Raw genomic sequence first — 54,042 nt, 5'->3', positions numbered from 1 at the left:
AAATGCTTCGGAAAACTTACGTTGTTTCTTGATTAATTTTAAATTAGCTTTCATATAAATTGACTTTAGTGGTCAACCTATATCAGGGACGTACAACGTACAACCACTAACCACTAACCACTAACCACTAACCATTAATGCGCTTCCAGCCAATTTTCACCCACACCAATTTCAACCTCTAACGGAACTGCCATTTGGAAGGCATTTTCCATCTCGTGTTTGATGATTTTTTTTACGTCTTCTAATTCGGTTTTTAAGACATCAAAGACCAATTCGTCATGTACTTGCAACAACATTTTCGACTGGATGCTTTTTTCTTCAAACACTTTTTGGATGTTGATCATTGCCAATTTGATAATGTCTGCCGCACTTCCTTGTATCGGAGCATTAACCGCGTTACGTTCTGCGCCACTTCGCACCACGTGATTTCTCGCGTTGATGTCTTTAAGATAACGGCGTCTGCCCAAAACGGTTTCTACATATTCGTGTTCACGAGCAAAATCAATTTTGTCGTCTATAAAACCTCTTAGTTTGGGATAAGTCTTATAATAGGTTTCGATGAGTTCTTTGGCTTCGGTACGATTCAAGTCGGTTTGGTTGCTTAAGCCAAATGCTGAAACGCCATAAATAATCCCGAAATTCACGGTTTTAGCATTGCTTCGTTGTTCGCGTGTGACTTCTTCAATCGGGACATTAAAAACTTTAGCGGCGGTAGAAGCGTGGATGTCTTCACCTTGCTGGAAAGCTTTAATCATCGTTTCTTCATTACTTAAAGCAGCAATTATACGAAGCTCAATTTGTGAATAATCTGCGGCTAATAAAATATGATTTTCATCTCTCGGTACAAAAGCTTTTCGTACCTCTCGACCTCTTTCGGTTCTTATCGGGATGTTTTGCAGGTTCGGATTGTTGGAACTCAATCTTCCTGTTGCGGCAACCGCTTGTGCATATTCGGTATGTACACGACCGGTTTTGTTTTCAATTTCTTTAGGTAAAGCATCTACATAGGTGCTTTTTAGCTTCACCAATCCACGGTAGGCGAGTACATCGGCGATAATTTGGTGGTCTTTTGCCAGATAAGACAATACATCTTCTGCGGTAGAATATTGACCCGTTTTGGTCTTTTTGGGTTTGTCTATCAATTTCAGCTTTCCAAAAAGAATATCGCCGAGTTGTTTAGGCGAAGCGATATTAAATTCTTCGCCTGCTTCGTTGTAAATTTGCTTTTCAAGTTCAATGATTTCTTTGTCTAAATCTTTTGAAAACTGCTCTAAAAAATCACGATCTATTTTGATGCCTTCGAGTTCCATTTTAGTTAAAACTTCTAATAGTGGTAACTCAATATTTTCATAAATTTTTAATGAATTGGTTGCTTTGAGTTCCTCACTAAAAATTTGCTTAAGCTGAAAAGTAACATCAGCATCTTCTACGGCGTATTCTGTTTGATCTTTTAAAGGAACTTCACTCATTTTCTTTTGATTTTTTCCTTTTTTGCCAATCAGCTCTTCGATAGATTGTGGAGCGTAATTGAGGTAAGTTTCAGAAAGCACATCCATATTATGACGCATATCTGGATTGATGATATAATGTGCCAACATGGTATCAAAAATTGGTGCTTTTACTTCAACACCGTAGTTTGCTAATACTTTAGCATCGTATTTTAAATTATGAGCTACTTTTTCAATGGTTTTACTTTCAAAAAATGGTTTTAACTTTTCTATTATTGGTAATGATTTTTCTCGCTCTGGCGGAAATGGAATGTAAAAACCTTTTCCTTTTTCCCAGCTAAAAGCAATGCCTACCAAATCGGCTTCAAACGTGTTGAGTGAAGTGGTTTCGGTATCAAAACAAACCGAATTTTGTTGCATGAGTTTTTGGAGGAAAAGTTCAAAACCCAAACCTTCTTCTACCACTTGATACAAATGCGGATTGTTGGCCAAAGTTTTATAGCCTGCAATTTCGTTGACGTCGATATTGATTTCGCCATCGTTGCCAAACAAAGAAAACTGTCCTGTTCCTGCGGTTTGGCTGGCGGTTTTTTTATTGGTTTCTTTTGCTTCTGGTGTTGCTTCCGCGGAAGCGACCCCTCTTTTGTAGAGTTTTAAAAACTGCTCGGTAGCGCGTCTAAATTCGAGTTCGGTAAAAATCTCGACTACTTTTTCGGCTTCAGCAGGTTCTGAAAGTTCGTAAGCTTCTTCATCGAAAGTCACATCGCAATCAATACAAATGGTTGCCAGTTGTTTGGAAAGCAAACCGAGTTCTGCATTGGCTTCTACTTTTTCTTTCATTTTGCCTTTGAGCTTGTCGGTGTTTGCCAAAAGATTTTCCATCGTGCCAAATTCGGCGATAAACTTCATGGCTGTCTTTTCGCCAACGCCAGGTAAACCCGGAATATTATCTGCTGAATCGCCCATCATTCCGAGAAAATCGATGACTTGATCGGGGGTTTTTACACCAAATTTTTTCTGTACTTCGGGAATGCCCCATATTTCGATACCGTTGCCTAATCTTGCGGGACGATACATAAATATATTTTCGGAAACCAGTTGGGCAAAATCCTTATCGGGGGTAACCATATAAACCGTATAATTTTGCTTTTCGGCTTGTTTGGCAAGCGTTCCGATCACATCATCGGCTTCCATACCTGAAAGTTCGACCGAAGGAATGTTCATCGCTTCGAGAATCGCTTTAATGTAAGGAATCGCATCTCGAATCGCTTGTGGCGTTTCGTCACGATTGGCTTTGTATTCAGGGAAGAGCTCCGTACGTTCTACACTTCCGTCTTTGTCGAAACAAACTGCCAGATGATCAGGATTTTCTCTTTTAATCACATCAAACAACGAGTTGACAAACCCTAAAATGGCAGAAGTGTCTTGTCCTTTGGAGTTGATACGTGGGTTTTTGATAAAAGCGTAATAACCTCTAAAAATTAAGGCATAGGCATCTAATAAAAAAAGACGTTTTTTTGTGGTCATCGGTATAATAGTTGTTTGATGTAATCCCTCAAAACTACATGTAATTTATCGAAATTAAAACGACTAATCAACCTTTTCGATAATTTATAGTCATATTTGCGTTGAATTTTTAGTCTATGCGTTGGATTATTTTTGGTGTCATTTTTGTATTGCTCAGCTTTTACAGCCTTCAAGCGATTAAAACGGTTTTTAAAAACAGCTGGATCAATTATATTTACATAGGTTTTTGTTTGTTGGTAGTCGTTTTTTTTACTTACCAATGGTTGCAACCCAGTGAAGGTCGCGTATTAAGTATAGGCAGAAGTTATGCGATGGGATTTTTGCTCAGTCTCATGATTTTTCAGTTGCTAATTGTTGTCTTCCTTTTAGGAGAGGATATCTATAGAATTGTTGCCGCAATAATCCAAAAATTTTCAGGAAAGTCAGAAACGGTACATTTACCTTCACGGCGAAAGTTTATCAGCACTGCGGCTCTTGGTTTGGCTTCGATTCCTTTTTTGGGAATGCTGTACGGAATGTATCGTGGAAAATACAATTTCAGAGTCTTATCTTACGAACTCGAGTTTGACGATTTGCCCGACGCTTTTGATGGTTACCAACTTACCCAAATCAGTGATATCCACTCGGGAAGTTTCGACAATTATGATAAAATTGCCTATGCAGTAGATTTAATCAATCAACAGCAGAGTGATGCGATTTTGTTTACTGGAGATTTGGTCAATAATTTGGCTTCAGAAATGCATGGTTACCAAAATTTATTCAGTACACTCAAGGCAAAAGATGGTGTTTTTTCGGTGTTAGGAAATCACGATTATGGCGATTATGTTGATTGGGAAAATCCCGAAGACAAAATTCAAAATCTGGAGGAACTCAAAAGTATTCAACAACAAATGGGTTGGAAATTGCTCCTCAATGAGCATCATTCCATCGAAAGAGAAAACCAGAAAATTGCGATTGTTGGGGTAGAAAATTGGGGAAAAGGTTTTATCAAAGAAGGTGATATAGACAAGGCAGCACATTTGCTTAAAGCGGAAGATTTTAAAATCGTAATGAGTCACGATCCTTCTTACTGGCAAGAAAAGATAAAGAGCGACACCAACCATTACCAATTGACGCTAAGTGGACACACGCACGGCATGCAATTTGGAATTGAAATTCCCGGTCTGATTAAATGGAGCCCAGTAAAATACCGGTATAAAAACTGGGCAGGAATTTACGAGGAATTTGGAAGATACATCAACGTCAACCGTGGTTTTGGATATTTGGGTTATCCAGGTAGAATTGGGATTTGGCCAGAAATCACGGTTATAAAACTTAAAAAGAAGCAGAATTTCGCTTAAAGCACACAAAATTTCTTAACAAACTCCTAATAATTTGGTGATTTGGAGCTGCTTATTTATTTTTAGTTTTTAATAAACACAACCGATGTCAAAATTTGGAGAATTAATAGATTTAGAACAACCCGTTCTACTAGATTTTTTTACCACTTGGAGTGACGAAGAAACCCAAATGAGTTCTGTTCTAAAAGATGTTGCTGCTGCCGTTGGTGATAAAGCCAAAGTGATAAAAATTGATGTTGAAAAAAACAAAGCTTTGGCAGAAGCACTAAAAATAAATGGTGTTCCTACCCTCATTCTATACAAAAACGGAGAAATGGTTTGGCGACATTCTGGGGAGCAAGATGCCAACACTCTTATTTCTATCGTACAAAAGTATATCTAAACGCGATCTACGTTAAGCTGAGCAAAGAATTCTTCTAAAATTTCTTTCTGATTTTCTTCTATCAACTGGGTATTGATGGTCAACTTTTTCTCTGGTGTAAACACGGTGTATTCTCCCGCAAAATATTTTATACGAGTTACTTTTTTTAAATCGACTTCTTTATTTAATACAGGAATAGTTTTTAACTTTAAAACATCATCTTCTATCGTGACGTATTTGTTACGATGCATCATATACGCTAGAAGGAGATATAAAAAACCTAAAAATATAAAACCATAGTCAATAAACTTGATGTCGTGAAGAAAGAGTCCGACAATTCCAAAAATAGGCCATACGATTCCCATAATTAGGTTAAACCGAATTGTTTTTTTCTTGTATGGGATTTGCATTTGCATCAATGAAAATTTTCATCAATGAAATAAAATTAAGGTTTAAAGATATTGCCTTTTTTTATTTCTAAAGTATTTTCAGGTTTACTATACCAATCTAAAAATCTTGAATATTCATAAGATTTTATATAAGCCCATTTTTCAAATTCTTCAGGAAAACCTTTTTGAAAAATATAGTGATTGTATTCGTCTATATAGTTATTATCTTGAATCTTTTTAAGGTATTGAAGGAGAATGTTTGGATGAGTTTTATAATCTTTTTTAAAATAATTAGTTATAAGATTTGTTCTCATTTTTGATAAGGTAAGAAGATTTACTTCTTTGTAATCAGAATTGATATCAAGAAAATTATTAACAAATATTAAACAAAAAGGAACTTTGAACTCGCTATTGAGGTCATTAACATCTACAATTATTTCACAAAAATTATAATCGGTTTTATTTTCTTCTATGGTAATGGCATCTTTGTAAGTAAAAAACAAAAGTTCACTCATTTCTTCCGTTCTCGCAGTATTTCTTTCTAAATTCATAAAAAGTTCTCCGTAGATTAAGCCAGAAAGTTTATCATTTGTTTTTAAATAAATTTTTGCTAAGCGAAAATAATTGGAAGAAAACATCGGGTCGATTTCAATACCTTTTTTGTAGCTATCAACTGCTTCATTAAATTTTTGCTGATACCAATAGACATTTCCCTTTTCTAAATATAAATTCCCTGCATCAGGAAATAATTTCATTCCCTTTTCGTATATCTGTATAGCTTTTTTTGGTTTACCTAAATAACTATAAGAATTTCCTAAAAGTTGATAAATTTGACTTGAGGAAGGCTCTAATTTTTTTGCTTTATCTAAAATTTTTATGGCTTGCTTATAGTCTTTCTTATATACATAAGCAAGGGCTATTTCGTACGGGTAAATGTAATTGTCTGGCTCTGTATTTGCACATTCTTGCAACAAAACGATACTCTCATCCAGCTTGCCCGCATCCATGAGTTTTATAGCTTCTTTTAATTTTTCATTATTATTTTGGGAAAAAATTATTAGAGGAAAAAATATAAGTAAAACTATTATGTGATTTTTCATGGTTAGTTTTCGTTTACTTCTTCATTGTCTTCTGGAAAAAGTTGTTCTTGTAATAAATCTTTATCAATACCTAGCGAATCAAAAATACTAGAATCGAGTTCTGTTTCACCGGGTCTTTCGTAAATGGCATCATCGCCGTAGAAATGTGTAAACTTTTTGGCATAGCGGTCAAACTCTTCTACTTTTTCCTCAAAAATCTTGTCGTCCTGATTGATTAAAAGTAAATCGATGAGGCTTCTGTATTTTTCTACTTCCGTAAAAATATCTGAAGCAATGCTTTCTTGCATACTCAACTTGAGTGTGCTGAAATAAGTGATGTTTTCTTGATATTTTTTAGCAATAGTGTTCCAGATTTCTCTTGCTCTTTCTTTCTCTCCAATTTGGTAATAGCCAGAAATAAAAGGTTCGTAAAGTGTATAGAAACCTGTTTTTTCCAAGGGCATTTTTTCCATAGCCAAATCGAGCATCTCTTTGGCTCTTACCGAATCTTTTTCCTCTAGCAAGTTTTCGACCAAACGTGCCAGATTGTTTTTGTAGGTAATGGTGTTTTTACGCGTTTCAGGGTCGTAATAAATATCGTCGCTTCCGCTGTTGCCCCATTCCCAATTTTTTACAATCTCGTACATCTTTTCGGTGTCTATTCTACCCATCGTGTATGGGTTTCTTGGGTTTATAGGGGTTTCTATAGGAACCAGCTTGTAACAAACCCCATCGAGTTGTAAATAATCTTTCATCCAGATGTAGTCGTTGTTTCCGAAACTACCGCCGGTAAAATAAATAGGTCGTTCCCAATTATTCTGCGCCACGATATCAAGCATTAATAGATTGTTTTTGTATAAAGCTCCGTTATCTATTTCGATATCGATATAAGGCACAATTTTCTTTTTATCTTCTGGTTTTACAATTCCACTTTCGATAGCATTACTTGCGCTCACGGGAATCCTAATATTTTTGGTAGGAAAAATATTTATCGATTGTCCAGATTGTAACTCTGCTTTGGTGCTCGGGTGATCACTTTTGATGTATTTTATAAAATCTTTAATCAATAAAGTGTCACCAACTCTTGGGTCTTTTAAATAGCGGATGTAGTCATTTTTCCCGTAAAGGTAATCTTCATGTTCTAAGGAAGTTTTGATGCGATCGCTTTCGTAAGCGGCTACTTTCATTTGGTCAATGTACCAGTCGGTTGCCAATAAACTGGTGTTGACTACCCTAACATCGGTACGATAACCTTCTATTTCCTGAGCATACCAAAGTGCAAAGGTGTCGTTATCGCCAATGGTAAACAAAATACCATTTTCGTCGACCGAATCGAGGTACATTTTTGCCATAGAAGTTGCGGTTCTTCTTCCGCTTCTGTCGTGATCATCCCAATTGTTGGCGACCAAAATTCCGGGAACAGCAATAAGGCAGACTATTGTTACTAAAGGAGCGACAATTTTAGCACTCATTTTTTCTCGTAAGAAGTCGAAAATGGCATAAACGCCAAAACCTATCCAAATGGCAAAAACATAAAACGAACCTACCAACGCATAATCTCTTTCACGAGGTTCAAAAGGTCTTTCGTTGAGGTATACTTTTAGCGCTAAGCCAGTAAATAAAAAGAAGACCAATAGCACCCAAAAATTGTTGAGGTCTTTTTTGGCGTGAAAAAATAAGCCTATCAGTCCTAGAATTAAAGGCAGGAAATAATAAGTGTTTCTGGCAGCATTGTTTTTCATGTCCGAAGGAAGATTGTCTTGCGAGCCCAGCCTCAATTCATCAATAAATTTGATGCCGCTTAACCAATTTCCGTCAAGAATATCACCTTTTCCTTGGTTGTCATTTTGTCTTCCGACGAAATTCCACATAAAATAACGCCAATACATATATCCAAACTGGTAGTTGATCATGTAACTAAAGTTGGATTTTGTAGAGGGTTTTTGGACTTCTAAATAAGGAGCAAACTGTTCTAAAAAGCTAATGTAATCGCTGTTATCTAATCTGCCTGTGTTGTATGCCGTTAAAAATTCATTTACAGTTTTTACCAATTGTTCTTCTTGTTGATATTCTGGAAGAATAGTAAACTCAATAGGTCCAGTATATTGCATGTAGTTTTCCATATGTTCTGAAGACCACATTCTCGGTAAAAAGGTTTTGTGTTCTGAACTCGAATTTTGCTTGGCATTTTTCCACTCGTTAACGATTTCGTATTCGCCAGTTTCTAGGTTTTCCTCGTATTTTGGCTTGTCATCGATATACGGATTGTCTTCGTCTAAACCACCAAACATATCGGTAAACTGAGGACCGTAAAACAGTTTGGTTTCGGGGTATTGTTCACGGTTGTAATAAGCCAATAACTCGCGTGCGTTGTCGGGTCGGTTTTCATTGATGGGGGTTCCTGCATTTGCTCTTATCGGAAGCATAATCCATGAAGAAAATCCTATAAAAATATAGAGTATACAAAGAATGAACGTGTTGGCAAGTTTTAAGTCTTTTTTTCTGGTGTAGGTTAGCCCAAAATAAAAAGCAGCAATTAGAACCAAAGCGGCAATAATAGTTCCTGAATTAAAGGGTAAACCAATGCTGTTGACAAAAAAGATTTCGGCGTGACCGAAAAAAGCCAACGAATACGGTAATAAAAGTTTAAAAATAAAAGCCAAAATGGCAACCACCACAATATTGGCAATGACAAAATTTTTGACAGTTATCTTTTCGGTGTTTTTAAAATAATATAGAAAACCAATCGCAGGAATTGTCAATAAACCCATAAAGTGAACCCCAAAAGAAAGACCGATAATAAAAGCAAGTAAAATTAACCAGCGGTTTCCGCGAGGCTTGTGCATATCTCTTTCCCAAAGTAAACCTACATAAAACAAAATAGCCATTAAGAAACTCGCCATGGCATAAACTTCTGCTTCTACAGCACTAAACCAAAAACTGTCGGTAAAGGTAAACGCCAACGAACCGACCAAAGCACTTCCTAAAACGGCTACTTTCTTTGCTCCAGAAATATTTTCTGCTGGACCGCTAATCTTTCGCACCAAAAGCGAAATCGACCAAAACATAAATAGTATGGTAAAAGCACTAGAAAATACCGAAAGTAAATTAACCATTAAAGCTACATTGGCAGGGTCTGAAGAAAACATCGAGAAGAAGGCTCCAGCCATCTGAAATAATGGTGCTCCAGGCGGATGACCAATTTGCAATTTGGCAGATGTGGCAATATATTCGCCAGCATCCCAAAAACTAGCCGTAGGTTCGACGGTTAAGATATAGGTAATGAGTGCAATAGCAAAAACCGACCACCCGAGAATTTTATTCCAGAAATAGAAGTTGAAGTCTTTCATAGGTATTTATTGACTAGTAATTTGGCGAATTTAATAATAATTATGGAATTGCTTTTAAAAACGAAAATAAGCGATACTTATTTTTAAAAATAAAAATTAAATATTTTTTTGGTAAATTTAAAGTTTATTATAAATTTGCATCCGCATTACAGCATTGGCCTATGGTGTAACTGGCAACACGTCTGGTTTTGGTCCAGAAGAGTCTAGGTTCGAGCCCTAGTAGGCCAACAAAATTACAACTCCAATACATTTTTGTGTTGGAGTTTTTTTATAAAGTAAATTATAACTACTACATTTTGGTAAGAGAAATTTAATCTGTTTATTCTTTTCCCTAAAGAAAAATATTCTACTTAGAATAATTAAAAAAGGTAATCGGTAAGTAAAGAAATGTACTTATTGTTTTGATAATAATCTTTTTAATTCTTTAAATCGATTTTGTGAATAAAAATAATTGTAATAATTATTTTTTGAAGGGTCATCTTTTAGGATAATATATCCAAGTTTAAAATCTATGATATTATTAAAACTATATTTTTCATCACTAATTTTAATTGCTTCAGTAGAATATTCAATTTTTTTAAAAGAAAACATTTTCCTTAATAAAGTTATATATAAAAACAATATCGCTAAAATTGAAAACAATATTGCATCATAAACATTTTCAATAATACCATATATCAAAAATCCTAAACAAACAATAGAGCCGATTTTTATTCCAATAGCAAACATCTGCCCTAATTCACTAGTTAAAGATTTAAAATTTTCCATTATTTTTTTTAACAGCAAGTTAGTAAAGATTAATATTTATTTACAATTAATAACATAAACTTACAACTCCAACACAATCGGCGGATTTTTAGATATCAGTTTGTTATCGAAAGATGTTGCGTTGATAAAAGTGGTTTCGCCGAGGGTAACTTTTCCGTAATTTTCGTGCGCATGACCAAAAATGTGGTACTTAGGTTTTATCTTTTTTATGACGTTTCGTAAATAATTGCAACCAATATGATTGTACCTAGTATGGTCTAAGACATCATAAGGTGGCATATGGGTGATAACTACATCGGTATTTTCAGGAATCTTTTTCCAGTTGTTTTCCATTTCGGGAACGGTGAGCCCAAAAGCCCAGCTTTTGCCTAAATTGGTGTTTGGCGAACCATAAAACCGTTTTCCTTTTATGATAATTTCTTTGTTGTGTAAAATATGAATGTTTTTAGGAAGGTTTAATTCTGAGAAATCATCATACATTTTTTCTAAATAATAATCATGATTGCCCGCTACTACAATTTTATAGGTATGTGGTTGGGCAATTAGCCAATCAAAAAAATGATTGGTTTCTTTTTTTCTTCCTAAATGACTGTAATCGCCTGCATGAATAAGGACATCGCCATGGGGAATAAAAAGCTCTTTTTCTTTAGAATGTGTATCGGCTATACAAACTAATTTCATTAAGTAATAATACTAAAACTATATTAATTTTTCTCTTTTACAGTGAAAAATTTAGTAGATTGTAATAGTATTATCGATAGAAAAACGGCAACAGAAACGAAAAATAAAAACTTGATAAACAGGCTCTCGGTCTGAGTAAAACTATAAAACCCGAAAGAAATTTCGGCAATGCTAATGACAAACATAAAAAAGGTTTTTAAAAACATTGGGATTAGTTTTTTATCAAAACTAATTTGAAAACTAATTTGAAAATGATAAGAAAATATTAATTAATTTAAATTTAACTAAAACCTAAATTTACCCTATGAAAAAAAGATTTCTCATTCCGATTGTTCTTATCGTTTTGGTGGTCGTTGCTTGTTTGTTTGCAAATAACTTTATAGAAAATAAAATTAAAAACAAACTGCCTTCTACGATTTTAGAAGGCGATTTCACTTACAAAAATATTGAGGTAAATACCTTCTCTGGAAATGTAAAACTTGAAGGTTTAAACTGGAAAAGAGCGAGAGACACTTCGCAAGTTCAGTTACAAAATGTTCAGGTGAAAGGTTTGAGTTATTACAATTATTTTTTTGAGGATAAAATTAGCGTAGATCAGTTGATTATTGAGAACCCAATTATTGAAATTCAGAAAAAAGTAGCAAAAGATTCGGTAAAAAAACCAGCAAAAAAACCAACACTTAAACAAGCTGTTTTTATTAACGAACTTCTCCTTAAAAACGGAAAAATTACCCAAAAAAGAGATTCAGTAACTCATCTAAGTGTTCGAGATTTTCATTTAACCCTAGAGAATATAAGTATCAATGAAGAAACTTTAGCGGCAGAAATTCCTTTTAAAACGGAAAATTACCAGTTGGAAGCCAAAGAAATTTTTATGGATGCTGGTGATTTACAAACCCTAGAAGTAAAAGATATTCAGCTAGATGCTAAAAATATCGCTGTTGTGGATTTATTTTTAAAACCTAAGTACTCCAAAACGGAATACATCCAGCATATTCCTTACGAAAAAGATATCATGACCTTAAAAATACCGAGTATAAAAATACAAGATTATGAGTTTGTAAACGATTCGGTAAAACAGTTTGAGGCAAAAATGATTGTCATAGATCAATTGTTTTTAGATATCTATCGCGATAAAACCGTCAATGACGATTTACGAGAAAAACCTTTGTACAGCAAAATGTTACGTGATTTAGAGGTAAAACTCAAGATAGATTCGGTAAATATCAAAAACTCTTTTGTAGATTACCAAGAACGCATACGGGTAGATGCAGAACCCGGTCGGGTTTTTTTCGATCCCATCGAGTTTGAAATTGCAAATGTGACCAATATCGATTTAGACCGCGAAGATTTTCCGGAAACCAAAGTAAAAATCACTACCAAGTATATGGGTGTCTCTCCGTTAGATTTCAATTGGAGTTTTAAAGTTAACGATACTTTAGATCGATTTAAGGTTTATGGAGCTGGATTTAATATTCCAGAAGAATCCATCAATTCTTTTTTTGTGCCCGCGTTTAATATGAAAGCCGAAGGTCACGTTAAAAAAGCTTTTTATAATTATACGGCAAATCCACATCAAGCCAGTGGCGATTTTAAGATAGAATACGACAAGTTTAAACTCGTTGTCTTAAAAAAAGAAGAAAAGAAAAAAAGCAAGGTGTTGAGTTTTATTGCTAATTTGGTAGTGAAAAACAAAACCGACGAAGGCGGAACAGAGGAAAAAGTAGAGGCTGTACAGCGCGATAAAACCAAATCTTTTTGGAATTTTTTCTGGAAGTTTATCGAAGGCGGTTTAAAGAAAGTGTTGTTGTAGAATATTTGGCATTAAACCAAGAAAAAACATATGAAAAAAAAATTAGCGACTTTAATTATTGTTTTTGTTTCACAAACAGTCATGAGTCAGAATTATCAAACTGAATTTCAAGAATATTTCCAAGCAAATGATACCATAAATCAATTGAAAATTTTGGAAAAATGGCAATCTAAGAATCCAAAAGATGCCGAACTTTATACAAGTTTTTTTAATTATTATATAAAAAAATCACGTCAAGAAGTACTGACATTTACAAATGAAGAGCCAAACGGAGATGGTTTTGTACTTAAAGATAGTTTGAATCAAACCGCTGGTTTTTTGGGAAATCAAATTTACTATAATCAAAGAGAATTAAAAAAAGGATTTGACAAAATTGATAAAGGGATCGAACTTTATCCAAATCGACTTGACATGAGATTTGGTAAAATTTATGCCCTTGGAGAAATAACTGATTGGACAAATTTCACTAAAGAAATAATTAAAACAATAGAGTTTTCAGCTAAAAACAATAATCTGTGGACTTGGACAAACCATGAAAAATATGATGGTGGTGAAAAAGAATTTCTGTTAAGTATTCAAAGTTATCAAATACAGCTATACAATACTGGAAATGATGATTTACTAAAAAATATGCGAGCAATTGCAAATAAAGTTTTGGAGTATTACCCTAACCATATAGAGAGTTTATCAAATATTTCAATAACTTATTTATTGACTGGCGAATATGACAAAGGGATAGAATCACTTTTAAAAGCAGTAAAAATTAATCCAAAAGATTTTATAGTTCTTAGCAATATTGCATACGCTTACAAATTGAAAGGTAATAAGGAAAAAGCAATTGAGTATTATGAAAAAACTTATGAATATGGTGATGAACAAGCAAAGCAATATGCTAAACAACAATTAGCACAATTAAAAAAATAAAATACGCAGTTGTGTTATAACATTTAATGTAAATATATATTGATTAACCTAATAGATAAGATTTTTAAAATATATAAATATTCAAGTTTAATATTTACAATAGGATTTATTGTTTTTATGATAATTGATGATTTTGTTTTTATAAAAAAGTATTGGAAATCTCATTATATCGATTATTTATTTGGTCTAGGTATTTTGTAATTTATTTTATTGCTTTTTCTATAATATTTTGGATAATGTCACTTTGTATTATTTTCCTTTATCGTAAGTTTATTCAGAAGAGTAGTTTATAAAAAAAACCAATTATTTCAAGAACTCATTCTTAAATTGTTATTGATAATGAATGCTTAAGAATAACCCATTAATGACTTCTATTAAGACTCCTTAACTTTGACTCATCAATTCGAGACGACTCAGTAATCATAATTCATTACTGTGAAATTTCTCACCTCATATCTTAAAAGTCACCACAGGTCGTTTGGCATGATTGGCTAAATCTTCGCTCAAACTTCCGTTAAGGAAATGCGCCAAACCTTTTCTGCCGTGTGTACTTATACCAATTAAACCTGCATTTTTACGACTTGCAAATTTTAAAATGCCTTCTTCCACCGATTTGGCATTGTAGAGCTCAAAATCATATTTGTCGTACGTCACTCCACTAAAAAACTTTTCGGTTTTCTCATCGATATAGTCAGTGGTTTTAAACTTGTTGGAAGTATTGATGTAAACTACGTGCATCATCGCATCCATTTTACGGGCAAAATTTAGAGCTTTTAAAAAAGAATGACGTTTGTCTTCTAGCAAATCGGTGGCGTAGATCATGCTATTAATGCCGTTGATTTCGAAATCGTGCTTCACCACCAAAACAGGAACTTCGGCGTGGCGAACTACTTTTTCGGTGTTCGAACCAATAAAAATTTCTTTCATTCCGCTAACGCCATGCGAACCCATCACAATCAGATCAACTTTGTTTTCTTTAATAAAATCCATGATTCCTTCAAAAGTTTTGTTGAACTGAACCGTCTCGTGCACTTTTATGCCTTCAAGAAAATCGAGTGCCATCATTTTTTCAAACTTCTGATGCGCCAATTTCATAAAAAAGATAGATTCGGGAAGGTTGTTTCCGTTACCTCCAGCAACAGGGTTGATAGTGTCAGCTGGCAAGTCGAGTAAATGGGTAAGGTAGATTTCGCTATCGTATTTACGGGCCAATTGTGCCGCTACTTTTAGGGCATCTTCAGCTTGTTTGGAAAAATCGGTAGGTACAAGTATTTTTTTCATATTAATAGTAATTATAAGTTGGTTTTCTATTTTAAACTTAAAGTTACGAATAATTTCTTTGAAGGTCTAATTTATTATATTAGAAATATTTACTATATTTGCACCACGTTAATTAGGAAAAATTGAGTGAGGGGACAAAAAGTCCCCTCTTTTTATAAAATTTTTTTATGCAGCATGAGGTGGTAAAACAGCTTTTAGATAAAGCTTTAGAGGAAAATAAAGAATTGTTTTTAATCGATTTTAAGATTAAACCTAATAATGAGATTTTGGTCGTTATCGATGGGGATCAAGGTGTTTCGGTAAACGATTGTATAGAAGTGAGCCGCAAGATAGAGCACAATTTAGACCGAGAAGAAGAAGATTTTTCTCTAGAGGTTACTTCTGCAGGAGTTACAGCGCCACTTCAATTACCGAGACAATTTAAAAAGAATCTCAACAGAAAGTTAAGCGTAAAAACTGCCGATCAAAGTATAGAAGGAAACCTTACTGAGGTAACAGAAGAAGCAATTACACTTACGTGGAAAGCAAGAGAACCCAAAGAAACCGGTAAAGGAAAAGTCACCGTAGAAAAACAACAAGTGATTCCTTACCAAGAGATAAATGAAGCAAAAGTGATGATAACATTTTAACTAAAAAATGATATGGAAAATATCGATTTAATCAACTCTTTTTCAGAGTTTAAAGATGATAAACTGATTGATCGCGTTACCTTAATGGCGATTTTGGAAGACGTTTTTAGGAACGCACTCAAAAAGAAATTTGGTGAAGATGATAACTTTGATATCATTATCAATCCAGATAAAGGAGATTTAGAAATCTGGAGAAACAGAATAGTGGTAGCTGATGGTGAAGTAGAGGATGACAACCAAGAGATTTCGCTTACCGATGCGAGAAAGATAGAGCCAGATTTTGAGGTTGGTGAAGATGTATCTGAAGAAGTAAAATTAATCGATTTAGGGCGTCGTGCTATTTTGGCTTTAAGACAAAACTTGATTTCAAAAATACACGAGCACGATAATACCAATATCTATAAGCAGTTCAAAGACCTTGAAGGCGAAATTTATTCGGCTGAGGTTCACCACATCAGGCACAGAGCAGTTATTTTGTTGGATGACGAAGGTAACGAACTTATCATGCCAAAAGACAAGCAAATACCGTCAGACTTTTTTAGAAAAGGAGACAACGTAAGAGGTGTGATTGAAAGTGTAGAGTTAAAAGGAAATAAACCCGTAATTATCTTTTCGCGTACAGCGCCAGAATTTTTGGAAAAATTGTTTGAGCAAGAAATTCCAGAAGTTTTTGACGGATTGATTACGGTAAAAAAAGTAGTAAGAATTCCGGGTGAAAAAGCAAAAGTAGCTGTAGATTCTTATGATGATAGAATTGATCCTGTTGGAGCTTGTGTGGGGATGAAAGGTTCTCGTATTCACGGAATCGTGAGAGAATTGGGTAACGAAAACATCGATGTGATAAATTACACCAACAACACACAATTATTGATAAGCAGAGCTTTGAGTCCTGCAAAAGTGACCAATATCGAGATCAACGAAGAAAACAAAACGGCTTTGGTAACCCTTCAACCCGAAGAAGTTTCTAAAGCAATTGGTCGAGGCGGTCACAACATTAGATTGGCAGGTAAACTTACAGGCTACGAGATAGATGTATATAGAGATGGTCACGACGACGAAGATGTAGAATTAAGTGAGTTCTCAGACGAAATAGAACCATGGATCATCGAAGAGTTTTCTAAAATTGGTTTAGACACTGCCAAGAGCATTATTGAAAAAGATGTAGAGCATTTGGTAAAGATTACCGATTTAGAAGAAGAAACCATTCAGCAGGTGATGAAAGTGCTGAAAGCAGAATTTGAAGATTAGTAATGAGGTGGTTTGAATTTTTTGCGTTTAATCGAAAAAGTTCAAATGACTTCAATATATATTACAATAAAAAGTTAATTTAGAGGGCAATTTATGGCTGAAGCAAAAAACATGCGTTTAAACAAAGTACTACGTGAATTTAATATTTCGCTAGATCGTGCTGTGGAATATTTAGACTCAAAGGGAATCGAGATTGATGCTCGCCCGACGACTAAAATCACAGAAGATGTTTACGAAGTGCTGGCAGAAAAATTTCAAACAGACAAGAGTAAAAGGGTTGCTTCAAAAGAAGTGAGTGAAGAGAAGAGGAAAGAAAAAGAAGAACTTCGCTTAGCTCGTGAAAAGGAGCAAGAAGAAAAACTCCGTAAACTAGAAGAAGAACGCAAAAAAGAAGAGGAAGAAGAGGTTGTAAAAGCCAAAACTAAATTGAGTGGTCCTAAACAAGTTGGTAAAATAGATCTAGATAAGCCAAAAAAGGAAACACCAAAAGAAGCTCCAAAAAAGGAAGAGCCTAAAAAAGAAGTTGCTGAACCCAAGAAACAAGAAAAGCCAAAGGCTCCAGAAAAGAAAGAAGCGCCTAAAGCGGAAGAGCCTGAAGAAGAGCGTTTAGAAACGAAATATCAGAAATTAGACGGTCCTAGAATTACAGGCGAAAAAATAGACCTTAGTCAGTTTAAAAAGAAGCCTAAGAAAAAAGAAGAGCCTAAAGATAAAAAAGACGATAATTCGAATAGAAAGAAGAAGAGAAAACGTATTTCTAAAGATTTTTCTAATGATAATAATAGAAAGCGTTCTGATTTCAAAAAAGGAGGTAAATCACGTAGAGGAGCCATAACCAAAGAAGAACCTTCTGAAGAAGAAATCCAAAAGCAAGTTAGAGAGACCTTAGAAAAACTTCAAGGTAAATCGAGCAAAGGAAAAGGTGCAAAATATCGTCGCGATAAAAGAGATCAACACCGTCAAAAATCTGAAGAAGAACTTGCGCAACAAGAACAAGAAAGCAAAACACTAAAAGTGACCGAATTTGTTACTGTAAGTGAAGTTGCTACGATGATGGATGTGCCAGTTACCAAAGTGATTTCGGCTTGTATGAGCTTGGGAATGATGGTAACGATGAACCAGCGCTTAGATGCCGAAACTTTGAGTATTGTTGCTGAAGAGTTTGGTTATGAAGTAAACTTTGTCACTTCAGATTTGGAAGAATCTATCGAAGAAGAACAAGATGCTCCAGAAGATTTACAAGATAGAGCGCCGATTGTAACCGTAATGGGTCACGTAGATCACGGTAAAACCTCGTTGTTAGATTACATTCGTGAAGAAAACGTAATTGCGGGTGAAAGTGGGGGGATTACCCAGCACATCGGAGCTTATGGTGTAGAATTAGAAAACGGCAAAACCATTGCTTTCTTAGATACGCCAGGTCACGAAGCCTTTACGGCCATGCGTGCACGTGGTGCACAAGTTACCGATATTGCGATTATTGTGATTGCAGCAGATGATGATGTGATGCCACAAACCAAAGAGGCGATTTCTCATGCGCAAGCAGCAGGAGTTCCTATTGTTTTTGCAATCAACAAAGTAGATTTGCCAAATGCCAATCCAGATAAAATCAAAGAGAAATTAGCAAGTATGAACTTGTTGGTGGAAGATTGGGGCGGAAAAGTACAATCACAAGATATTTCTGCAAAAACAGGAGATGGTATTCCGGAGCTTTTAGAAAAAGTATTATTAGAAGCAGAGATATTAGAGCTTAAAGCCAATCCTAACAAAAGTGCATCCGGAACAGTTGTCGAAGCCTTTTTAGATAAAGGTAGAGGTTATGTTTCTACCATTTTAGTGCAATCGGGTACGTTAAAAATTGGTGATTACGTTCTTGCCGGAACCACTTCTGGTAAGGTAAAAGCGATGCATGACGAACGCGGCAAAGTGATAAAAGAAGCAGGCCCTTCAACACCAGTTTCTATACTTGGTTTAGACGGAGCTCCGCAAGCGGGTGATAAGTTCAATGTGATGTTAGACGAGCGCGAAGCCAAAGACATTGCAGCAAAAAGAACGCAATTACAACGTGAGCAAAGTGTAAGAACGCAACGTCATATAACCTTAGACGAAATTGGGCGAAGAATTGCGCTTGGCGAATTTAAAGAACTTAACATTATTTTAAAAGGTGATGTAGATGGTTCGGTTGAAGCTTTAACAGATAGTTTCCAGAAACTATCTACCGAAGAAATTCAGGTGAATATTATTCATAAAGGAGTTGGTGCGATCACCGAAAGTGATGTGTTGTTAGCTTCGGCTTCCGATGCAATTATTATCGGATTTAATGTGCGACCTGCTGGAAATGCAAGAGCGGTTGCCGATAAAGAAGAAATCGATATCAGAACTTACTCAATTATTTACGATGCTATCAACGACCTAAAAGACGCGATGGAAGGAATGCTTTCTCCGGAAATGAAGGAAGAAATTACCGGAAATGTTGAGATAAGAGAAATATTTAAAGTTTCTAAAGTTGGTACCATTGCAGGTTGTATGGTCACCGATGGTAAAATCTACAGAAATAGCAATGTGAGATTAATCCGTGAAGGCGTTGTGGTTTACACAGGTGAATTGGCTTCTTTAAAGCGTTTTAAAGACGACGTAAAAGAGGTGGCCAAAGGCTATGAGTGTGGTTTACAAGTCAAGAACTATAACGATATCAAGGTAGGAGATATTTTAGAAGCCTTCCAAGAAGTAGCAGTAAAGAAAAAACTGAAATAAGTTATCGTTTACACGAAACAAAAAAGCAGCCCAACGGCTGCTTTTTTTGTTTTTACAGTGTCCATTCCGTGCTTGATACGAAATCTCATCAAATTGATTTTAAAATCAGAATGAGAACCTGAAACAATCCCTGTAACTATCGGAACAGGTTGAGGAAATGAGTTTCTTATAGTTTTTTTAAACTGATTATAAACCTATGGTTTAAAAACAAAAGCACTTTTAAACTCATCCCGCAATTGTATAAATAGGCGCTCTGCTTCTAATTTGGTTACAAACTCACCTGCCCAAACTTTATAATTAGGAGTTTCGTATTTGATAGTAACCGGATAGCCTGGGTATAAGCTCTTAAATTTCCGTTCTATTTTATTGGCTTCCTCAAGCGTAGAGCCAGAAATCAGTTGAACTTTGTAGCGTTCGCCTAATTCGCTGTTTTTTACCATTTTAGATTTGGTAGAAATAAGTTCGCTAAGAACAGCAGAAGATCTGAGGTCTTCTTGTCCGTAAGACATTTGGTCAAAAGTAATTGTCAAAACAAAAAACAAACAGGCTTTTACAGCAATTTTATTCATGGTGTCGAGATTATATTACAAAAGTAAAATTAATAACTCATATCCTATAAATATATTATTTAGAAATGATATAAATTAGCTATTAACATACCTATAACATTCCTAAAATCATGTTTAAGTATTACTTTTGTGCTTGAATTTTTTTTGGAAAACTTACGCCTTATTGCTAACTATCTAAAAATAAAATTCATATAAAATAAGATGTTAATTCGACTGTAATATGAAAAAGGAGAATCTCCGTAATTCCATTTCAAAAACACTACTAGCATTAGTAGTTTTCTTTACATTTTCCCAAGTTTTATTATCACAAGAAACTCCTGTTGAAGTAGGGGCTGCAGAGACAGCAGATGCGGTTGCTGATGCAGAAAATGCTGCAACTGCAGAAGGACAATCTGGAGATGCTGCTAAAGGAAAAGAGTTGTTTAACTCATTATGTGCTTCTTGTCATAAGCCCTATTCGAGATCTACAGGTCCTGCATTGCATGGGGTGACCGAAAGACGTGATAGAGATTGGATTTATGAATGGGTAAAAAACAGTGCAGCAATGATTGCTTCTGGAGATGCCGAAGCAGTTGCAATTTACGAAGAGTACAACCAAACGGCAATGAACGCTTTCCCGCAGCTTTCTGATGCCGATATCGATGATATTTTAGCTTATGTAGAGCAGCCAAAACCTGAACCCGCAGTTGCGCAAACTCCACCAGTTGGAGGAGAAACTTCAAGTGGTGGTGTTCCAACGGAAGTGATTTTAGCTATTCTTGCTTTTGTTTTAGCCTTGTTGGTGATTGCGCTTTTCTTGGTGAATAAAACGCTTAACCGTTTTGCGAGCGAAAGCGGCATTCAGGTGGTGGAAGGGCCAACGAGAAAACCAATCTGGAAAGCATTTGTAGAAAACCAATTCTTGGTTTTAGTGACTTCTATCTTTTTGTTGCTAGCGGGTGGTTATTTCGCTTACGGATACTTAATGCAGGTAGGTGTAGACCAAGGTTACGAACCAGTACAGCCAATTCATTTCTCACATAGAATTCACGCAGGTGACAACGCTATCGAGTGTAAATATTGTCACTCTTCTGCAAGAGTAAGTAAAACTTCGGGTATTCCGTCGTTAAACGTGTGTATGAACTGTCACAAGTCTATTAGCGAAGTAGCAGATGCTTCTAACGCAAATACTTCGGTAAACGAAGATTATACAAAAGAATTTTACGATGGTGAAATTGCAAAATTATACGATGCAGTAGGTTGGGATAAAACAACACAATCTTATACGGGTGAAACAAAGCCTGTAAAATGGGTGAGAATTCACAACTTACCAGACTTTGCTTATTTTAACCACTCGCAACACGTTTCTGTGGCAGGAATTGCTTGTCAAGAATGTCACGGCCCTGTAGAAGAAATGGAAATTATGCGTCAGCATTCGCCATTAACGATGGGTTGGTGTATTAACTGTCACAGAGAAACCAATGTGAAGGTAGAGGGTAATGAGTATTACGAGAAGATTCACGCAGAGTTATCTAAAAAATATGGTGTAGAAACACTTACGGCTGCTCAAATGGGAGCTTTAGAGTGTGGAAAATGTCATTACTAATTTAAGGATTTAATAGCTATTAATATATGTCATCAAACAAGAAATACTGGAAAAGTGTTGAAGAGCTAAAAGGAGATAGTTCTATTGTTGAGACGCTTCAACAAAATGAGTTTGTAGAGGAAATTCCTATAGATGATTTTTTAGGAGATAAAGAAACACTTGAAAGTTCAAAAACTTCACGAAGAGATTTCTTAAAATTTGTAGGGTTTAGTACAGCGGCAGCTTCTCTAGCGGCTTGCGAGGGTCCTGTGACAAAATCTATTCCTTACGTAGTGCAACCCGATGAGATTGTTCCTGGGGTGGCCAACTATTATGCGACTACCATTGCAGATGGTTTCGATTTTTCTAGCGTGTTGATTAAAACGAGAGAAGGAAGGCCGATCAAGGTAGAAAACAATACCTTAGGTAAGGTAAACGCTGGTGCAAATGCGAGAGTTCATGCGTCGGTTTTATCTTTGTATGATAACCAAAGACTCAAAAGGCCAACCATAAAAGGTGAGCCGGTAGCTTGGGAAAAGTTTGATGCAGAAGTAGCTAAAAGATTACAAGCTCAAGGCGGAAAGAAAATTGTTTTCTTAACACAAACATTTGCAAGTCCGTCAACTTCAAAATTAATTAAAGAATTTTCTTCTAAATATAGTAACGTAAGCCATGTAGTTTACGATACCGTAAGTGAAGATGCGGCTTTAGAAGCTTTCCAATCGAAATTCGGAAAAAGAGCTTTAGCAAATTATGATTTCTCAAAAGCAGAAGTGATTGTTTCTGTAGGAGCAGATTTCTTAGGAGATTGGCAAGGAGGCGGATTCGATTCTGGATATGCAAAAGGCAGAATTCCTTCGAAGGGAAAAATGTCACAGCACTTCCAGTTTGAAGCTAATATGACTATTTCTGGAGCAAATGCAGATAAAAGAGTAGCCTTAAAACCTTCTGAGCTCAAACAAGTTGTCTTGGCTCTTGCGGGAAAAGGTGGTTCGGGATTAAAAGGAAAAGCAGCGGAAGCGGTACAAAAAGCAAAAGCAGCTCTACAAAGAGCCGGTGGTAAAGGTGTAGTAATTACAGGTTTACCCGATATAGAAGCACAACAAGCGGTGCTTTCTATCAATTCCGGTAGCGAAGTGATGGATACCGATAATGCTATTTTGACAAGACAGGGTAGTGCGGCACAAGTCAATCAGCTTGTTGCTGAAATGAATGCGGGAAGCGTAGGAGCTTTAATGATTGCAGGAGTCAATCCGGCCTATAGTTTGCCAAATGCAGAAGATTTTGTCAAAGGACTAAAGAAAGTAGGTTTAGTAGTAGATTTCGCTATGAAAATGGACGAAACGGCTAAATTATCTGAGTTTGTAGCGGCAACTCCTCATTATTTAGAAAGTTGGGGCGATGTACAGTTAACGACTAAAAACTTTAGTTTAATGCAGCCTACCATCAAACCATTGTTTGATACAAGACAATTCCAAGAGTCCTTGTTGAAGTGGATAGGAAATGATAAAAAATACCATGAGTATATCAAAGAAAATATAGCGGGTTCTTTGGGGAACAAAAAATGGGAAGAAGCATTGCATGATGGTGTTTTCGAAGGAGCAGTTACAGCAGTAACAACCACAGAAAATACTGTGAATTCTACAGCTTCGTCTAGGATGATCATCCCTGCAGCAAATGCAAAAGGCTATGAACTTACTTTATATACCAAAACTGCTTTAGGTGATGGTGAGCAAGCTAACAACCCTTGGTTGCAAGAATTGCCAGACCCAATTACCAGAACAACTTGGGACAACTACTTAACAATTTCCAAAGCTGATGCGGAAGCATTGGATTTGATAAACAAACACGTTGCTAATGGTGGATTAAACGGTAGTTACGCTAACGTAAAAGTTGGAAAAGTAGAACTCAAAAATGTGCCCGTTATCATTCAACCAGGGCAGGCAAAAGGTTCTGTTGGTTTGGCGTTAGGTTACGGAAGAAAAGAAGCTATCCAAAAAGAAATGCAAGTTGGGGTAAATGCTTATCCGTTATATCAAAACTTTAGTACTGTACAGAACGTAACCATAGAAAAAGCCGCTGGCGAACACGAATTTGCTTGTGTACAATTGCATAATACCTTAATGGGTAGAGGTGATATCGTAAAAGAAACAACTTTAGAAATTTTCAGTACCAAGCCAAAATCAGAGTGGAATGAAATGCCGCACGTGTCAAAAGATCACGAGCCATTTGCCGTAACTTCTCCAGAAGTAGATATTTGGGATGAGTTTGATAGAAGTATTGGGCATCATTTTAACTTATCGATTGATTTAAACGCTTGTACAGGTTGTGGAGCTTGTGTGATTGCATGTCATAGCGAAAATAACGTGCCAGTTGTTGGTAAGACAGAGGTGAGAAGAAGTCGCGATATGCATTGGTTGCGTATCGATAGATATTATTCTTCAGAAGAATCTTTTGAAGGAGATAACGAGAAAAAAGATAATTTTGATGGTTTAGGAGATTCGCTTTCTGGATTTGGAGAAATGGAAGAAGCTTCAGATAGTCCGCAAGTGGTTTTCCAGCCTGTTATGTGTCAGCATTGTAATCACGCTCCTTGTGAAACAGTTTGTCCGGTAGCGGCAACTTCACACGGTCGTCAAGGTCAAAACCATATGGCGTATAACCGTTGTGTAGGTACAAGGTATTGTGCCAACAACTGTCCATATAAAGTAAGAAGATTTAACTGGTTCTTGTATAGCGAAAACGAAGAGTTTGACTATAACATGAATAACGATTTAGGTCGTATGGTATTAAACCCAGACGTAACCGTTCGTTCTCGCGGGGTGATGGAAAAATGTTCGATGTGTATTCAGATGACACAAAAGACCATTTTAGATGCAAAGCGTGATGGCAGAGCTATAAAAGATGGTGATTTCCAAACGGCTTGTTCTAGAGCTTGTAGTTCAGGAGCGATGGTCTTTGGGGATATCAACGATAAAGAAAGTAAAGTGTTTGCCAACAAAGAAGACGATCGTATGTATCATTTGTTAGAGCACGTAGGGACAAAACCAAACGTTTTCTACCTAACGAAAGTAAGAAACACTACAGAAGTATAATAAAGATTTAAACAATTATAGAGAATTATGGCGCATTACGAAGCACCTATAAGAAGACCTTTAGTTACAGGAGATAAAAATTATCACGATGTAACTGTTGATGTTGCAGCTCCTGTAGAAGGTAAAGCCAATAAATCATGGTGGATTGTTTTTGGAATTTCACTTGTTGCTTTTCTTTGGGGAATAGGATGTATCATTTATACCATATCTACAGGTATCGGAACTTGGGGTCTTAATAAAACCGTTGGTTGGGCTTGGGATATTACTAACTTCGTTTGGTGGGTTGGTATTGGTCACGCGGGTACACTTATTTCTGCGGTATTATTGTTATTCAGACAGAAATGGAGAATGGCGATTAACCGTTCTGCAGAAGCAATGACGATTTTCTCAGTAGTACAAGCAGGTTTGTTCCCGGTAATTCACATGGGTCGTCCTTGGTTAGGATATTGGGTTTTGCCTGTTCCTAATCCACTAGGTTCATTATGGGTAAACTTCAACTCGCCCCTACTTTGGGACGTATTTGCGATTTCAACTTATCTGTCTGTTTCGTTGGTATTCTGGTGGACAGGTTTACTTCCTGACTTTGCGATGATTCGTGATAGAGCTGTAAAACCTTTTCAGAAAAAAATATACTCACTTATTTCTTTCGGATGGAGCGGTAGAGCAAAAGACTGGCAACGTTTTGAAGAAGTATCCTTGGTATTGGCAGGTTTGGCAACACCACTTGTACTTTCGGTACACACGATTGTATCGTTTGACTTTGCTACTTCGGTAATTCCGGGTTGGCACACCACGATTTTCCCTCCTTATTTTGTTGCAGGGGCAATTTTCTCTGGTTTTGCGATGGTAAACACGCTTCTCATTATTATGAGAAAAGTGTCGAATTTAGAAGATTATATCACTATCCAGCATATCGAACTGATGAACATCGTTATTATGATTACGGGTTCTATTGTTGGGGTGGCTTATATCACTGAGTTGGTAATTGCTTGGTATTCTGGTGTAGAATATGAACAATATGCTTTCTTAAACAGAGCAACTGGACCTTATTGGTGGGCTTATTGGGCGATGATGACCTGTAACGTATTTTCACCTCAGTTTATGTGGTTCCCAAGGTTAAGAAGAAGTATTATGTTCTCTTTCTTTATTTCGATTGTAGTAAATATAGGAATGTGGTTTGAACGTTTTGTAATTATTGTAACCTCGTTACACAGAGATTACTTGCCATCATCTTGGACAATGTTCTCACCAACTTTCGTAGATATAGGAATTTTTATTGGTACCATAGGATTTTTCTTTGTGTTATTCTTATTGTATGCAAGAACCTTCCCGGTAATTGCACAAGCAGAAGTAAAAACCATTTTGAAATCTTCTGGAGAAAAGTATAAGAAGATGAGAGCAGAGCACGGAGATAACGTTAAGTTATACGAGGAGCCAAAAAATAGAAAGTCGGCCAGTAATGGCGACAATACAGATAATAATATAGAACACTAAAATTTAATTATAAATAGATGTCTTCAAAAGTAATACATGCTATATACACCGATGACGATTTGCTGATGCAAGCGGTCAAACAAACCCGTCAAGCAAATTATCATATCGAAGAGATTTATACACCTTTTCCGGTGCATGGTCTAGATAAAGCTATGGGTCTAGAGCCAACTAGAATTGCTATCACTTCGTTTTTGTACGGATTAGTTGGGCTTTCGGTAGCTGTCGCAATGATGAATTTTATCATGATCGAAGATTGGCCACAAAACATCGGTGGTAAGCCAAGTTTTAGTTTCATAGAAAATATGCCAGCATTTGTGCCAATTATGTTTGAGCTAACCGTATTTTTTGCGGCTCACTTAATGGTAATTACATTTTATTTGAGAAGTAAATTATGGCCTTTTAAAGAAGCAGAAAATCCAGATGTGAGAACCACAGACGATCACTTTTTAATGGAAATTTCTGTAGGAAACCATGATGTAGAAAAAATGTCTAAGTTTTTTAATGACACAGGAGCATTAGAAGTAAATTTAATAAACAAATAAACCTATGAAAAGTTTATTTAAAATCATATTAGCAGTTGTAGTTTCGGTAACGGTGACTTCTTGTTTCAACAAAAAGGACAGAAATTACCAATACTTTCCAAATATGTATGAGTCTGTAGCCTATGAGCCTTACGGAAGTTACGACAACGAGTATTTTGAAAATACACAAGCAGCGATGTTGCCGGTGGAAGGTACAATCGCAAGAGGACATTCTTTATATAGTTATGAGAACTCTACAGAAGGTTTAGCTTCTGCGAAAGCAGGTTTAACGAACCCACTTCCTTATACCGAAGATAACGTTAACAAAGGAAAAGAATTATATACGATTTACTGTGCGATTTGCCATGGTGATAAAGGTGATGGAAAAGGAAATTTAGCACAACGAGAAAAGATTTTGGGTGTTCCTGCATATAACGATCCAGGAAGGGCTATCACAGAAGGCTCTGTTTACCATGTGACTTATTACGGATTAAACACGATGGGTTCTTATGCTTCGCAAACCAATGAAAAAGAAAGATGGCAGATTAACCATTATGTGATGGACTTAAAACGTCAATTAGAAGGAGCGCCAAAACGAGAGTTTGTAAGCGAAGAAGATGTACAAGCTGTTGCAGATTCGTTACGTATGCAAAAAGATATGATGGTTGAAGAAGTAGAAAACGAAACTTCACCAGCTAACGAGACAACAGAAAACCATTCTTCAGAAGAAGAGCATTAATATAAAATAACCGCATTAGATATTTAAATATGTACACGATATCAAGTAAAATAAAACTATTTGCAGTCATATTTATGGTTGTTGGAGCAATCGGGATGGTTTACGCCTTTCTTTCGGCTCCTTCAGATATAGAAGATGTTAAAAAAATAATAGCTGAGCAAGAACATCACGGTGATGGTCATGGAGCAGCGGCAACTACACATCACGTAGAAGAAAATCACGCTGGTGATCACGCTAAAGCGGATGCTCATGCAGACGCGGCTCACGATGAGCACGACAAGCATGCAAAGCATATGTTACACCAGTTGCAAAACAAACCTTGGGCAGCAGTTTATGTAGCAGCATTTTTCTTCTTTATGATTTCACTAGGAGTTTTAGCGTTTTACGCCATCCAACATGCGGCACAAGCAGGCTGGTCTCCAGTACTTTTTAGAGTAATGGAAGCGATCACGGCATATTTATTACCTGGTAGTATTATTGTATTTATACTATTAGCTTTATCAGGTTTTCATGTTAACCATTTATTTGTATGGATGGATGCTGATGTGGTAGCCAATGATAAAATTTTACAAGGGAAACAATCGTATCTTAATGTTCCTTTCTTCTTGATAAGAGCTGCTATTTATATTGCAGGTTGGAACTTGTTTAGGTATTTCTTAAGAAGAAACTCTTTACGCCACGATGAAGTTGATCATAACAGGTACTACAAGCAAAGCTTTAAATTATCTGCAGGATTCTTAGTATTCTTTATTGTAACAGAATCGATGATGTCTTGGGATTGGATTATGAGTTTAGACCCACACTGGTTCAGTACTTTATTTGGCTGGTATGTTTTTGCAAGTCTATTTGTTTCGGGTATTACCGTTATTGCTTTAATCACTATCTATTTGAAATCTAGAGGTTATTTAGAGTATGTAAATGACAGCCACATTCACGATTTAGCGAAGTTTATGTTTGGTATTAGTATTTTCTGGACCTATTTGTGGTTTTCACAATTTATGTTGATTTGGTACTCAAATATTCCTGAAGAGGTGACTTATTTTATCACCAGAATAGACGACTATAAATTACCGTTCTTCGGAATGTTAGCACTCAATTTTGTGTTCCCAGTATTGGTATTGATGAACAGCGATTATAAGCGTGTAAACTGGTTTGTGGTTATGGCTGGAATCATTATTTTATTTGGTCACTATATCGATATTTTCAATATGGTGATGCCAGCAACGGTTGGGAAATCGTGGTTTATTGGTGTGCCAGAAATCAGTGCGCTTTTATTCTTCGGAGGTTTATTTGTTTGGGTAGTATTTAGTGCCTTAACGAAAGCTCCGTTATTAGCAAAAAGAAATCCGTTTATGAAGGAAAGTCAACATTTCCATTATTAATAAATGATAATTAGAAAAAGAAGACAATTATAAAATGACTGCATTTTTAACCATAATCGTTATCGCTCTTTTAGGAATTACCTTTTGGCAGATGTCAAAAATTCTTAAACTTTCAAAAACGCAAACTGTAGAAGACAACGGTGTAGCAACAGACAAAGACAATAAAGTACAAGCATATATTATGATTGGTTTTACCATCTTCTTATATGTACTAATGTTCTATAGCTTCTGGAACTATTCTCACTTTTACCTTCCCGAAGCGGCTTCTGCTCACGGTCCAGGATATGACCAATTGATGTTTATCTCGATTGCGATTATTATGTTCGTTCAGGTAATTACACAATTTCTATTACACTTCTTTGCCATCAAATACAAAGGAGAAAAATCAAACAGAGCACTTTTCTTTGCCGATAATGATAAATTGGAGTTTATCTGGACAATTATCCCAGTATTTGTATTGGCTGGTTTAATTATTTACGGCTTGTTTACTTGGTCTGATATTATGTACGTAGAAGAAGATGAAGATACACTTGTCGTGGAAATTTATGCATACCAGTTTGGATGGAAAGCGAGATACTCAGGAGAAGATAAAGTTTTAGGTAAGGCTAACGTTCGTTTTATTGAAGGCGTAAATACCGTAGGTATCGATCCTAGCGATCAATATGCTATGGATGATAAAGTTACTACCGAGTTACACCTGCCAGTAGACAGACCTGTATTGTTCAAATTTAGATCACAAGACATTTTACACTCGGCTTATTTCCCATTCTTTAGAGCACAGATGAACGTTGTTCCGGGTATGATTACACAATTTGGTTTTACCCCAACCATTACTTCAGAAGAGATGAGAAACTCAGAGTATATGGTAGAAAAAGTACACGAGTTAAATCAAATCCGTAAAGAAAGAAGCAAAGAATTAGTAGCCAATGGCGATGTCGCTTTAGAGCCTTACGAATTCGAATATTACCTCTTGTGTAATAAAATTTGTGGAGTATCCCACTTCAATATGCAGATGAAAATTGTAGTAGAGAGTGAAGAAGAATACAATACATGGTTAGCAGAACAAGCTACCTTTGCAGAAACAATTAAAGATAAAGAAGAATAAACTAAAAAGCTGTAATATTTATAGAGTATGTCAGATTTAGCACACCATATAGACGCACACGACGATCACCACGACGATCACGGACATCACCATAAAGAAACATTTATCACCAAATATATCTTTAGCCAAGATCATAAAATGATTGCTAAACAATACCTTATTACAGGTTTGTTGATGGGTGTAATTGGTATTTTGATGTCTGTACTTTTCAGAATGCAATTGGCTTGGCCAGAGCAATCTTTCGAGATTTTCAAAATATTTTTAGGTGAAAGATTCGCTCCAGATGGAGTGATGAGTCCAGATGCTTACTTGGCTTTAGTGACCATCCACGGTACCATTATGGTGTTTTTTGTACTTACTGCAGGTTTAAGTGGTACTTTCAGTAACTTACTTATTCCGTTGCAGATTGGTGCACGAGATATGGCTTCAGGTTTCTTAAACATGGTGTCTTATTGGTTGTTCTTCATATCGAGTGTGATTATGGTGATTTCACTTTTCGTGGAATCAGGGCCAGCATCAGCAGGTTGGACGATCTATCCACCATTGAGTGCCTTACCAGAAGCTATTCCCGGTTCAGGTTTAGGAATGACTTTATGGTTAGTATCGATGGCTTTCTTTATCGCACAGTCATTATTAGGTTCGCTTAATTATATCGTTACGGTGATCAATTTAAGAACCAAAGGAATGTCGATGACGAGATTGCCATTAACGATTTGGGCTTTCTTTGTAACCGCTATTATTGGTGTGGTTTCTTTCCCAGTATTATTATCAGCAGCTTTGATGTTGATTATGGATAGAAGTTTTGGTACATCTTTCTTCTTAAGCGATATCTACTTAAAAGGAGAAGTACTAGCACATCAAGGAGGTTCGCCAGTATTGTTTGAACACTTATTCTGGTTCTTAGGTCACCCAGAGGTTTACATCGTTATTTTACCGGCGATGGGATTAGTTTCTGAAGTGATGGCTACCAACTCAAGAAAACCAATTTTTGGTTACCGAGCGATGGTGCTTTCTATCTTAGCGATTGCTTTCTTATCAACAATTGTTTGGGGTCACCACATGTTCGTTTCGGGTATGAATCCATTCTTAGGTTCGGTATTTACATTTACCACTTTATTAATTGCGATCCCTTCGGCAGTAAAAGCCTTTAACTGGATTACCACTTTATGGAAAGGAAACATCCAGATGAATCCAGGAATGTTATTTTCGATTGGTTTCGTTTCAACATTTATTACAGGAGGTTTAACGGGAATTATTTTAGGAGACAGTACCTTAGATATCAACGTTCACGATACCTACTTCGTTATTGCGCACTTCCACTTGGTCATGGGTATTTCGGCACTTTACGGATTATTTGCAGGTGTTTATCACTGGTATCCAAAAATGTTCGGAAGAATGTTGAACAAGAATTTAGGTTACGTACACTTTTGGGTAACGGCAATTGGAGCATACGGAGTTTTCTTCCCGATGCACTTTATCGGAATGGCAGGTTTACCAAGACGTTACTATACTAACACCGCTTTCCCATATTTCGATGATTTAGCCGATGTAAACGTATTGATTACCGTATTTGCGATCATCACTGCATTGGTACAATTGGTATTTTTATACAATTTTATCTCGTCTATTTTCTTTGGAAAAAAAGCGACACAAAACCCTTGGAACTCGACTACTTTAGAGTGGACAACTCCAGTAGAGCATATCCATGGAAACTGGCCAGGACCCATTCCTTCGGTTTACCGTTGGCCATACGATTACAGTAAATTAAACAAAGACGAAACCGATTATGTATTAGCGGGTCAAGATTATATTCCACAGACGATGCCACTTCAGGATAATGAAGAAGAGTTGCATCACTAATCGAATTTAAAAGATATTTATAAGCCTTTTCCTTACCGAAAAGGCTTTTTTATTTCATTTTCTTTACGGATTTTTAAAATTCTATTTTAGTTATCTTTGTTTTTATGAATGAACACTTAGATGCTACAGGAGAGAATTTTTCCTCAGAAGAGTTAGATATAGAAAGAGCTTTGCGGCCGCTTAGGTTTGATGATTTTGCAGGACAACAAGCGGTTATCGATAACTTAGAGGTTTTTGTAAAAGCCTCAAATTTGCGTGGCGATGCATTAGACCACACACTTTTTCACGGACCTCCCGGTTTAGGAAAAACTACTTTGGCTCATATTCTCGCTAACGAACTAAATGTAGGTATTAAAATTACTTCTGGACCTGTGTTAGATAAGCCAGGCGATCTTGCAGGTTTATTAACCAATTTAGAGGAAAGAGACGTGTTGTTTATCGATGAAATTCATCGGTTAAGTCCAATTGTTGAGGAGTATTTATATTCTGCCATGGAAGATTTCCGTATTGACATCATGATCGAAACAGGGCCAAATGCGAGAACAGTGCAAATCAATCTTAATCCGTTTACCTTGGTGGGAGCAACGACCAGAAGTGGTCTACTTACGGCTCCGATGCGAGCCCGTTTCGGAATTTCGAGCCGATTACAATATTACACCAAAGAGTTACTGTCAAATATTATCGAGCGAAGTGCCGGAATAATCAATATTCCAATCACTACAGAAGCAGCAATTGAAATTGCAGGAAGAAGTCGCGGAACACCTCGTATAGCCAATGCACTTTTACGTAGAATTCGTGATTTTGCCCAAATTAAAGGCAACGGAAAAATCGATATCGAGATTGCTCGCTATGGTTTAAAAGCACTGAATGTCGATGCGCATGGTTTGGATGAGATGGATAACAAAATCTTAACCACGATTATCGATAAATTTAAAGGCGGTCCCGTTGGGATTACCACACTAGCAACTGCAGTGAGCGAAAGTGCTGAAACTATCGAAGAGGTTTATGAACCCTTTTTGATTCAAGAAGGTTTTATCGTACGCACGCCAAGAGGTCGGGAAGTCACCGAATTGGCTTATAAACATCTTGGACGAACAAAAACTGGACAACAAGGAGGGTTGTTTTAAGATGTTATTTACTTCTACCCAAGAAAAATATACCCACTTCATTAAGCAAGAAGCCAAAAACTTAGGTTTTATGTCTTGCGGCATCAGTAAAGCTAAATTTTTGGAAGAAGAAGCACCGCGACTAGAAAAATGGCTGAATGAAAATCGTCATGGTCAAATGACGTATATGGAAAATCATTTTGACAAACGCCTCGATCCCACCAAATTGGTAGAAGGTTCTAAAAGTGTGATTTCGCTTTTACTGAATTATTTCCCTGAAAAGAAACAAAACCCAACATCTTATAAAATATCAAAATACGCTTACGGGAAAGATTATCATTTTGTCATAAAGGAAAAACTAAAATCGCTTCTCACAAAAATGCAAGAAGAAATAGGCGAAATCCATGGGAGAGCGTTTGTCGATTCTGCTCCTGTGTTGGATAAAGCTTGGGCAGCGAAAAGTGGTTTAGGTTGGATGGGTAAACACTCTAATTTGTTGACTAAACAAGTAGGCTCATTTTATTTTATTGCCGAACTCATCGTAGATATAGAGCTCGATTATGACACACCGGTTACCGATCATTGCGGAAGTTGTACTGCTTGTATAGATGCTTGTCCCACCGATGCAATTTATGAACCTTATAAAGTCGATGGTAGCAAATGTATTTCCTATTTCACCATTGAGCTGAAAGACGAAATTCCCACTTCACAGCAAGGTCATTTTCAAGATTGGATGTTTGGTTGTGATATTTGCCAAGATGTTTGCCCTTGGAATCGGTTTTCACAGTCCCATCGCGAACCATTGTTTAATCCGCATCCAGAATTATTGAACTTTTCAAAAGAAGAATGGGAAGAAATCACCAAAGAAACCTTCAACGAAATTTTTAGAAAATCTGCTGTTAAAAGAACTAAATTCGAAGGGCTTAAAAGAAACATCGCTTTTTTAAAAAACGATATTTAGTCCATTAGAAAAGTCAAAAAGAGTTCACTACCTTTGTTAGTTCACAAAACCAATTTTATGCGTCAGGAAAGAAAACGAATTGAAGCTTTAATCTATCACGCCAAACCAAAACCTGGGAAAATTTCTGTGGTTCCCACCAAAAAATATGCGACACAAAGAGACTTAGCATTAGCTTATTCGCCAGGTGTTGCCGAACCTTGTTTAGAGATCGAAAAAGATCCAGAAAACGCTTATAAATATACGACCAAAGGTAACCTGGTAGCGGTAATTTCTAACGGAACTGCCGTTTTAGGGTTGGGTGACATTGGAGCAGAAGCTTCAAAACCTGTGATGGAAGGAAAAGGCTTACTTTTTAAAATCTTTGCCGACATAGATGTTTTTGATATTGAAGTTGGAACTAAAAATGTAGATGATTTTATACAAACCGTTAAAAATATTGCACCCACTTTTGGAGGAATAAATCTTGAAGACATCAAAGCTCCTGAGGCTTTTGAGATCGAAAGAAGATTGAAAGAAGAATTGGATATTCCAGTGATGCATGACGATCAACACGGTACGGCAATTATTTCCGCGGCAGCTTTATTGAACGCTGTAGAAATCGCTAAAAAGAAAATTGACAAAGTAAAAGTAGTCGTAAGTGGAGCAGGAGCAGCAGCTATTTCGTGTATGCGACTGTACAAGGCATTTGGGGTAAAACCCGAAAATATTGTGATGCTCGATAGCAAAGGTGTCATCAGAAAAGATGCCGAAAACCTGAGCGAAGAAAAATTAGAATTTGCTACAGCTAGAAACCTCAATACGCTAGAAGATGCCTTAAAAAAAGCAGATGTTTTCGTAGGATTATCTATCGGTAATATCATGACGCCTCAAATGCTGAAAAGCATGGCAAAAAACCCTATTGTCTTTGCGATGGCAAATCCAACGCCAGAAATCAATTACGATTTAGCAGTCGATACGCGTGACGATGTGATTATGGCAACAGGAAGAAGTGACCATCCTAATCAGGTAAATAATGTTCTTGGTTTTCCATTTATTTTTAGAGGTGCTCTCGATGTTCGAGCTACCAAAATTAACGAAGCCATGAAAATGGCAGCCGTAAAAGCTTTGGCAAAATTGGCAAAAGAACCGGTTCCTGAGCAAGTAAATATAGCTTACGGCGAAACCAAACTCAATTTTGGTCGTGATTATATCATTCCAAAACCATTTGATCCTAGGTTGATAGCTATGATTCCTCCAGCTGTTGCCAAAGCAGCGATGGAAAGTGGCGTGGCGAAAGAACCTATTGAAGATTGGCATCGCTACGAAGAAGAATTGTACGAAAGAATGGGTAGCGATAATAAGATTACCCGATTACTGCTCAATCGTGCAAAAACCAACCCTAAAAAAGTTGTTTTTGCAGAAGCAGACCATTTAGATGTTTTAAAAGCAGCGCAAATTGTTTACGACGAAGGTATCGGTGTTCCCGTATTATTGGGTAGAAAAGAGGTAATCTGTGAATTGATGAAAGAATTGGATTTTGAGCATAATGATGATCTTCTAATTATCGATCCTAAAAGTGATGAATCTATTGAGCAAAATAAAATTTACGCCAAAGTTTTTTGGGAATCGCGTAAGCGTAACGGAATCACTTTGTATGAAGCAGAAAAACTTATGCGAGAGCGAAACTATTATGCCGCAATGATGGTAAATAGTGGTGATGCAGATGCATTACTTTCGGGTTATTCGAGAGCTTATCCTACCGTTATCAAACCTATGTTAGAATTGATTGGGCCCGCCAAAAACGTAAAAAGAGTAGCGGCTACCAACCTTATGATCACTTCACGCGGACCAATTTTTATCAGTGATACATCGATTAATATCAACCCATCTTCAGAAGACTTGGCAAATATTGCCCAAATGACGGCAAAAACAGTAAAAATGTTTGGGATTGATCCTGTTATGGCGATGATTTCCTATTCTAACTTTGGCTCTTCTGCAAGCGAACACGCTGGTAAAGTGAGAAAAGCAGTGAAATATTTACATGAAAACTCACCTGAACTGATGGTTGATGGTGAAGTGCAGGTAGACTTTGCCTTGAATAGAAGAATGTTAGAAAGTAAGTTTCCATTTTCAAAACTTTCAGGAAGAAAAGTTAATACCTTAATTTTCCCTAATTTAGATTCAGCAAACTCTAACTATAAGCTTATTAAAGAGCTTAATGATACCGATTCTATCGGTCCGATTTTGATGGGACTTAACAAAGCTGCTCATATTTTGCAATTGGGTGCAAGTGTAGAAGAAATGGTAAATATGACCGCAGTTGCAGTGATTGATGCGCAAGAGAGAGCAAAAAGAAAACAAAATAAAATAGGAGAATTTGTATAATTGTGTGATTTAGTGTAAAACTAAAAGAATTCCGTTTTTGTATCTTAATAATTTTGCTACTTTTGGACTTTAACATTTTCTTAAGCAATGATAGAATATTTAAAAGGCAGGATCTCTGAAAAAAACCCTACAAACCTTACGGTTGAATGTAACGGTATTGCCTACTTTTTAAATATTTCCTTACATACTTTTTCGCTGTTGCCAAATACTGAAAACATCAAAATTTACACGTATTTGCAAGTAAGAGAAGATTCGCATACGCTTTATGGTTTTATGGAAAAATCGGAAAGAGAAGTTTTTTTAAGACTCATCTCTATTTCTGGTATTGGCTCTAACATTGCCAGAACCATGCTTTCCTCACTTACACCGCAAGAGATTATTTCTGCGATAAGTACAGAAAATGTGGCTACCATACAAAGTGTAAAAGGTATAGGAGCCAAAACAGCGCAACGCGTGATTATAGAATTGAAAGATAAATTAGTAGATATCGCTGGAATTGACCAAATTTCTTCTACAAAAGACAATACTCATAAAGAAGAAGCGTTATCTGCATTAGAAACCTTGGGCTATTCTAGAAAGCAAGCAGAAAAAGTGGTTTTACAAATTATCAAGGATGATGCTGATGCAAGTGTAGAAAAAATCATTAAAATTGCTTTGCAAAAACTTTAAAACTTTGAAAGGAAATTATACTAAAACCTTAGTAAGATTTATATTTTTACTACTTGCCACTCTTCAAGTAAGCGAAGTTTTTGGTCAAGAGGAAACTCCTCAAGATACTACTCAAACGGGTTATTCTACGGGTAGAATAAAAATGCCAGACCCCAATAGCATTGTTTACCAATATACATACGATCCTGTTTTAGATCGTTACGTTTACACAGGAAAAATAGGAGATGTAAATGTAACTTACCCGATGATTCTCACTCCAGAAGAATACCAGGAGCTTATTCTTGAAGAGCAAATGAAAGAATACTTTAAGCAAAAATCTGATGCTCTTGCTGGAAAAAGTGACGAAGCCAAAGATGACCAAAAAAACTTACTTCCGATATTTTACGTCAACAATAATTTCTTTCAATCGGTTTTTGGAAGTAACGAAATAGAAGTCATACCACAAGGTTCGGTAGAAGTAGACTTAGGAGTTTTATATACCAAAACGGATAATCCGTCACTTTCACCAAGAAACCGAAGTAATTTCACTTTTGATTTTAACCAACGTATTCGCTTGAGCTTATTGGGTATGGTTGGAACCAAATTGCAAGTAACTGCCAATTACGATACCGAATCTACGTTTGATTTTCAGAACCAAATCAAGTTAGAATATACACCAGACGAAGACGATATCGTTCAGAAAATTGAAGTTGGTAACGTGAGTATGCCGCTTAATAGTTCGCTCATGCAAGGAGCACAAAGTCTTTTTGGGGTAAAAGCACAATTGCAGTTTGGTAAAACGACCATTACAGGAGTTTTTTCAGAACAAAATTCAGAACGCCAAACAACCAATATTCAAGGTGGAGCGGCAGTCCAAGAATTTGAGAAGTTTATTTTGGATTACGACGAAAACCGTCACTTTTTCTTAGCCCATTATTTTAGAGATAATTACGACAGGGCTTTAGAAAATTACCCATTTATCAATAGCAACATTCAGATTACCAGAATTCAGGTTTGGGTGACCAACAGAACCAATTCTGCACAGGCATTGACTGATGCGAGAAATATTGTCGCCATTCAAGATTTAGGAGAAGCCGACCCAGAAAATGTGGGGGTTTTATTAGATGCCAATGGTAACCCAAGTAACAACCCCGCTTTCGCTGGATTTCTAAATTCGTCTTCAACAGCTTACCCAAATAACTCTAACAACGATTTCAACCCATTAGGAATAAATGGTCCACAACAATCTGTTTTAACCAATGCTATTCGTGATGTTGCGACTGTAGATCAAGGCTTTGGTTCTGTTTCCACGGAAGTGAGCGAAGGTATCGATTACGCCAAATTAGAAAACGCAAGGCAATTACAACCTTCAGAATATACCTTAAATACACAGTTGGGTTACATCTCGTTAAACCAGCGTATCAATAACGACGAAATTTTAGGGGTTGCTTTTCAATATACTGTAAACGGTCAGGTTTACCAAGTGGGTGAATTTGCCAACGACGGTGTGCAAGCGACACAAACGCAACCTACGCAAAACCCAAACCCCGATCCTCAAAACCAAGTTCTCATTACACAAAACTTAGTGGTGAAAATGCTGAAAAGCCCAATTACCAACGTAAATGAACCCGTTTGGGATGTGATGATGAAAAACATCTATAGTCTTGATGCTTATCAAATTGAACGTGAAGATTTTAGATTCAACATTTTATATACCGATCCGCAGCCATTAAATTATATTGAGCCAGCGCCAAACTCTTCTACGCCTTTACCAGCAGATGTAGAAGACCAAGCCTTGATCAGGGTTTTTGGCTTGGATAAATTAAACTTAAACAACGACCCTGTTCAAGGAGGAGATGGTTTCTTCGATTATGTGCCAGGTTTAACCATCGACCCTCAAAATGGGCGCGTGATTTTTACTAAAGTAGAGCCTTTCGGTGAATATTTATTTAACGAATTAGATATCACACCAAACGGTGGAATAGAAGATTACGACAACCCTACCACGTGGAACGATAACCAAGATTTTTACGTTTTTAGATCACTTTATACCACTACAAAAATCCAAGCGGAACAAGAAAATGCCGAAAAGAACAAATTTCAATTAAAAGGAAGTTATAAGTCTAGTGGGCAAGATGGTATACCTATCGGAGCTTTTAATGTACCACAAGGTTCGGTGACAGTAACAGCAGGTGGAAGAGTTTTGCAAGAAGGCGTTGACTATACGGTCGATTATAATATGGGAATGGTAAGAATTCTCGACGAGGCATTATTGGCTTCCGATACACCAATTCAGGTTTCTACCGAAAATAATGCACTGTTTGGGCAACAAACCAAACGTTTTACTGGAGTAGATATACAACATCAGTTCAGTGAAAACTTTATTGTGGGAGGTACTTATTTAAATCTTAATGAAAGGCCACTTACACAAAAGGCCAATTACGGTTATGAGCCAATCAACAACTCGATGTATGGCTTAAACTTTAACTTTTCTACTGAAGTTCCTTTTTTTACAAGATTGGTTAATAAGTTACCGAACATCGATACTGACGTCGAGTCTAATTTCTCATTAAGAGGTGAATTTGCATACCTACAACCAGGAACTCCAAGTGGTGATAATTTTAATGGTGAGGCCACCACTTACGTGGATGATTTTGAAGCATCACAAACCAACATATCGATGCTTTCGGCTCAAAGTTGGTTTTTATCGAGTGTGCCCATTGGTTTTGGTGGCGAAAGGGCCAATAATGATTTAGGAGTTGGTGATAGAAGAGCAAAATTAGGTTGGTACACTATCGACCCTATTTTTTATACCAACCAAAGACCATCAGGCATCAATGACGATAACTTGTCTACCTATGCAACCAGAAGGGTTTTTATTGAAGAAATTTTTCCAAACACCGATATTGTTCAAGGACAACCACAAGTTATTTTTACGTTAGATCTGGCTTACGACCCTAACGAAAGAGGACCTTACAATTATAGCCCTGCTGCAGCAGGAACGAACTCTTTGCCAGATCCTGAACAGAATTTTGGTGGGATTATGCGTGAAATTACCAATACCAATTTTGAGCAATACAACGTAGAATTTATTGAGTTTTGGGTGATGGATCCGTTTATATACGCTGAAAATTCAGATATAACTGAAGGTAAAATTACATTTAATTTGGGTAATATTTCTGAAGACGTTTTAAAAGACGGAAGAAAACAATACGAGAATGGTCTTCCTGCAGATGGTTCAACGCAAAACACCTTAGAAACCAATTTTGGTAAAGTGCCATCGACACAATCTTTGGTTTACGCTTTTGACACCGAAGGGCAAGAAAGAACCAATCAAGATATTGGTTACGATGGTTTAAGCGATGCAGAAGAAGCGGCAAAATTTCCTGCATTTGCAGGTTTAGCAGATCCCTCTAATGATAATTATGAATATTATTTAAACACAGAAGGAGATATCATCTCGCGTTATGCCAATTATAACGGAACAGATGGAAACTCTCCTTCTGAAGTTTCTCAGACCAATAGAGGAAGTAGTACTTTACCAACAGTAGAAGATGTGAATCGTGACAATACCATGAATACGATTGACAGTTACTTTGAGTACGAAGTACCCCTTTTCTCTAATATGAGTGTAGATAATAACACCAGTACAAGACCAGGAATTGATAACGATTATATTACTGATGTAAAAACACAAAATGTAACCTTACAAAATGGGCAACAAATGCCTGTACGTTGGGTTCAATTTAAAGTGCCACTAAGAACAGGGCCAGATTATGCTGTAAATGGTATCGCCGATTTACGTTCGGTGCGTTTTATGCGTATGTTTTTGTCTGATTTTAGTGATGATGTAGTGATCCGCTTAGGAACTTTAGATTTAGTGAGAGGCGATTATCGTAGATATAACCAAGCTTTAGTGCCAGATGGCTCAGACCCAAATACAACTTCGGGTACTGTTTTTGAAATGACAGCAGTAAGCGAAGAACAAACCTCTGATTATGTGACGCCACCAGGGGTTGTTCGTGAGGAAATGATTAATAACAATCAGAATATCCGTGAAGATGAACAATCTTTAGCATTGACGGTAAAAAATCTTGCTCCTCAAGATTCCCGTGCGGTTTACAAGAACTTTCAGGTAGATATGAGACAGTATAAAAACTTAGAGATGTTTTTACACGCAGAAAGTTTGCCTGTTCCAGAACCAACACTTTTAGACGGTGAGATGACCGCTTTTATTAGAATGGGTCTCGATTTCTCTGAAAACTTCTACCAAATAGAAATTCCGTTAACGGTAAGTGACAATACTTCTTCAGACCCGAGGTCAGTTTGGCCGGTAGAGAACGATTTAAAACTTCCGTTGGATTTATTACAGCAGGTAAAATCTATTGTTATCGGTAATTCAAACTATAATTCTGGTGATCTTAATTTTTTTACCGAAGATTTAACCCCAGCAACAGGAAACAATCCTGGCGAAATGCGAATTGGTATCAAGGGTAACCCGAGTTTTGGGAATGTGAGGATTTTGATGCTCGGTCTTAAAAATACAGGAACAACAAGTGCTTCTGGTCAAGTTTGGTTTAATGAATTAAGAATGTCTGATTTAAAAGACGAAGGCGGTTGGGCAGCAGTTTTAAATATGGATACCAATTTAGCAGACTTTGCAACGATTTCGGCAACGGGTAAAAGAAGTACAGTTGGTTTTGGTTCGATAGAACAAGGTCCAAACCAAAGAAGTAGAGAAGATGTCAAGCAGTATGACGTAGTGACCAGTGTAAATGCTGGGCAACTGCTCCCAAAAAAATGGGGGATAAAAATACCGGTGAGTTACAGCCGAGCAGAAGAATTGATTACACCACAATACGATCCAGAATATCTAGATTTAGAACTAGAAACCTTGCTCGATAATACCGAAGATGAAACGCGTAGAGACGAGTTGCGAGAGCGAGCAGAAGACTATACCAAAATACAAAGTGTAAGTGTGATTGGTTTACGAAAAGAAAGAACCAATACAGAGCGAAAGCCAATGCCTTACGATGTAGAAAATTTTACTTTTTCGGGAACCTATAACCAAACCGACCATCGGGATTTTGTGATTCAGGATGCGTTAGACCAAAACGTAAATGTAGGAGCTACTTATGATTATGCTTTCCCTAACACAAAAATAGAACCTTTTAAAAATATTGCAGCCTTAGATAGTAGTGCCTATTACAAACCGATCAAAGATTTTAATTTCAATTTATTACCAACCAACCTATCAGCGAGTTCTAATATTATTCGTCAGTACAACGAACAGCAATACCGTGAAATCAATTTACCACCAGGTTCGATTGGTTTGCCGGTTTTATATCAGCGAAATTATACTTTCGATTGGCAATATACCATCAATCATAAAATTACGGAATCGCTTCAGTTTAACTTCAACAGTACCAACAATAGAATTGTAAGGAATTATATCGACGACGAAAATGTCCAGGATAATTCTGTTGGTGTTTGGGATGGCTTTTTTGAAGTTGGCCAACCCAACATTCACTACCAGAACTTGCAGGTGAATTATGATATTCCGTTTAACAAAATACCTATTTTAGAATTTTTACGCGCCAATTATTCCTATACAGGAACTTTCCAATGGCAAAAAGGTTCGGAAATCAATAGAAGTTTGGAAGATATTCCGGATTTAGGAAATAGTATACAAAACTCAAATACACATCAGATTAACGGTACCTTAGAGATGAATACGCTCTATAAGTATTTAGGTTTAGAGAAAAAACGACCAGCACGAAATACTAATCAAAGTAGGCGAAGAGCCGATAATGAGCAATCAGGTAATCGATTGGGCTTTTCTAGAGATGCAAATAGTTTGGGAGCAACAGAAGGTCAAGTTGAGGAAGATAATGGAGATGGACTTTCTGGAGGAGATAAAGCTTTAAATACCGCTATTGGTTTTATTACTGCCGTAAAAAGACTTTCGGTAAATTATAACGAAACCAATGGTACTTACTTGCCAGGTTATACCAACGACGTAGGTTTTATAGGAACATTAAAACCAACAGCAGGCTTCACTTTTGGTAGCCAAGAAGATATCAGGCAAATATCTGCTCGTAATGGTTGGTTGACATCCTATCAACAGTTTAACGAGCAATATGTAGAAAACGAAACCAGAACTTTAGGCTTCCAAGCTAGTGTAGATTTATTATCAGATTTAACCATAGATTTGAATGCCAACAGAGATTATTCTGAAAATTATACAGAAAACTATCGAGTGAATCAAGACGATTTACAGTACCGATCGCTTACGCCAAATACTTTTGGTAATTTCAATATTACTACGATTATGATTAGTTCTGCGTTTGCGAGTAATTCGGTAGAGAGTTCAGCAACCTTTGAAACTTTTAGGGAAAACAGGCTTACAATTGCCAATCGTTTGGCAAGGCAAGCAGGCATCGATTTGTCTAACCCTAATAATATTGATCAAGAAACAGGCTACCCAATTGGTTTTGGAAAAAATAGCCAAGCAGTTTTATTACCCGCATTTTTATCGGCTTACACGGGGCAAGATGCAGAAGATGTTCAGTTAGGTTCTTTTAGGGACACGCCACTTCCAAACTGGAATTTAAAGTATACGGGCCTCATGCGTTTGGGTTGGTTTAAAGATAAATTTAGGAGATTTAGTTTGCAACACGGTTATACGGCAATATACACGGTGAACCAATTCCAAAGTAATCTAGATTACGACAGAAATAATCCTTACGGAAGTTTTAATGTAGACCAATCAGGAAACTATAAAAATGCTACTTTAATTTCGAACATCAACTTGATAGAACAATTTTCACCTTTAGTAAAAGTTGATTTTGAGTTGAAAAATTCCATAAAAATATTAACCGAAATTAGAAAAGATAGACAATTATCGCTTAGTTTTGACAATAATTTGCTGACTGAAATTCAGGGTAACGAATATATTGTTGGTTTGGGTTATCGTTTAAGCGATTTAAGAATAGGAACTCGTATTGGAGGACAACAAAGAGTCATAAGAAGTGACCTTAACTTTAAAGTAGATTTGGGTTACAGACATAACGAAACCATTATTCGTTATTTAGACTTAAATAACAGTCAGGTTACAGCAGGGCAAGATATCTGGACGATTAATTTCAAGGCAGATTATGCACTTTCTAAAAACCTAACAGCAATTTTTTATTACGATCATAGTTTTTCTGAGTATGCAATATCAACGGCTTTTCCTCAGACAACCATTAGATCGGGTATTACTTTAAGATACACATTCGGAAATTAATATATAAACTAAAATTAAAATGAATACGCCAGAAAATTTAAAATACACCAAAGACCACGAGTGGGTAAAAATTGAGGGTGATATCGCAACCATTGGGATTACAGATTTCGCTCAGAGCGAATTGGGAGATATCGTTTATGTAGAAGTAGAAACCGTTGACGAAACATTGGAGAGAGAAGAAGTTTTCGGAACAGTAGAAGCGGTAAAAACCGTCTCAGATTTGTTTTTGCCTTTATCGGGAGAAATCATTGAGTTCAACGAGACTTTAGAAGGAGAGCCAGAATTGGTCAATACTGATCCTTTTGGAGATGGTTGGATGATTAAAATGAAAATTTCTGATCAAGACCAAATAAATGATCTTTTAGATGCGGCAGCTTATAAAGAACTTATTGGCGCCTAAAACCATATTAGTTTTAGCGATAACCTATTCACTAGCGATAGTTGTACTGTCTTTAGTTAACCCAAACCAAATAGTTCTAAAGCTAGAATTTAATTATGCAGACAAGTTACTGCATTTGATTGCTTATTTTGGTTTGAATTTGTTGTGGCTAATTACTTTTTTAATCAATTCGAATAACAGGAAAAATATATTTAAATATTTTTTATTCATAAGTGCGGCATCAATTTTTTTTGGTATAGTTCTTGAGTTTTTACAATACGGACTAACCAATTATCGCACACTCGATGTTTATGATGCATTAGCAAATACCATTGGTGCACTACTTGCATTTGTGGTTATGTTTATGTTAAGAATAAAGATTCGAGAACTAATTTTAAGTAATTAGTTTAGTTTTTTATAAAAAATATTTACATTAGCAATCCTAAACTTTTATTATGGAAGTAAAGAAAAATCCTAAAAAAGATCTCAGAAGGTCAAGTGTTTTGTTCTTTCAGATTGGTATGATTTTGATGCTTTTCATCACCTGGAGAGCCATTGAATGGAAAACCGATGTTGAAGGAGAAGATATTGGCGTGGTAGATTATGATCAGCTTGACGAAGAAGAGCAAGTACAAGTTCAATTGAATACGCCTCCACCGCCTCCACCTCCACCACCACCACCAGCTCCGGAAGTAATCGAAGTGGTGGAAGATGATGTAGAAATAGAGGAAACAATTATAGAATCTACAGAGGTGACTAACGAAGTTCCTGAAGTGGTAGAAGTAGAAGAAATTGTAGAGGTAGAAGAAGAGATTCAAGATGTACCTTTTACTGCTATCGAAGATGTGCCTATTTTTCCTGGTTGTGAAAAGTTTAAAACGAACAATGAGCGTAAAAAATGTATGAGTGACAAGATTAGTAGTTTTGTGAACTCTAAGTTTAATACAGATCTAGGCTCAGAGTTAGGATTAACAGGAACAAATAGGGTTTATGTAAAGTTTAAGATTGATAACAAAGGTAATATTGTAGGTGTTCAGGCAAGAGCTCCGCACCCAAGACTTCAGAAAGAAGCAGAGCGTGTGGTGAAAATGTTGCCAAGCATGACTCCAGGTAAACAAAGAGGTAAGCCAGTTGGGGTGTTATACTCTTTACCGATTGTTTTCCAGGTACAATAAGTAACGATAACATTAAGTGTAAAGCCCTCTTTTTGAGGGCTTTTTTTATGTTTCAGGCTATTGTGGTATAAATATTGTTTTTAAGTTTTTATAAACTAAAATTTAAAGCTTATGAAACCACAAAAACCTACAAAACAAACCAGTGTAATCTATTTTCAAATAGGTTTGATAGTTGCTTTATTATTTTCAATTGTTGTGATTGAAACTAAAAGTGAAGCAGAAACGATTGCAATTGGTACCGCAAGTGCTCATGACATTTCAGAGGAACCTCCTTTTGTTTTTACGCCACCGAAACAAAAAGCTCCGAAAATTGTAGATACAAAAATCCCTAAAAAGAAAATTTCCAAAGCTTTACCAATAGAACCAACCGATCCTGAGGATGAATTTACTGAAATTTTTAACCCGCCAGCAGGTGAAGTGGTTGATACCATTGTAACGCCCCAAGTTTTTACTCCTACTATTGAGACTCCGATAGATGTTCCTATTTTTCAATTAGAAGAAGCTCCCGTTTTTCCGGGTTGTGAAAACATCAGTAATCAGGTAGAAAGAAAAATATGTTTTAGCGAAAGCATTTCAAAGTTTGTTTACTCAAAGTTTGATACCGATATCGCTTCAGACTTAAACTTAAAAGGCGAAAATAGAATTTACACTACCTTTAAGGTTGATTCTTCAGGAGAGGTGGTAGATATTAAAGTGAGCTCGCCACATCAAGCATTAGATGAAGAAGCCAAACGTGTTTTATACAAACTTCCTAAGATGAAACCTGGTAAACAAAACGGCAAACCCGTAAATGTTCTATATTCCTTGCCTATTATTTTTGAAGTGAGATAAATGCTTAAAATTTAGCCTTCTACTCGAAAGCTTTTTTATTTCAAAAACTTATGGGTAAAAGTTTAATTACAATTATCTTTGCAATCCAAAATCAGAGTTTTTGAGTAGCACAATTGTTTCAAATAATAAGTCTAGTTTTATATCAGATTTAAAGGAAATTACCAAAATGCGATTGGCGGTAAGCGTTGTTTTCTCGTCAATTGCCGGTTATTTTTTAGGTGCTGTAGAGGTGGATTTTTTTAAGATTTTACTTTTGGCTATAGGTGGTTATTTTATGGTTGGCGCTTCTAACGCCTATAATCAAGTTATTGAAAGAGATTTAGATGCCTTGATGGATAGAACCAAAGATAGACCAATTCCTTCCGGAAGAATGTCTGTCAACCAAGCGATGACTATTGCTGTACTTTGTACAATTCTAGGAATAATTATTCTCTACATCATCAATCCTACAACGGCGATGTTTGGGGCGATTTCCATTTTTTTATACGCAAGTGTTTATACACCATTAAAAACAAAAACACCACTTTCGGTTTTTGTAGGGGCGATTCCGGGAGCCATTCCGTTTATGTTGGGTTGGGTTGCGGCAACAGATGACTTTAGTATTGAACCGGGAACGTTATTTATGATTCAGTTTTTTTGGCAATTTCCTCATTTTTGGGCGTTGGGTTGGTGGTTGTATGACGATTATAAAAAAGGAGGGTTCTTTATGCTGCCTACAGGAAAAAGAGATAAAGGCACAGCAACACAAACGGTTTTATACAGTTTTTGGACAGTAGCGATTTCTATTGTTCCCGTTTTTGGATTTACAGGAAGACTCTTACTTTCTTATGTGGGCGGTTTTCTCATTCTAGTTATAGGAGCTGGACTTATTTACTACGCTTTTCAATTATATAAAAAAAGAGACGAAAAGTCGGCAAAGCAGCTTATGTTTGCTAGTGTTTCGTACATCACTTTGTTGCAAATTATATACGTTGCCGATAAATTTATAAGAATATGGATTTAACAGAAGGAACCAATAAAGAAAAGATCGAAAGATCTAAAAAAATGATGCTCTGGTTTGCCATCATTAGTATGGGAATGATGTTTGCCGGGTTGACAAGTGCATATGTGGTCAGTAAAAATAGACCAGATTGGTTGAAGGATTTTGAATTGCCTGATGCTTTTCTTTACAGTACGGTTGTGATTGCATTGAGTAGCTTATTGCTTATTTACACCAAAAAACTTATCAAACAAAACAAAGTGAAACAAGCTAACATTTGGTTGATAGTTACCTTAGTTTTAGGAATTATATTTGTAATTCTGCAATTCCAAGGATTTAATCAAATTTTAGAAAACGGCTATTTTTTCACAGGCAGCGCAAGTACGATTACTACTTCGTTTATCTATTTGGTGGTAGTTGCCCATATGGCTCATATTTTTGCAGGTTTAATCGTGCTAATGGTTTTAATTTATAATAATTCTAAACAAAAGTATAAAGAAGGTCAAATGCTTGGTTTTGAACTGGGTGCGACCTTTTGGCATTTTGTAGATATACTGTGGATTTACCTCTTTTTATTTTTAAATTTCTTTAGATAAGAAAATTAATTATTTTTGCAAGACATTAAATAATACAATCTATATATGGAAGCTACTGTTGCAAAAACAGGTACAGAAGGCAAAACTTGGGGAGGAGGTCCCGTTTCTCCATTAAAAGCTAGCTATGGCAAAATGATGATGTGGTTTTTCATCGTTTCTGATGCCTTAACTTTTTCGGCTTTTCTTGCCTCTTACGGATTTTCTAGATACAAATTTATCGACTCTTGGCCAATTGCCGATGAGGTTTTCAATCACTTTCCGTTCTTGCATGGTGTAGATGCGCCAATGTATTATGTGGCTTTAATGACATTTATCCTTATCTTTTCTTCGGTAACTATGGTTTTGGCAGTAGATGCTGGTCATCATATGAAGAAAAACAAGGTGATTTTATACATGTTTCTCACCATTATAGGAGGAGCAATTTTCGTGGGTTCTCAAGCTTGGGAATGGAAAAATTTTATCACTGGAACTTACGGAGCGGTTGAGACCAAAGGAGGTCAAATTTTACAGTTTGTAGATACCGAAGGTAAACGTGTGAGTTTAGAAGAATTTGCACAACCACTTACAGAAGATAGAGTTGTTCACGAAAGAAAAAATGGTCTTTGGTTTGCCGAAGATGAGGTTAGTGCAACTACTGTTTCTATCAACGAGGTTAAAAAAGGTTTTGCAGCTAACGATAATGTTTTGGTGAGAATCCAGATGTTAAATGAAGAAGGGGAGAAGACAATTCTTTCGAGAGAAGAATCTCTAAAAATGATGAGCGAAAATGCAGTTGGAGTAGTGCAAGGTGCAAACCTAACGCATAACGAATACGGTCCGCCACTTTTTGCAGATTTCTTCTTCTTTATTACAGGATTTCACGGTTTTCACGTATTTACGGGGGTGATCATCAATATTATTATTTTCTTTAATGTAATTATAGGAACTTACGAGAGACGCAAAAGCTACGAAATGGTAGAGAAAGTTGGTCTTTACTGGCACTTTGTAGATTTGGTTTGGGTATTTGTATTTACATTCTTCTATTTAGTATAATCAAAAAACATGGCACACGAAGCAACACATCATAACGAAGGATCTGCAACCAAAAGAATTTGGATAGTATTTGGTATACTTTCTTTGGTAACCATTGTAGAAGTAGTTTTAGGTATTATTAAACCAGACTTTTTGGTAGATACCAAGTTCATCAGAATGAGCCTGCTTAACTGGATATTTATTATTCTGACTATCTATAAAGCATATTATATCACTTGGGCATTTATGCATATGGAGCACGAGACCAAAGGTTTGAGAAGGTCGGTGGTTTGGACCGCTATTTTCCTTATCGCTTACCTTGTTTTTATTTTGCTTACCGAGGGTGATTATATTTACGAAGTTTACAAAAACGGTCACGTTTCTTGGAACTTCTAATAAAAGTTAAAACATTAAATAAAGGCGGTTTTTAAAACCGTCTTTTTTATTTTTGCACCAAATTTAAAGTATTCTCACTGATGAAAAAGGCATTTGTGCTTTTCGTTTTGTTTGCGTTACCCATCACAGCCTATCTATTCTTTTCATCGGGAGTCAATCACTTTGCAAAATTACCGGTGTTAACCGAAAATGTAAAAGATTTCGATGCGGGTTTTGTTTCGCTTAAAGCGGAAAATAAAGTACAACTCAAAGACAAAATTAGCGTTTTATTATACTTTGGAAATCAAGTTGAAAATAAGGAAGGCAATGCCTTTAACATCAACGAAGAGATTTACGATAAAAACTATCTTTTTGAAGACTTTCAGTTTGTGGTCGTTGCAGAAAAAGGGCAAGAGCAGGCTGCTCAAAACTTGCTAGATGAACTTTCGACCACTATCGATACCCAAAAATGGAATTTTGTTTTTACTACACCAATGCAAATTCAAATTCATTTTGAAAGTTTAAAAACCAATTTACAATTAAAAAACGGAGCCACAACACACGCCTTTATTATCGATAAAAACCGAAACTTACGAGGTAGAACTGGAGAAGAAGATAAAAGTATAATTGAAAATTATGGTTATGACACCAGTTCGGTAGCAGAATTAAGCAATGTGATGACAGACGACATCAAGGTGATATTGGCAGAATACCGTTTGGCACTAAAAAAATACAATAAAGAAAAATGAAAAACTATTCGTATATCGGCATTTCATTAGTCATTTTGGTTTTCGGGATTTGGGCAATCCCAAAAATTGTAGAAAAGTTTAAAGAACCAGAAATGGCGGTGATTGGTATAGTACCTGATTTTGAATTTACTAATCAAGACAATCAAATCATATCCAACAAAAATTATGAAGGTAAAGTTTATGTAGTAGAATTTTTCTTTACTACTTGCCCAACCATTTGCCCAAAAATGAACGAAAATATGGTAGATGTACAAGATGAGTTTTATGGCAATCCAAATTTTGCTATAGCTTCATTTACTATAACGCCAGAAATAGACACGCCAGAAGTCCTAAAGAAATATGCAGATAAAGTTGGTGTAACCCATATGAATTGGCATATGCTTACAGGAGAAAGAGAGGCGATTTATGAGTTGGCAAATAAAGGTTTTAATCTATATGTAAATAACAACCAAGACATCGATGGTCATTTTGAGCATTCAGGATATTTTGCCTTAGTAGATCAAGAAGGAAATATCCGATCGCGTTATGATAAATATGGCAATGCCATAGGCTTCTATGACGGACTGGAAAAGAAAGAAATAGAAATGTTAAAAGAAGACATCAAAAAACTACTCTAATGGAAACCATGCAAAAAACTAGAGATAAAATTTTCGTGCCGATAATTATAGTATTGTCTGTGCTCATTCCATTAGTGGTTTTTATATTACTCAACCTTCCAGAGCGGTATGATTTGTTAGGATTAGAATTAGGAACCTATCCTTTTTTTCACGCGGTTCTTAATGGCACAACAGCTATTCTGCTAGTCATAGGTTATGTATTAATCAAACAAAACAAGCCTAATTTGCATAAAAATGTGATGATTACGGCTTTTTGCTTGTCCAGTATTTTTTTGGTGAGTTATGTGCTTTCAAAAATCAGTAACGATCCGGTTCCTTATGGCGGTGAAGGTGTGTTGCGTTATATTTATTTCTTTATTTTGATTACACATATTGTGCTTTCGGCGATTATTGTTCCGTTAGTTTTGTTTACCATGTACAGAGGTTTAACCAAAGAGTATATCAAACATAAAAAAATAGCCAAATATACTTTCCCAATATGGCTGTACGTTGCTATAACAGGCGTTTTGGTGTACGTTTTTATGGTGCCTTATTATTAGAATGAAAAAAAAGTTATACATACTCGTTTTTGTGTTTTTGCTTCCGCGGATTTTTTTCGCACAATGCTCGATGTGTCGTGCTGTACTCGAAAGTGAAGCCGATGGTAAAGCAGCAGAAGCCATTAACGATGGTATTGTGTACCTCATGGTTTTCCCTTATTTGTTGGTTGGAGGAGTTGGTTTTGCGATCTACAGAATGATGCGAAATCGCACTAAAAGTTAAAAATTATATAAATTTTAACATTTATCTAACAGTTTCCTTTGTAACCTTTTGGCATCTTGAGAGTCATAATGATATACTTTCTTAAGAAAGCCATTCTCTATGATTAAAATTGAAAACTTACATAAATCCTACAAAACAGGAGCAAATTCACTTCATGTACTTAAAGGAATCAACTTTGAGGTCAAAGAAGGAGAGTTAGTTTCTATTATGGGTTCTTCTGGTTCAGGAAAATCTACTTTGCTCAATATTTTAGGAATGCTAGACGAAGCCGATGAAGGCAGTTACATGTTAGATGGCGTTCCTATCAAAAATCTTAACGAACGAATTGCAGCTCGTTACCGCAACAAATTTTTAGGCTTTATTTTTCAGTCTTTTAATCTTATTAATTACAAATCGGCATTAGATAATGTTGCGATGCCTTTGTATTATCAAGGTGTAGGTCGTTCAGAAAGAATAGATATCTCTATGTCATACCTCGAAAAAGTAGGGCTTGCCAACTGGGCTACACACTTGCCCAACGAACTCTCAGGGGGACAAAAACAACGTGTAGCTATTGCAAGAGCTTTAGCGAGTAATCCAAAAGTATTATTGGCAGATGAACCAACAGGAGCTTTAGATAGTAAAACTTCTTATGAAGTCATGGATTTAATTCAAGGCATCAATGACGAAGGAAAAACTATTTTGGTAGTCACCCACGAAGATGATATCGCACATATGACCAAGCGCATCGTCAATTTAAAAGACGGTGTGATTATAAACGATACACCCATAAAACAAGTAAGAGCCAAAGCAAATGTTTAATCTAGAACGTTGGGAAGAAATATTTGAAACCATTCGTAAGAATAATCTTAGAACTTTTCTAACGGGGCTTTCTGTGCTTTCCGGGATCTTTATTTTGGTAATACTCTTAGGAGTAAGCACAGGGATGCAAAACGGTATTTCCAAACAATTTCAAAACGATGCGGCTAATGTTATTTTTGTATGGACAGGTACAACTTCAGTAGAACATAATGGGATGAATCCTGGTAGGAGAATTCAATTGAGAAATAAAGACTACGAAGTTGTGAACCAAAAGCATCAAGGTAAATTAGAGTACAAATCTGCTGTTTTTAGAATTTGGGGTGGTCTCATCAACTACAAAAAGGAAACAGGTAGTTATCGTGTAGAAGGGGTTTATCCAGACTATCAGTTTCTTGAAAATCAAACTTTAACCAAAGGTAGGTACCTTAACCAAAGTGATATAGATCACAGCACAAAAAATATTGTAATTGGAAAAAAAGTAAATGACGATTTGTTTAAAAGCGAAGATGCTTTAGGAAAATACATTCAGTTATCTGGAGTAAATTTTAAAGTCGTAGGTGTTTATACAGATCCTGGTGGAGAAAGAGAAGAAGCTCGTGTTTTTATCCCCATTACAACAGCTCAAAAAGTTTTTAACGGATCGAATAGAGTAAATTTTCTGTCTTATAGTTTACCCGTTGAAGAAAATTTTGACAAAGCTATGCAGGCTTCGGCGGCCTTTTCTCAAGATTTAGAAAGCCAACTTAAAGAAAATCATAGTGTTGCCCCAGAAGATAAAAGTGCAATAAGTGTCAATAATTCATTAGAAAATGCCAAGCAATTTTACGACCTGATGGCAATGATTAAAATGTTTTTCTGGTTTGTAGGTATTGCAACGATTATGGCTGGGGTTATCGGTGTGAGTAACATTATGCTTATCATTGTAAAAGAAAGAACCAAAGAAATAGGAATTCGTAAGGCTTTAGGAGCGCAACCTTATTCTATCATCGCAATGATTTTACACGAATCTATTTTTGTAACTGCTTTTGCAGGATTTTTAGGTTTGTTTCTTGGTTTGGTGTTACTAGAATTTGCAGGTCCAATGGTCGATACAGAATTTCTAGCCAACCCGTCTGTTAATTTTCAAATTGCGATTACAACTGTTATTATATTGATTATCGCTGGCGCTGTCGCTGGATTTTTTCCTGCTTGGCGAGCGGCAAAAATAAAACCAATTATTGCTTTAAGAGACGAATAATGTTTAGTAGAGACAAATGGAATGAAATATTAGAATCACTTACCTCAAATTGGTTTAGAACCATACTCACTGCCTTTGGGGTTCTGTGGGGTATCTTCATTTTGGTAATACTTTTAGCGGCAGGTAATGGTCTCGAAAATGGTGTGAAGAAAGGTTTTAGCGGTTATGCTACCAATAGCATGTTTATGTGGACACAAACAGCTTCAAAACCCTACAAAGGTCTACCAAAAGGGAGGTGGTAT

The 54,042-nt window shown here is 36.2% G+C and carries 43 protein-coding genes and 1 tRNA gene (1 of these 44 running past the window's edge); 36 read left to right on the top strand and 8 right to left on the bottom strand.

Annotation, left to right across the window (positions count from 1 at the left end; all coding sequences use genetic code 11):
• Nucleotides 1-134 precede the first annotated feature (134 nt).
• Nucleotides 135-2,975, bottom strand: a complete 2,841-nt coding sequence (gene polA, locus DNG35_RS04890) for a DNA polymerase I (protein ID WP_111126632.1) — start codon at nucleotides 2,973-2,975, stop codon at nucleotides 135-137.
• 116 nt (nucleotides 2,976-3,091) lie between these two features.
• On the opposite strand from polA, the gene DNG35_RS04885 reads away from it, so the two are divergent.
• Nucleotides 3,092-4,315 carry a metallophosphoesterase gene (locus DNG35_RS04885; protein ID WP_111126631.1) on the top strand — a complete coding sequence of 408 codons (1,224 nt, stop codon included), beginning with the start codon at nucleotides 3,092-3,094 and terminating at the stop codon, nucleotides 4,313-4,315.
• An 85-nt stretch (nucleotides 4,316-4,400) separates the two neighbouring features.
• The gene (locus tag DNG35_RS04880) at nucleotides 4,401-4,697 is read left to right on the top strand and encodes a co-chaperone YbbN (RefSeq protein ID WP_111126630.1); all 297 of its coding nucleotides are present in this window, start codon (nucleotides 4,401-4,403) and stop codon (nucleotides 4,695-4,697) included.
• On the opposite strand, the gene DNG35_RS04875 is transcribed toward DNG35_RS04880, so the two are convergent.
• Genes DNG35_RS04875 through DNG35_RS04865 form a run of 3 tightly spaced genes read right to left on the bottom strand, consistent with a single transcriptional unit; the run spans nucleotide 4,694 to nucleotide 9,494 of the window.
• Complete coding sequence (locus DNG35_RS04875; protein ID WP_111126629.1) at nucleotides 4,694-5,092, bottom strand: hypothetical protein; 399 nt, start codon at nucleotides 5,090-5,092, stop codon at nucleotides 4,694-4,696. The genes DNG35_RS04880 and DNG35_RS04875 overlap by 4 nt on opposite strands.
• Nucleotides 5,093-5,121: 29 nt before the next feature.
• Nucleotides 5,122-6,165, bottom strand: a complete 1,044-nt coding sequence (locus DNG35_RS04870; protein WP_111126628.1) for a lipopolysaccharide assembly protein LapB — start codon at nucleotides 6,163-6,165, stop codon at nucleotides 5,122-5,124.
• 2 nt (nucleotides 6,166-6,167) lie between these two features.
• Nucleotides 6,168-9,494, bottom strand: a complete 3,327-nt coding sequence (locus DNG35_RS04865) for a DUF2723 domain-containing protein (protein WP_111126627.1) — start codon at nucleotides 9,492-9,494, stop codon at nucleotides 6,168-6,170.
• 155 nt (nucleotides 9,495-9,649) lie between these two features.
• Here DNG35_RS04865 and DNG35_RS04860 point away from each other — a divergent pair.
• Nucleotides 9,650-9,722, top strand: a tRNA-Gln gene (locus DNG35_RS04860).
• A gap of 165 nt (nucleotides 9,723-9,887) precedes the next feature.
• On the opposite strand, the gene DNG35_RS04855 is transcribed toward DNG35_RS04860, so the two are convergent.
• Nucleotides 9,888-10,262, bottom strand: a complete 375-nt coding sequence (locus DNG35_RS04855; RefSeq protein ID WP_111126626.1) for a hypothetical protein — start codon at nucleotides 10,260-10,262, stop codon at nucleotides 9,888-9,890.
• A gap of 60 nt (nucleotides 10,263-10,322) precedes the next feature.
• Nucleotides 10,323-10,943, bottom strand: a complete 621-nt coding sequence (locus DNG35_RS04850) for a metallophosphatase domain-containing protein (RefSeq protein WP_111126625.1) — start codon at nucleotides 10,941-10,943, stop codon at nucleotides 10,323-10,325.
• Between the two features lie 304 nt (nucleotides 10,944-11,247).
• Between DNG35_RS04850 and DNG35_RS04845 the strand changes: the two genes are divergently transcribed.
• Together DNG35_RS04845 and DNG35_RS04840 are read left to right on the top strand one after the other, a co-directional pair.
• Nucleotides 11,248-12,756: a hypothetical protein gene (locus DNG35_RS04845; protein WP_111126624.1), complete on the top strand. Its 1,509-nt coding sequence runs from the start codon at nucleotides 11,248-11,250 to the stop codon at nucleotides 12,754-12,756.
• Between the two features lie 30 nt (nucleotides 12,757-12,786).
• Nucleotides 12,787-13,680: a tetratricopeptide repeat protein gene (locus tag DNG35_RS04840; RefSeq protein ID WP_111126623.1), complete on the top strand. Its 894-nt coding sequence runs from the start codon at nucleotides 12,787-12,789 to the stop codon at nucleotides 13,678-13,680.
• A gap of 450 nt (nucleotides 13,681-14,130) precedes the next feature.
• Here DNG35_RS04840 and DNG35_RS04835 read toward each other — a convergent pair whose 3' ends face one another.
• Nucleotides 14,131-14,961 (bottom strand): universal stress protein, encoded by an 831-nt coding sequence (locus tag DNG35_RS04835; protein WP_111126622.1) that lies wholly within the window; start codon nucleotides 14,959-14,961, stop codon nucleotides 14,131-14,133.
• A gap of 167 nt (nucleotides 14,962-15,128) precedes the next feature.
• On the opposite strand from DNG35_RS04835, the gene rimP reads away from it, so the two are divergent.
• The 3 genes from rimP to infB all read left to right on the top strand — a co-directional run bounded on the left by rimP (nucleotide 15,129) and on the right by infB (nucleotide 19,592).
• Nucleotides 15,129-15,590 (top strand): ribosome assembly cofactor RimP, encoded by a 462-nt coding sequence (rimP, locus tag DNG35_RS04830; RefSeq protein ID WP_111126621.1) that lies wholly within the window; start codon nucleotides 15,129-15,131, stop codon nucleotides 15,588-15,590.
• A gap of 12 nt (nucleotides 15,591-15,602) precedes the next feature.
• Complete coding sequence (gene nusA, locus DNG35_RS04825; RefSeq protein ID WP_111126620.1) at nucleotides 15,603-16,838, top strand: transcription termination factor NusA; 1,236 nt, start codon at nucleotides 15,603-15,605, stop codon at nucleotides 16,836-16,838.
• 93 nt (nucleotides 16,839-16,931) lie between these two features.
• Nucleotides 16,932-19,592, top strand: a complete 2,661-nt coding sequence (infB, locus tag DNG35_RS04820) for a translation initiation factor IF-2 (protein ID WP_111126619.1) — start codon at nucleotides 16,932-16,934, stop codon at nucleotides 19,590-19,592.
• A 194-nt stretch (nucleotides 19,593-19,786) separates the two neighbouring features.
• Here the strand turns inward: infB and DNG35_RS04815 are convergent, their stop codons facing one another.
• Nucleotides 19,787-20,161, bottom strand: a complete 375-nt coding sequence (locus DNG35_RS04815) for an SPOR domain-containing protein (protein WP_111126618.1) — start codon at nucleotides 20,159-20,161, stop codon at nucleotides 19,787-19,789.
• 220 nt (nucleotides 20,162-20,381) lie between these two features.
• On the opposite strand from DNG35_RS04815, the gene DNG35_RS04810 reads away from it, so the two are divergent.
• The 28 genes from DNG35_RS04810 to DNG35_RS04675 all read left to right on the top strand — a co-directional run.
• Nucleotides 20,382-21,746, top strand: coding sequence for a c-type cytochrome (locus DNG35_RS04810; protein ID WP_111126617.1), 1,365 nt, complete (start codon nucleotides 20,382-20,384; stop codon nucleotides 21,744-21,746).
• A 26-nt stretch (nucleotides 21,747-21,772) separates the two neighbouring features.
• Nucleotides 21,773-24,820, top strand: a complete 3,048-nt coding sequence (locus DNG35_RS04805; protein WP_111126616.1) for a TAT-variant-translocated molybdopterin oxidoreductase — start codon at nucleotides 21,773-21,775, stop codon at nucleotides 24,818-24,820.
• A 27-nt stretch (nucleotides 24,821-24,847) separates the two neighbouring features.
• Nucleotides 24,848-26,314, top strand: a complete 1,467-nt coding sequence (gene nrfD / locus DNG35_RS04800; protein ID WP_111126615.1) for an NrfD/PsrC family molybdoenzyme membrane anchor subunit — start codon at nucleotides 24,848-24,850, stop codon at nucleotides 26,312-26,314.
• 17 nt (nucleotides 26,315-26,331) lie between these two features.
• Entirely contained in the window at nucleotides 26,332-26,856 is a 525-nt protein-coding gene (locus DNG35_RS04795; protein WP_111126614.1) for a DUF3341 domain-containing protein, read from the top strand.
• 4 nt (nucleotides 26,857-26,860) lie between these two features.
• The gene (locus DNG35_RS04790; protein WP_111126613.1) at nucleotides 26,861-27,574 is read left to right on the top strand and encodes a cytochrome c; all 714 of its coding nucleotides are present in this window, start codon (nucleotides 26,861-26,863) and stop codon (nucleotides 27,572-27,574) included.
• A gap of 29 nt (nucleotides 27,575-27,603) precedes the next feature.
• Nucleotides 27,604-28,956: a quinol:cytochrome C oxidoreductase gene (locus tag DNG35_RS04785; RefSeq protein ID WP_111126612.1), complete on the top strand. Its 1,353-nt coding sequence runs from the start codon at nucleotides 27,604-27,606 to the stop codon at nucleotides 28,954-28,956.
• 34 nt (nucleotides 28,957-28,990) lie between these two features.
• A complete protein-coding gene (locus DNG35_RS04780) occupies nucleotides 28,991-30,061 on the top strand; it encodes a cytochrome c oxidase subunit II (RefSeq protein ID WP_111126611.1) in 1,071 nt (356 codons plus the stop codon).
• 27 nt (nucleotides 30,062-30,088) lie between these two features.
• A complete protein-coding gene (locus DNG35_RS04775; protein ID WP_111126610.1) occupies nucleotides 30,089-31,921 on the top strand; it encodes a cbb3-type cytochrome c oxidase subunit I in 1,833 nt (610 codons plus the stop codon).
• Between the two features lie 104 nt (nucleotides 31,922-32,025).
• Nucleotides 32,026-33,048, top strand: coding sequence for a Holliday junction branch migration DNA helicase RuvB (gene ruvB / locus DNG35_RS04770; protein WP_111126609.1), 1,023 nt, complete (start codon nucleotides 32,026-32,028; stop codon nucleotides 33,046-33,048).
• Between the two features lies 1 nt (nucleotide 33,049).
• Nucleotides 33,050-33,988, top strand: coding sequence for a tRNA epoxyqueuosine(34) reductase QueG (queG, locus tag DNG35_RS04765; RefSeq protein WP_111126608.1), 939 nt, complete (start codon nucleotides 33,050-33,052; stop codon nucleotides 33,986-33,988).
• 57 nt (nucleotides 33,989-34,045) lie between these two features.
• The gene (locus DNG35_RS04760) at nucleotides 34,046-36,352 is read left to right on the top strand and encodes an NADP-dependent malic enzyme (protein ID WP_111126607.1); all 2,307 of its coding nucleotides are present in this window, start codon (nucleotides 34,046-34,048) and stop codon (nucleotides 36,350-36,352) included.
• A gap of 87 nt (nucleotides 36,353-36,439) precedes the next feature.
• Nucleotides 36,440-37,021: a Holliday junction branch migration protein RuvA gene (gene ruvA, locus DNG35_RS04755; RefSeq protein WP_111126606.1), complete on the top strand. Its 582-nt coding sequence runs from the start codon at nucleotides 36,440-36,442 to the stop codon at nucleotides 37,019-37,021.
• A 4-nt stretch (nucleotides 37,022-37,025) separates the two neighbouring features.
• Complete coding sequence (gene sprA, locus DNG35_RS04750; RefSeq protein WP_111126605.1) at nucleotides 37,026-44,288, top strand: cell surface protein SprA; 7,263 nt, start codon at nucleotides 37,026-37,028, stop codon at nucleotides 44,286-44,288.
• Nucleotides 44,289-44,307: 19 nt separating this feature from the next.
• Nucleotides 44,308-44,688: a glycine cleavage system protein GcvH gene (gene gcvH / locus DNG35_RS04745; RefSeq protein WP_111126604.1), complete on the top strand. Its 381-nt coding sequence runs from the start codon at nucleotides 44,308-44,310 to the stop codon at nucleotides 44,686-44,688.
• A complete protein-coding gene (locus DNG35_RS12315) occupies nucleotides 44,654-45,073 on the top strand; it encodes a VanZ family protein (protein WP_111126603.1) in 420 nt (139 codons plus the stop codon). The genes gcvH and DNG35_RS12315 overlap by 35 nt, the downstream gene beginning before the upstream one ends.
• A gap of 49 nt (nucleotides 45,074-45,122) precedes the next feature.
• Nucleotides 45,123-45,842: an energy transducer TonB gene (locus tag DNG35_RS04735; RefSeq protein ID WP_111126602.1), complete on the top strand. Its 720-nt coding sequence runs from the start codon at nucleotides 45,123-45,125 to the stop codon at nucleotides 45,840-45,842.
• 111 nt (nucleotides 45,843-45,953) lie between these two features.
• A complete protein-coding gene (locus DNG35_RS04730; protein ID WP_111126601.1) occupies nucleotides 45,954-46,673 on the top strand; it encodes an energy transducer TonB in 720 nt (239 codons plus the stop codon).
• Nucleotides 46,674-46,773: 100 nt separating this feature from the next.
• Entirely contained in the window at nucleotides 46,774-47,676 is a 903-nt protein-coding gene (gene cyoE / locus DNG35_RS04725; RefSeq protein ID WP_111126600.1) for a heme o synthase, read from the top strand.
• Nucleotides 47,667-48,248: a cytochrome c oxidase subunit 3 gene (locus DNG35_RS04720; protein ID WP_111126599.1), complete on the top strand. Its 582-nt coding sequence runs from the start codon at nucleotides 47,667-47,669 to the stop codon at nucleotides 48,246-48,248. The genes cyoE and DNG35_RS04720 overlap by 10 nt, the downstream gene beginning before the upstream one ends.
• A gap of 45 nt (nucleotides 48,249-48,293) precedes the next feature.
• Entirely contained in the window at nucleotides 48,294-49,280 is a 987-nt protein-coding gene (locus DNG35_RS04715; protein WP_111126598.1) for a cytochrome c oxidase subunit 3, read from the top strand.
• A 9-nt stretch (nucleotides 49,281-49,289) separates the two neighbouring features.
• Nucleotides 49,290-49,655: a cytochrome C oxidase subunit IV family protein gene (locus DNG35_RS04710; RefSeq protein ID WP_111126597.1), complete on the top strand. Its 366-nt coding sequence runs from the start codon at nucleotides 49,290-49,292 to the stop codon at nucleotides 49,653-49,655.
• Between the two features lie 80 nt (nucleotides 49,656-49,735).
• Nucleotides 49,736-50,383 (top strand): hypothetical protein, encoded by a 648-nt coding sequence (locus tag DNG35_RS04705; protein WP_111126596.1) that lies wholly within the window; start codon nucleotides 49,736-49,738, stop codon nucleotides 50,381-50,383.
• On the top strand, nucleotides 50,380-51,000 hold the full coding sequence (locus tag DNG35_RS04700) for an SCO family protein (protein WP_111126595.1): 621 nt from the start codon (nucleotides 50,380-50,382) through the stop codon (nucleotides 50,998-51,000). Before DNG35_RS04705 ends, DNG35_RS04700 begins: the two co-directional genes overlap by 4 nt.
• The gene (locus DNG35_RS04695; protein ID WP_369908038.1) at nucleotides 51,000-51,539 is read left to right on the top strand and encodes a DUF420 domain-containing protein; all 540 of its coding nucleotides are present in this window, start codon (nucleotides 51,000-51,002) and stop codon (nucleotides 51,537-51,539) included. The genes DNG35_RS04700 and DNG35_RS04695 overlap by 1 nt, the downstream gene beginning before the upstream one ends.
• Before the next feature lies 1 nt (nucleotide 51,540).
• Entirely contained in the window at nucleotides 51,541-51,762 is a 222-nt protein-coding gene (locus DNG35_RS04690) for a hypothetical protein (RefSeq protein WP_111126594.1), read from the top strand.
• 99 nt (nucleotides 51,763-51,861) lie between these two features.
• Nucleotides 51,862-52,563 carry an ABC transporter ATP-binding protein gene (locus DNG35_RS04685; protein ID WP_111126593.1) on the top strand — a complete coding sequence of 234 codons (702 nt, stop codon included), beginning with the start codon at nucleotides 51,862-51,864 and terminating at the stop codon, nucleotides 52,561-52,563.
• Nucleotides 52,556-53,800: an ABC transporter permease gene (locus DNG35_RS04680; RefSeq protein WP_111126592.1), complete on the top strand. Its 1,245-nt coding sequence runs from the start codon at nucleotides 52,556-52,558 to the stop codon at nucleotides 53,798-53,800. The genes DNG35_RS04685 and DNG35_RS04680 overlap by 8 nt, the downstream gene beginning before the upstream one ends.
• Nucleotides 53,800-54,042 carry the 5' end (the start) of an ABC transporter permease gene (locus tag DNG35_RS04675; protein WP_111126591.1) on the top strand. It continues 1,026 nt past the right edge of the window, so only the first 243 of its 1,269 coding nucleotides appear in the window; the start codon lies at nucleotides 53,800-53,802; the stop codon falls past the right edge of the window. Before DNG35_RS04680 ends, DNG35_RS04675 begins: the two co-directional genes overlap by 1 nt.

The sequence above is a fragment of the Mesonia sp. K7 genome (assembly GCF_003233725.1).
Lineage (GTDB): Bacteria > Bacteroidota > Bacteroidia > Flavobacteriales > Flavobacteriaceae > Mesonia.
This window is presented reverse-complemented; position numbering and strand designations above follow the sequence as displayed.

Coding starts and splice junctions, on each gene's coding strand:
- DNG35_RS04875 (WP_111126629.1), bottom strand. CDS start 5,092: ATGCAAATGCAAATCCCATACAAGAAAAAAACAATTCGGTTTAACCTA.
- DNG35_RS04685 (WP_111126593.1), top strand. CDS start 51,862: ATGATTAAAATTGAAAACTTACATAAATCCTACAAAACAGGAGCAAAT.
- DNG35_RS04730 (WP_111126601.1), top strand. CDS start 45,954: ATGAAACCACAAAAACCTACAAAACAAACCAGTGTAATCTATTTTCAA.
- gcvH (WP_111126604.1), top strand. CDS start 44,308: ATGAATACGCCAGAAAATTTAAAATACACCAAAGACCACGAGTGGGTA.
- polA (WP_111126632.1), bottom strand. CDS start 2,975: ATGACCACAAAAAAACGTCTTTTTTTATTAGATGCCTATGCCTTAATT.
- DNG35_RS04855 (WP_111126626.1), bottom strand. CDS start 10,262: ATGGAAAATTTTAAATCTTTAACTAGTGAATTAGGGCAGATGTTTGCT.
- queG (WP_111126608.1), top strand. CDS start 33,050: ATGTTATTTACTTCTACCCAAGAAAAATATACCCACTTCATTAAGCAA.
- DNG35_RS04840 (WP_111126623.1), top strand. CDS start 12,787: ATGAAAAAAAAATTAGCGACTTTAATTATTGTTTTTGTTTCACAAACA.
- nusA (WP_111126620.1), top strand. CDS start 15,603: ATGGAAAATATCGATTTAATCAACTCTTTTTCAGAGTTTAAAGATGAT.
- DNG35_RS04715 (WP_111126598.1), top strand. CDS start 48,294: ATGGAAGCTACTGTTGCAAAAACAGGTACAGAAGGCAAAACTTGGGGA.
- nrfD (WP_111126615.1), top strand. CDS start 24,848: ATGGCGCATTACGAAGCACCTATAAGAAGACCTTTAGTTACAGGAGAT.
- DNG35_RS04795 (WP_111126614.1), top strand. CDS start 26,332: ATGTCTTCAAAAGTAATACATGCTATATACACCGATGACGATTTGCTG.
- rimP (WP_111126621.1), top strand. CDS start 15,129: ATGCAGCATGAGGTGGTAAAACAGCTTTTAGATAAAGCTTTAGAGGAA.
- DNG35_RS04810 (WP_111126617.1), top strand. CDS start 20,382: ATGAAAAAGGAGAATCTCCGTAATTCCATTTCAAAAACACTACTAGCA.
- DNG35_RS04835 (WP_111126622.1), bottom strand. CDS start 14,961: ATGAAAAAAATACTTGTACCTACCGATTTTTCCAAACAAGCTGAAGAT.
- DNG35_RS04775 (WP_111126610.1), top strand. CDS start 30,089: ATGTCAGATTTAGCACACCATATAGACGCACACGACGATCACCACGAC.
- DNG35_RS04790 (WP_111126613.1), top strand. CDS start 26,861: ATGAAAAGTTTATTTAAAATCATATTAGCAGTTGTAGTTTCGGTAACG.
- ruvB (WP_111126609.1), top strand. CDS start 32,026: ATGAATGAACACTTAGATGCTACAGGAGAGAATTTTTCCTCAGAAGAG.
- DNG35_RS04850 (WP_111126625.1), bottom strand. CDS start 10,943: ATGAAATTAGTTTGTATAGCCGATACACATTCTAAAGAAAAAGAGCTT.
- ruvA (WP_111126606.1), top strand. CDS start 36,440: ATGATAGAATATTTAAAAGGCAGGATCTCTGAAAAAAACCCTACAAAC.
- DNG35_RS04865 (WP_111126627.1), bottom strand. CDS start 9,494: ATGAAAGACTTCAACTTCTATTTCTGGAATAAAATTCTCGGGTGGTCG.
- DNG35_RS04785 (WP_111126612.1), top strand. CDS start 27,604: ATGTACACGATATCAAGTAAAATAAAACTATTTGCAGTCATATTTATG.
- DNG35_RS04735 (WP_111126602.1), top strand. CDS start 45,123: ATGGAAGTAAAGAAAAATCCTAAAAAAGATCTCAGAAGGTCAAGTGTT.
- DNG35_RS04695 (WP_369908038.1), top strand. CDS start 51,000: ATGGAAACCATGCAAAAAACTAGAGATAAAATTTTCGTGCCGATAATT.
- DNG35_RS04780 (WP_111126611.1), top strand. CDS start 28,991: ATGACTGCATTTTTAACCATAATCGTTATCGCTCTTTTAGGAATTACC.
- DNG35_RS12315 (WP_111126603.1), top strand. CDS start 44,654: ATGCGGCAGCTTATAAAGAACTTATTGGCGCCTAAAACCATATTAGTT.
- DNG35_RS04690 (WP_111126594.1), top strand. CDS start 51,541: ATGAAAAAAAAGTTATACATACTCGTTTTTGTGTTTTTGCTTCCGCGG.
- DNG35_RS04870 (WP_111126628.1), bottom strand. CDS start 6,165: ATGAAAAATCACATAATAGTTTTACTTATATTTTTTCCTCTAATAATT.
- DNG35_RS04805 (WP_111126616.1), top strand. CDS start 21,773: ATGTCATCAAACAAGAAATACTGGAAAAGTGTTGAAGAGCTAAAAGGA.
- DNG35_RS04720 (WP_111126599.1), top strand. CDS start 47,667: ATGGATTTAACAGAAGGAACCAATAAAGAAAAGATCGAAAGATCTAAA.
- DNG35_RS04760 (WP_111126607.1), top strand. CDS start 34,046: ATGCGTCAGGAAAGAAAACGAATTGAAGCTTTAATCTATCACGCCAAA.
- DNG35_RS04705 (WP_111126596.1), top strand. CDS start 49,736: ATGAAAAAGGCATTTGTGCTTTTCGTTTTGTTTGCGTTACCCATCACA.
- infB (WP_111126619.1), top strand. CDS start 16,932: ATGGCTGAAGCAAAAAACATGCGTTTAAACAAAGTACTACGTGAATTT.
- DNG35_RS04815 (WP_111126618.1), bottom strand. CDS start 20,161: ATGAATAAAATTGCTGTAAAAGCCTGTTTGTTTTTTGTTTTGACAATT.
- DNG35_RS04885 (WP_111126631.1), top strand. CDS start 3,092: ATGCGTTGGATTATTTTTGGTGTCATTTTTGTATTGCTCAGCTTTTAC.
- DNG35_RS04710 (WP_111126597.1), top strand. CDS start 49,290: ATGGCACACGAAGCAACACATCATAACGAAGGATCTGCAACCAAAAGA.
- DNG35_RS04700 (WP_111126595.1), top strand. CDS start 50,380: ATGAAAAACTATTCGTATATCGGCATTTCATTAGTCATTTTGGTTTTC.
- DNG35_RS04880 (WP_111126630.1), top strand. CDS start 4,401: ATGTCAAAATTTGGAGAATTAATAGATTTAGAACAACCCGTTCTACTA.
- DNG35_RS04680 (WP_111126592.1), top strand. CDS start 52,556: ATGTTTAATCTAGAACGTTGGGAAGAAATATTTGAAACCATTCGTAAG.
- DNG35_RS04845 (WP_111126624.1), top strand. CDS start 11,248: ATGAAAAAAAGATTTCTCATTCCGATTGTTCTTATCGTTTTGGTGGTC.